General features: G+C 67.0%; 47 protein-coding genes (1 of these 47 only partly in view). 29 read left to right on the top strand and 18 right to left on the bottom strand.

Annotated features, from left to right (window positions below; translation table 11 throughout):
- The 5 genes from gcvT to lipA all read left to right on the top strand — a co-directional run.
- Positions 1-900, top strand: a 900-nt coding sequence (gcvT, locus tag ACFVTD_RS14970; RefSeq protein WP_387564383.1) for a glycine cleavage system aminomethyltransferase GcvT, incomplete at its 5' end; no start/stop codon positions are given.
- Positions 901-947: 47 nt separating this feature from the next.
- On the top strand, positions 948-1,331 hold the full coding sequence (gene gcvH, locus ACFVTD_RS14965; protein WP_221385317.1) for a glycine cleavage system protein GcvH: 384 nt from the start codon (positions 948-950) through the stop codon (positions 1,329-1,331).
- Positions 1,328-2,638 carry a serine hydroxymethyltransferase gene (gene glyA, locus ACFVTD_RS14960; RefSeq protein ID WP_387564380.1) on the top strand — a complete coding sequence of 437 codons (1,311 nt, stop codon included), beginning with the start codon at positions 1,328-1,330 and terminating at the stop codon, positions 2,636-2,638. Before gcvH ends, glyA begins: the two co-directional genes overlap by 4 nt.
- A 194-nt stretch (positions 2,639-2,832) precedes the next feature.
- On the top strand, positions 2,833-4,263 hold the full coding sequence (locus ACFVTD_RS14955; protein ID WP_387564378.1) for an L-serine ammonia-lyase: 1,431 nt from the start codon (positions 2,833-2,835) through the stop codon (positions 4,261-4,263).
- A gap of 49 nt (positions 4,264-4,312) precedes the next feature.
- Complete coding sequence (lipA, locus tag ACFVTD_RS14950; RefSeq protein ID WP_387564376.1) at positions 4,313-5,326, top strand: lipoyl synthase; 1,014 nt, start codon at positions 4,313-4,315, stop codon at positions 5,324-5,326.
- Positions 5,327-5,434: 108 nt separating this feature from the next.
- Here lipA and ACFVTD_RS14945 read toward each other — a convergent pair whose 3' ends face one another.
- The 3 genes from ACFVTD_RS14945 to ACFVTD_RS14935 form a co-directional block, all read right to left on the bottom strand.
- A complete protein-coding gene (locus ACFVTD_RS14945; protein ID WP_387564374.1) occupies positions 5,435-7,780 on the bottom strand; it encodes a glycoside hydrolase family 65 protein in 2,346 nt (781 codons plus the stop codon).
- A gap of 138 nt (positions 7,781-7,918) precedes the next feature.
- Positions 7,919-8,656, bottom strand: coding sequence for an HAD family hydrolase (locus ACFVTD_RS14940; protein WP_387564399.1), 738 nt, complete (start codon positions 8,654-8,656; stop codon positions 7,919-7,921).
- Between the two features lie 201 nt (positions 8,657-8,857).
- A complete protein-coding gene (locus ACFVTD_RS14935) occupies positions 8,858-9,475 on the bottom strand; it encodes an alpha/beta hydrolase (RefSeq protein WP_387564372.1) in 618 nt (205 codons plus the stop codon).
- A gap of 175 nt (positions 9,476-9,650) precedes the next feature.
- Between ACFVTD_RS14935 and ACFVTD_RS14930 the strand changes: the two genes are divergently transcribed.
- From ACFVTD_RS14930 to ACFVTD_RS14910, 5 genes are all read left to right on the top strand, one after another.
- The gene (locus ACFVTD_RS14930) at positions 9,651-9,908 is read left to right on the top strand and encodes a DUF6458 family protein (protein ID WP_387564370.1); all 258 of its coding nucleotides are present in this window, start codon (positions 9,651-9,653) and stop codon (positions 9,906-9,908) included.
- Positions 9,909-10,164: 256 nt separating this feature from the next.
- Positions 10,165-10,971, top strand: a complete 807-nt coding sequence (locus tag ACFVTD_RS14925; protein ID WP_387564369.1) for a DeoR/GlpR family DNA-binding transcription regulator — start codon at positions 10,165-10,167, stop codon at positions 10,969-10,971.
- On the top strand, positions 10,968-11,948 hold the full coding sequence (locus ACFVTD_RS14920; RefSeq protein ID WP_387564368.1) for a 1-phosphofructokinase family hexose kinase: 981 nt from the start codon (positions 10,968-10,970) through the stop codon (positions 11,946-11,948). The genes ACFVTD_RS14925 and ACFVTD_RS14920 overlap by 4 nt, the downstream gene beginning before the upstream one ends.
- A 2-nt stretch (positions 11,949-11,950) precedes the next feature.
- The gene (locus ACFVTD_RS14915; RefSeq protein ID WP_387564367.1) at positions 11,951-14,050 is read left to right on the top strand and encodes a fructose-specific PTS transporter subunit EIIC; all 2,100 of its coding nucleotides are present in this window, start codon (positions 11,951-11,953) and stop codon (positions 14,048-14,050) included.
- 66 nt (positions 14,051-14,116) lie between these two features.
- On the top strand, positions 14,117-14,395 hold the full coding sequence (locus ACFVTD_RS14910; protein WP_142131405.1) for an HPr family phosphocarrier protein: 279 nt from the start codon (positions 14,117-14,119) through the stop codon (positions 14,393-14,395).
- A gap of 132 nt (positions 14,396-14,527) precedes the next feature.
- Here the strand turns inward: ACFVTD_RS14910 and ACFVTD_RS14905 are convergent, their stop codons facing one another.
- From ACFVTD_RS14905 to ACFVTD_RS14895, 3 genes are all read right to left on the bottom strand, one after another.
- A complete protein-coding gene (locus ACFVTD_RS14905; protein WP_387564366.1) occupies positions 14,528-14,959 on the bottom strand; it encodes an SRPBCC domain-containing protein in 432 nt (143 codons plus the stop codon).
- Positions 14,956-15,804, bottom strand: a complete 849-nt coding sequence (locus ACFVTD_RS14900; RefSeq protein WP_387564364.1) for a class I SAM-dependent methyltransferase — start codon at positions 15,802-15,804, stop codon at positions 14,956-14,958. Before ACFVTD_RS14900 ends, ACFVTD_RS14905 begins: the two co-directional genes overlap by 4 nt.
- Positions 15,805-15,968: 164 nt before the next feature.
- Positions 15,969-17,093: a Ku protein gene (locus tag ACFVTD_RS14895; protein WP_387564362.1), complete on the bottom strand. Its 1,125-nt coding sequence runs from the start codon at positions 17,091-17,093 to the stop codon at positions 15,969-15,971.
- Positions 17,094-17,133: 40 nt separating this feature from the next.
- On the opposite strand from ACFVTD_RS14895, the gene ACFVTD_RS14890 reads away from it, so the two are divergent.
- Positions 17,134-19,611 (top strand): ATP-dependent DNA ligase, encoded by a 2,478-nt coding sequence (locus ACFVTD_RS14890; RefSeq protein WP_387564360.1) that lies wholly within the window; start codon positions 17,134-17,136, stop codon positions 19,609-19,611.
- A 135-nt stretch (positions 19,612-19,746) separates the two neighbouring features.
- Here the strand turns inward: ACFVTD_RS14890 and ACFVTD_RS14885 are convergent, their stop codons facing one another.
- A complete protein-coding gene (locus tag ACFVTD_RS14885; protein WP_387564358.1) occupies positions 19,747-20,001 on the bottom strand; it encodes a hypothetical protein in 255 nt (84 codons plus the stop codon).
- A 436-nt stretch (positions 20,002-20,437) separates the two neighbouring features.
- Here ACFVTD_RS14885 and ACFVTD_RS14880 point away from each other — a divergent pair, with 436 nt between their 5' ends.
- Entirely contained in the window at positions 20,438-22,027 is a 1,590-nt protein-coding gene (locus tag ACFVTD_RS14880) for an MFS transporter (protein WP_387564356.1), read from the top strand.
- A 199-nt stretch (positions 22,028-22,226) separates the two neighbouring features.
- On the top strand, positions 22,227-23,363 hold the full coding sequence (locus ACFVTD_RS14875; protein WP_387564354.1) for an FUSC family protein: 1,137 nt from the start codon (positions 22,227-22,229) through the stop codon (positions 23,361-23,363).
- Here the strand turns inward: ACFVTD_RS14875 and ACFVTD_RS14870 are convergent.
- Entirely contained in the window at positions 23,331-24,104 is a 774-nt protein-coding gene (locus tag ACFVTD_RS14870; protein WP_387564352.1) for an SDR family NAD(P)-dependent oxidoreductase, read from the bottom strand. The genes ACFVTD_RS14875 and ACFVTD_RS14870 overlap by 33 nt on opposite strands.
- A gap of 89 nt (positions 24,105-24,193) precedes the next feature.
- Between ACFVTD_RS14870 and ACFVTD_RS14865 the strand changes: the two genes are divergently transcribed.
- Entirely contained in the window at positions 24,194-24,535 is a 342-nt protein-coding gene (locus ACFVTD_RS14865; protein WP_387564350.1) for a hypothetical protein, read from the top strand.
- Between the two features lie 138 nt (positions 24,536-24,673).
- Positions 24,674-24,997: a hypothetical protein gene (locus ACFVTD_RS14860; protein ID WP_387564348.1), complete on the top strand. Its 324-nt coding sequence runs from the start codon at positions 24,674-24,676 to the stop codon at positions 24,995-24,997.
- 49 nt (positions 24,998-25,046) lie between these two features.
- Here ACFVTD_RS14860 and ACFVTD_RS14855 read toward each other — a convergent pair whose 3' ends face one another.
- The 7 genes from ACFVTD_RS14855 to ACFVTD_RS14825 all read right to left on the bottom strand — a co-directional run bounded on the left by ACFVTD_RS14855 (position 25,047) and on the right by ACFVTD_RS14825 (position 32,212).
- Positions 25,047-25,376, bottom strand: a complete 330-nt coding sequence (locus tag ACFVTD_RS14855) for a GNAT family N-acetyltransferase (protein ID WP_387564346.1) — start codon at positions 25,374-25,376, stop codon at positions 25,047-25,049.
- Between the two features lie 15 nt (positions 25,377-25,391).
- Positions 25,392-26,711, bottom strand: coding sequence for an acyltransferase (locus ACFVTD_RS14850; protein WP_387564344.1), 1,320 nt, complete (start codon positions 26,709-26,711; stop codon positions 25,392-25,394).
- A gap of 86 nt (positions 26,712-26,797) precedes the next feature.
- Positions 26,798-27,202 carry a DUF1304 domain-containing protein gene (locus tag ACFVTD_RS14845; RefSeq protein WP_387564342.1) on the bottom strand — a complete coding sequence of 135 codons (405 nt, stop codon included), beginning with the start codon at positions 27,200-27,202 and terminating at the stop codon, positions 26,798-26,800.
- Positions 27,203-27,237: 35 nt separating this feature from the next.
- A complete protein-coding gene (locus ACFVTD_RS14840; protein ID WP_387564340.1) occupies positions 27,238-28,089 on the bottom strand; it encodes a class II fructose-bisphosphate aldolase in 852 nt (283 codons plus the stop codon).
- Complete coding sequence (locus tag ACFVTD_RS14835; protein ID WP_387564338.1) at positions 28,089-29,555, bottom strand: GntP family transporter; 1,467 nt, start codon at positions 29,553-29,555, stop codon at positions 28,089-28,091. The genes ACFVTD_RS14840 and ACFVTD_RS14835 overlap by 1 nt, the downstream gene beginning before the upstream one ends.
- A gap of 185 nt (positions 29,556-29,740) precedes the next feature.
- On the bottom strand, positions 29,741-30,640 hold the full coding sequence (locus tag ACFVTD_RS14830; protein ID WP_387564336.1) for an NAD(P)-dependent oxidoreductase: 900 nt from the start codon (positions 30,638-30,640) through the stop codon (positions 29,741-29,743).
- A gap of 87 nt (positions 30,641-30,727) precedes the next feature.
- A complete protein-coding gene (locus ACFVTD_RS14825; protein ID WP_387564334.1) occupies positions 30,728-32,212 on the bottom strand; it encodes a four-carbon acid sugar kinase family protein in 1,485 nt (494 codons plus the stop codon).
- Between the two features lie 173 nt (positions 32,213-32,385).
- Between ACFVTD_RS14825 and ACFVTD_RS14820 the strand changes: the two genes are divergently transcribed.
- Positions 32,386-33,090: a FadR/GntR family transcriptional regulator gene (locus tag ACFVTD_RS14820; protein WP_387564332.1), complete on the top strand. Its 705-nt coding sequence runs from the start codon at positions 32,386-32,388 to the stop codon at positions 33,088-33,090.
- Positions 33,091-33,201: 111 nt separating this feature from the next.
- A complete protein-coding gene (locus ACFVTD_RS14815) occupies positions 33,202-33,414 on the top strand; it encodes a dodecin (RefSeq protein WP_387564330.1) in 213 nt (70 codons plus the stop codon).
- Between the two features lie 70 nt (positions 33,415-33,484).
- On the opposite strand, the gene ACFVTD_RS14810 is transcribed toward ACFVTD_RS14815, so the two are convergent.
- Both ACFVTD_RS14810 and ACFVTD_RS14805 read right to left on the bottom strand, forming a co-directional pair.
- Positions 33,485-33,691: a hypothetical protein gene (locus ACFVTD_RS14810; RefSeq protein WP_056331347.1), complete on the bottom strand. Its 207-nt coding sequence runs from the start codon at positions 33,689-33,691 to the stop codon at positions 33,485-33,487.
- Between the two features lie 160 nt (positions 33,692-33,851).
- A complete protein-coding gene (locus tag ACFVTD_RS14805) occupies positions 33,852-34,751 on the bottom strand; it encodes a helix-turn-helix domain-containing protein (RefSeq protein ID WP_387564328.1) in 900 nt (299 codons plus the stop codon).
- Positions 34,752-34,965: 214 nt separating this feature from the next.
- Here ACFVTD_RS14805 and ACFVTD_RS14800 point away from each other — a divergent pair, with 214 nt between their 5' ends.
- The 10 genes from ACFVTD_RS14800 (at position 34,966) to ACFVTD_RS14755 (ending at position 44,756) form a co-directional block, all read left to right on the top strand.
- Positions 34,966-35,787 (top strand): aldo/keto reductase, encoded by an 822-nt coding sequence (locus tag ACFVTD_RS14800; RefSeq protein WP_387564325.1) that lies wholly within the window; start codon positions 34,966-34,968, stop codon positions 35,785-35,787.
- A gap of 84 nt (positions 35,788-35,871) precedes the next feature.
- Positions 35,872-36,843, top strand: a complete 972-nt coding sequence (locus ACFVTD_RS14795) for an aldo/keto reductase (RefSeq protein WP_387564323.1) — start codon at positions 35,872-35,874, stop codon at positions 36,841-36,843.
- The gene (locus ACFVTD_RS14790) at positions 36,837-37,859 is read left to right on the top strand and encodes an SDR family oxidoreductase (protein WP_387564321.1); all 1,023 of its coding nucleotides are present in this window, start codon (positions 36,837-36,839) and stop codon (positions 37,857-37,859) included. The genes ACFVTD_RS14795 and ACFVTD_RS14790 overlap by 7 nt, the downstream gene beginning before the upstream one ends.
- A gap of 81 nt (positions 37,860-37,940) precedes the next feature.
- Positions 37,941-38,678, top strand: coding sequence for a TetR/AcrR family transcriptional regulator (locus ACFVTD_RS14785; RefSeq protein ID WP_387564319.1), 738 nt, complete (start codon positions 37,941-37,943; stop codon positions 38,676-38,678).
- A gap of 135 nt (positions 38,679-38,813) precedes the next feature.
- A complete protein-coding gene (locus ACFVTD_RS14780) occupies positions 38,814-40,070 on the top strand; it encodes an acyl-CoA dehydrogenase family protein (RefSeq protein WP_387564317.1) in 1,257 nt (418 codons plus the stop codon).
- A gap of 49 nt (positions 40,071-40,119) precedes the next feature.
- Positions 40,120-41,316 carry an acetyl-CoA C-acetyltransferase gene (locus ACFVTD_RS14775; protein ID WP_387564315.1) on the top strand — a complete coding sequence of 399 codons (1,197 nt, stop codon included), beginning with the start codon at positions 40,120-40,122 and terminating at the stop codon, positions 41,314-41,316.
- A gap of 40 nt (positions 41,317-41,356) precedes the next feature.
- On the top strand, positions 41,357-42,913 hold the full coding sequence (locus tag ACFVTD_RS14770) for a long-chain fatty acid--CoA ligase (RefSeq protein ID WP_387564313.1): 1,557 nt from the start codon (positions 41,357-41,359) through the stop codon (positions 42,911-42,913).
- Positions 42,914-42,995: 82 nt separating this feature from the next.
- On the top strand, positions 42,996-43,829 hold the full coding sequence (locus tag ACFVTD_RS14765) for an aldo/keto reductase (RefSeq protein WP_387564311.1): 834 nt from the start codon (positions 42,996-42,998) through the stop codon (positions 43,827-43,829).
- A 132-nt stretch (positions 43,830-43,961) separates the two neighbouring features.
- Positions 43,962-44,228 carry a GlsB/YeaQ/YmgE family stress response membrane protein gene (locus ACFVTD_RS14760; protein WP_387564309.1) on the top strand — a complete coding sequence of 89 codons (267 nt, stop codon included), beginning with the start codon at positions 43,962-43,964 and terminating at the stop codon, positions 44,226-44,228.
- A gap of 126 nt (positions 44,229-44,354) precedes the next feature.
- On the top strand, positions 44,355-44,756 hold the full coding sequence (locus tag ACFVTD_RS14755) for a YtxH domain-containing protein (protein WP_387564307.1): 402 nt from the start codon (positions 44,355-44,357) through the stop codon (positions 44,754-44,756).
- A gap of 210 nt (positions 44,757-44,966) precedes the next feature.
- On the opposite strand, the gene ACFVTD_RS14750 is transcribed toward ACFVTD_RS14755, so the two are convergent.
- On the bottom strand, positions 44,967-45,776 hold the full coding sequence (locus ACFVTD_RS14750) for a putative protein N(5)-glutamine methyltransferase (RefSeq protein WP_387564397.1): 810 nt from the start codon (positions 45,774-45,776) through the stop codon (positions 44,967-44,969).
- Positions 45,777-46,028: 252 nt separating this feature from the next.
- Here ACFVTD_RS14750 and ACFVTD_RS14745 point away from each other — a divergent pair, with 252 nt between their 5' ends.
- Both ACFVTD_RS14745 and ACFVTD_RS14740 read left to right on the top strand, forming a co-directional pair.
- On the top strand, positions 46,029-47,105 hold the full coding sequence (locus tag ACFVTD_RS14745) for a lactonase family protein (protein ID WP_387564305.1): 1,077 nt from the start codon (positions 46,029-46,031) through the stop codon (positions 47,103-47,105).
- 273 nt (positions 47,106-47,378) lie between these two features.
- Positions 47,379-50,021: the 5' portion of an alpha-amylase family glycosyl hydrolase gene (locus ACFVTD_RS14740; RefSeq protein ID WP_387564303.1), read on the top strand. It continues 414 nt past the right edge of the window; the window shows 2,643 of its 3,057 coding nt (coding positions 1-2,643); it begins with the start codon at positions 47,379-47,381; its stop codon lies off the right edge, out of view.

Genomic DNA, 50,021 nt, shown 5'->3' with positions numbered 1-50,021 from the left:
GTGGGCAAACTGTCCGCCATCGCGGACGGCAAGGCCAAGTACTCGCTGATCTGCAACGAAGACGGCGGCATCATCGACGACCTCATCACCTACCGTTTCGGCGACGAAAAGTACCTGGTGGTACCCAACGCCGGCAACGCCCCCACCGTGGCGGCAGCCCTCGCCGACCGGGCAGCCAACTTCGACGCGACGGTGGAGGACGCTTCGGCGGCAACCTCGCTCGTCGCAGTCCAGGGACCCAAGGCCGAGGCCATCCTGCTCAAGCTCACGGACGAGTCCCAACACGCCTTGGTCACCGACCTGAAGTACTACGCGTTCAACGAAGTCACCGTGGCCGGCCACGATGTCATCCTGGCCCGCACCGGCTACACCGGTGAAGACGGCTTTGAACTCTTCCTCCCGAACGAAGGCGCCGCTTCCCTGTGGGAGTCCGTGGCCCAGGCCGGAGAAGAGTTCGGCATTGTCCCCTGCGGCCTCGCATCCCGCGATTCGCTTCGCCTTGAAGCGGGCATGCCACTGTACGGCAACGAGCTCTCGTTGGAGCGTTCGCCGTTCGACGCCGGCCTTGGCCCCGTAGTTGCCCTCAAGTCCAAGGAAGGCGACTTCGTGGGACGGGCCGCACTCGAGGCAGCCAAGGAAGCCGGCCCCAAGCGCAAACTCGTTGGCCTGAAAGGGCACGGCCGCCGTGCCGGCCGTGGCGGCTACCCCGTCCTGAAAGACGGAAACGTGGTGGGCGAGGTGACCTCGGGCCAGCCGAGCCCCACCCTTGGCTACCCCGTGGCACTGGCCTACGTCGACGTCGAGCACGCTGAGCTGGGCACCGCACTGGATGTGGACCTGCGCGGCAAGGCCGAGCCCTTCGAGGTTGTTGCCCTGCCGTTCTACAAGCGCCAAAAGTAGCGTCTGCGCTTCCCCACTTTTGAACACCAAACTTAAGGAATAACACCATGGCTAAAGTTGCCGCTGAACTGAAATACTCCGCCGAGCACGAATGGATCGCCGCCGACGGCTCCGGCCCGTCCGTGGTGGGCGTGTCCGCTGTTGCCGCCGAAGCCCTGGGCGACATTGTGTACGTGGACCTGCCCGAGGTTGGCTCCACGGTGACCGCAGGCGAAACCTGTGGCGAGATCGAGTCCACCAAGTCCGTCTCGGACCTGTACTCCCCCGTCACGGGCGAGGTCACGGAAGTCAACGACGACGTCGTCAGCGACCCCGCCGTGATCAACAACGACCCCTACGGCGCCGGTTGGCTTTTCAAGGTCACCGTCACCGAAGAGGGCCCGCTGCTGTCCGCACAGGAATACGCCGAAGCGAACGGCGGCGAACTGTGAGTGCCCCCGCTGACACCACAGTGTTCGAGCAGGTAGTCTCCCCGAGCCTCAACGCGGACCTGTCCGCGTTGGACCCCGAAATCGCCGCCAAGATCGACGACGAACTGGGCCGCCAGCGTGGGGGCCTGGAAATGATCGCCTCGGAGAACCACACCGCCGTGGCCGTGATGCAGGCCCAGGGCTCCGTCCTGACCAACAAGTACGCCGAAGGCTACCCGGGCAAGCGCTACTACGGCGGCTGCGAGCACGTGGACGTCACCGAGCAGTTGGCCATCGACCGCGTGAAGGCACTGTTCGGTGCCGAATTCGCCAACGTGCAGCCGCACTCCGGCGCCCAGGCCAACGCCTCAGTGATGCACGCACTGATCAAGCCCGGCGACACCATCATGGGCCTGAACCTGGCCCACGGCGGCCACCTGACCCACGGCATGCGGATCAACTTCTCCGGCAAGCTCTACAATGTGGTTCCATACCAGGTCCGCGAAGACACCCACACCATTGACATGGCAGAGGTGGAACGGCTGGCGCTGGAAACCAAGCCGCAGCTCATCGTTGCCGGCTGGTCGGCCTACGCCCGCCAGCTGGACTTCGCAGAGTTCCGCCGGATCGCCGACCTCGTGGGTGCCTACCTCATGGTGGACATGGCGCACTTCGCCGGCCTGGTGGCCGCCGGGCTGCACCCCAGCCCGGTCCCGCACGCCCACGTGGTCACTTCCACTACGCACAAGACCCTCGCCGGTCCGCGCGGCGGCATCATCCTCTCCAACGACGCCGACATCGCCAAGAAGATCAACTCGGCAGTGTTCCCGGGCCAGCAGGGCGGGCCTCTTGAGCATGTCATCGCCGGCAAGGCGGTGGCGTTCAAGATCGCAGCATCCCCCGAGTTCAAGGAGAGGCAGGAACGCGTCCTGCTAGGCGCATCCATCCTCGCCGAGCGCTTGGTCCAGCCGGACGTCACCGCGAAGGGCATCAGCGTGGTGTCCGGCGGGACGGACGTGCACCTGGTCCTGGTGGACCTGCGCAATTGCGAACTCGACGGCCAGCAGGCAGAAGACCGCCTGGCCGCGATCGACATCACGGTCAACCGCAACGCGGTACCGTTCGATCCGCGTCCGCCGATGGTGACGTCAGGCCTGCGCATCGGCACCCCCGCCCTGGCCACCCGTGGCTTCGGTGAGGCTGCTTTCCGCGAGGTCGCCGACATCATCGCCGAGGCATTGATTGCCGACGCCGGCGCCGACCTTTCGGGGCTCCGCCACCGGGTCGAGGCCTTGGCTTCGGCGCACCCGCTCTACCCGGGCCTGTAGTCACCTCCGGGACCGGTGGACCGGACATTTTCACGCGTGCGTTGGGCCCACGCCGTCAGGGTTCCCTGGCCGAGCTTGCGAGGCTAGGGAGACGGTGGGGAGCACGCTTTCGAAAAGTCCGGCTCCGCCGGCCCCTTGTGCGCACGTCGCCCGCGTGATCGCTCCCTCTGAATTTGTAGTTAGGAATCCCCGTCATGGCTGTTGGAGTCTTTGATCTGTTTAGTATCGGGATTGGTCCTTCGTCTTCGCATACTGTGGGGCCGATGCGGGCTGCTGCTGTGTTCGCTGAGGAGCTCAAGGCCTCCGGCAGGCTGGCTTCGGTGGCGTCGTTGCGGGTGGATTTGTATGGGTCGTTGGCCGCGACGGGGCATGGGCATGGGACGATGACGGCGGTCCTGTTGGGGTTGGAGGGGTTCCATCCGGAGTTGATCCTGCCCGGGGAGGTGGAGGAGCGGTTGGCCTCGATCGCGGAGACCGGGATCCTGAACCTGGCCGGCTCGGTCCCCCTGCCCTACGGGGTGGGGGATATGGTGTTGCGGCCGTTGACGGTGCTGCCGCGGCACACGAACGGGATGACGTTCACCGTCACCGATCCTGCCGGGGAGGTGGTGCACGCGGCGACGTTCTTCTCGGTTGGTGGCGGGTTCATCGTCCGGGAGGGCGAGGAGGACGCCGCGCAGCAGGAACTGGACGCGTCCAAGGAGGAGCTGCCGCTGCCGTTCCGGACCGCGGCGGAGTTGCTGGAGCACTGCGCGGTGACCGGGCTGGGCATCGCGGACGTGATGCTCAAGAACGAGTTGGTTTCCCGGTCCGAGGCGGAGATCCGGGCGGGGCTGCTGCACATCTGGTCCGTGATGGAGAACTGCGTGCACACCTCGCTCAAGCGTGAGGGGGTGCTGCCGGGCGGGTTGAAGGTCCGCCGCCGCGCCCCTGACTGGTACGAGCGGTTGAAGAAGGAAACCGCCCGCCCCGACGACACCGGCCAGGACGGGCAGGACCACTACGACCCGCGGTATTGGCAGGAGTGGGTGAACCTGGTGGCGTTGGCGGTGAACGAGGAGAACGCCTCCGGCGGCCGGGTGGTCACCGCGCCCACGAACGGGGCGGCCGGGATCATTCCCGCGGTGCTGTTCTATGCCCTGCATTTCGCCCCGGGCATGGACCAGGCCACCCAGGCCGACCGGGATGGCGTGGTGGTCCGGTTCCTGCTCGCCGCCGGCGCCGTCGGGGTGCTCTACAAGGAGCAGGCCTCGATCTCCGGGGCGGAGGTCGGTTGCCAGGGCGAGGTCGGTTCCGCGTCCTCGATGGCCGCCGCGGGCCTGGCCGAGGTCATGGGCGGCACCCCCGCGCAGGTGGAGAACGCCGCGGAAATCGCGATGGAACACAACCTGGGCCTGACCTGCGACCCGATCGGCGGACTGGTCCAGGTCCCCTGCATCGAGCGGAACGCGATCGCCGCCGCGAAAGCGATCAACGCCGCGAAAATGGCGCTCTGGGGCGACGGCACCCACCGCGTCTCCCTCGACGAAGTCATCATCACCATGCGCGAAACCGGCAAAGACATGTCCGACAAATACAAAGAAACCGCCATGGGCGGCCTCGCCGTCAACGTCGTCGAATGCTGACCCAAGTCCCGCTCCCCACCGGCAAGACCCGAACAAAGGAAACAAGATCATGACGCTGGCACCTGAAGGCCGGAAGATGCTGCGGATCGAGCAGCGCAACGCTGCGGTCCCGGTGGAGCGCAAGCCGGAGTGGATCAAGGCCAAGGTCCAGATGGGCCCCGAGTTCGTCGGGCTGAAGAACCTGGTCAAGAAAGAGGGCCTGCACACCGTCTGCGAAGAGGCCGGCTGCCCCAACATCTTCGAATGCTGGGAAGACAAGGAAGCGACCTTCCTGATCGGCGGCTCCGAATGCACCCGCCGCTGCGACTTCTGCCAGATCGACACCGGCAAACCCTCCCCCGTGGACATGTTCGAACCCACCAAGGTGGCCCGCTCCGTGCAGTCCATGGCCCTGCGCTACGCCACCGTCACCGGCGTGGCCCGCGACGACCTCGAAGACGAAGGCGTCTGGCTCTACGCCGAAACCGTCCGCAAGATCCACGAACTGAACCCCGGCACCGGCGTCGAACTGCTCATCCCCGACTTCTCCGGCAACCCGGACCACATCAAGGCGATCTGCGATTCCAAGCCCGAGGTCTTCGCCCACAACGTCGAAACCGTGCCCCGGATCTTCAAGCGGATCCGCCCCGCGTTCCGCTACGAACGCTCCCTGGACGTCATCACCCAGGGCCGCAACCACGGCATGGTCACCAAATCCAACCTCATCCTGGGCATGGGCGAAACCCGGGAGGAAATCAGCGAAGCCCTCCGCGACCTCCACCAGGCCGGCTGCGACCTGATCACCATCACCCAGTACCTCCGCCCGAGTGAACGGCACCTGCCCGTGGACCGCTGGGTCAAACCCCAGGAATTCGTGGACCTCCAGCACGAAGCCGAAGAAATCGGCTTCCTCGGCGTCATGTCCGGACCCCTGGTCCGCTCCTCCTACCGCGCCGGCCGGCTCTGGGCCACCGCCATGCGCAAAAAAGGCCGCAACATCCCCGACAACCTCGCCCACATCGCAGAAGGCATCCAGGACTCCGGCACCACCCGCCAGGAAGCCGCCACCCTCCTCGCCGGCTAGGTGGCCGCGTGCCGGCCTGGTGCTGTTTTGGGGGGCATCAGGCCGGCACGCCGGCAGTAAAGGCGGGACGGTCCCGCAAGGTGCCGGGGCCGCGACGGCGCAAGCCGCTCAGCTGTTGCCGCGCACCACGGGGATGCTCGCCGTCGGCAGCCCGCTGGGGAATACTGTGGGTTCCGGTACCGCCACGGGCTCCAGCGGCAGCTCCACGGGCGTGTTGTCCACCGTCACGCGCCGGCCGCGGACATCCACCTCCAGCGGCCCGCCGTCCTGGACCGTCAGGGTGATGGATCCGGCGGCGAGCTGGACCAGGAGCAAGCGGCCACGGATCTTCAGGTGGAAGGCCAGCCCGTCCCACTCCGCGGGCAGGCGGGGATCGAAGTACGGGACCGGACCCTGGTCCCGCATCCCGGCGAACCCGCAGACCAGCGAGCTCCACACTCCCCCGGTGGAGGCGATGTGCACGCCGTCGATCGTGTTGCCGTGGGTGTCGTCGAGGTCGATGAACGCGGCATTCGTGAAGTGTTCCAGCGCCTCCCTCGAATAGCCCACCTCGGCTGCCATGATCCCCTGGACGCAGGCGGAGAGCGTCGAGTCACCGGTGGTGATGGGGTCGTAGAAGTCGAAGGCCCGGTGCTTTTCCTTGGCCGTGAAGTCCTGCCACTGCAGGAACATGGCCAGGACGGTGTCCGCCTGCTTGAGGACCTGGTGCCGGTAGATCACCAGCGGGTGGAAGTGCAGCAGCAGCGGGTACTTTGACCTCGGGGTGGTCCAGTCCCATCCCTCAAGGGTCATGAAGTCGTTGTCCTGCGAGTGCACCTGCATGCGCTCGTCGAACGGAAGGTTCATCCGGTTGGCCGCCGCTTCCCAGAGCTGGCGCTCCTCCTGGGTGATGCCGGCGTGCTCCAGGGCGGCGGCAGCGCGCAGGTTGAAGCGGGCCATGACGTTCGTGTACAGGTTGTCGTTCACCACGGCCGTGTACTCATCAGGGCCGGTGACGCCGTGGATATGGAAGAGCCCGTCCTTGCCAAAGAAGCCCAGGGAGATCCACATGCGGGCCGTCTCGATCAGCAGTTCCGCGCCCATGCCGTCCCGGAACGCTGAATCCCCGGTGGCCCAGAGGTACCTGTTGGTGGCGAAGGCGATGGCGGCGGCGATGTGGAACTGCGCGGTACCGGCCGCGTAGTAGGCGCTGGCCTCGAGCCCGTTGATGGTGCGCCACGGGAAGAGGGCGCCGTCCACACTCAGTTCCTTGGCCCGGATCCTGGCCTCTGGGAGCATGCCGTGGCGGAACTCGAGGACCTGCCGGGCGCCGTCGGGGTTGGTGTAGGTGAGGTACGGCAGCAGGTACACCTCCTGGTCCCAGAAGTAGTGCCCCTCGTAGCCTGAGCCTGTGACGCCCTTGGCGGGGATGCCGGCAACATCGGCGCGCGCCGTGGCCTGGGCCAGCTGGAACAGGTTCCAGCGGATGGCCTGCTGCAGCCCGGGCCGCCCGCCCTCCACCACAATGTCGGAGGTGGCCCAGTAGCCGCGGTAGTGGGCCATGCTCTCGGCAAAGATGCTGTCCACGGGGCTGAGCGCTTCCTCAGCCACCGCGGCCGCATCCACGTCCGGGTCCTGGATGCTGCGCCCGGCCGCGTAGCTGACGCTCTTCTCCAGCCGGAAGGGCTCGCCGGGATCAACCGCCAGGACGTAGCGGACAGTGCTGAGGTCCTGGTCCACCACGGTCTCAAAGGGCTGGTGGCCGGCGGAGGTCCAGTGGTCAACTGCAAGGCCTACGCGCTGCTTGGATTCAGCCGCTTCCCAGGACAGGCGCAGTGACCCGTCGCCGCCGTCGAGCCGTACGGGGAGCAGCACCCTGCCGGCGTGGCGTCCGGCCCGGCGGGGATCGTGCACGGAGTGGTCTTCCACCGGCTGGTCCTGCCGGTTGATCACGGCGGAGGTGACGTCCAGGGATATCTGCCGGTCCGCGGCCACCTCCAGCGAAATACCCAGGCTGCCGCGGGACTCATAGCCAACGGCGCGGCGTTCAGTGGTGGTCACCATGGCGCCGGACCGGCACTGCCACGTGATGCGGCACTCGTAGATCCCGGTGGAGAAGTCGACGCTGCGCCGGTAGTCCTGCACCTCCGATTCGGCGAGGGCCAGGCTTTCGCCATCCACCACCACCGCGAAGTTGTTGGCGTCCGGGATGTAAAGGATGCGCTGGCCCGTCCGGGCGAAGCCAAAGGCATTTTCGGCGTGCTTGATGTCCCAGATCTCGTGCAGGCCATTGATGAAGCTGCCCGGCAGCTCGGCATCAGCCACTGCCCAGTGGGCGCCCCGGATGCCCAGGTGCCCGTTGCCCAGGGCAAACAGGGTCTCAAGGGTGCCCGCCGCATCGGTTTCGTAGCGCGTTTCGACGAGCTGCCAGGGAGTGTCGGGGAACCGGTCGCGGTCCGCGGAAATCAGTGCCATGGTTGGGGGTCCTTTTGGCCTTGCTGTGGTGCCGGGCTGGCCGGCACGGAGTATTCGGGGAAGGGTCGGTACTCGGATGGGAGCTGCCGGGGAAGCAGCGGTGTTGCCCCGGGGAAGGCAACGGGGGTCCTGCGGCGTTTAGGGGATGAGCTCCTGGAGGTCGTTGACCACCAGGGTGGCGCCGGCGTCGAGGAGCGTTTGGCGGCCAGCGCCCCGGTCTACGCCGATGACGGAGTGGAAGGAGCCCGCGCGTCCGGCCTGGACCCCTGACACTGCGTCCTCCACCACCACGCACTCAGGGCTGGAGAGGTCCAGCAGTTTGGCTGCGTATTCGTAGGTGGCGGGGCTTGGCTTGCCGGGCAGGCCCTGCTCTGCGGCCACCACACCGTCCACCACAACCGGGAAGTGGCGGCTGAGGCCGGCCGCTTCCAGGACGGCGGGGGCGTTGCGGGATGAAGAGACGACGGCGACCTTGAGTCCGCGGGCAAGCGCGGCTTCGAGGAAGCGCACCGAGCCTTCAAACGGTTCGACGCCGGCGCTCACGATGGCATTGAAGATGGCGTTCTTGCGGTTGCCCAGGCCCTGGACGGTTTCGTGGGCCGGATCGTCGTCAAGGGGGCCTTCCGGCAGCGTGATTCCCCGCGACGCCAGGAAGTCGCGCACCCCGTCAAAGCGGGGCTTGCCGTCGATATGGTCGAAGTAGTCGCTTTCCCGGTATCCGGGGACCTCCGGGTGCGAGGCAAGGTAGCCGTCGAACAATTCCTGCCAGGCGCGCTCGTGGACGGTGGCCGTGGGGGTCAGCACCCCGTCCAGGTCAAACAGGATTGCCGCGGCGCCGGTCCAGTCGGCGGGCTTGGCTGCAGTTTCCGGTGTCATCGGCAGTGCGGTGTCCTTTCGGTTGATGGACAGCCGGCCCTGCCGGGCAGCCTGAAGGATGGTTCGGCTGCGCCTCATGCGTGCAGCATCACTTCCTTGTCCGCCCACTGCAGGACCGATCATGGCCGTAGACGAGTGTAAGCGCTTGCAAATTTCGCTGGCAACTGTTCTTTCTTACCCACCGCTCGGGGCGGTATTCAGTCAGCGCAGGACGTAGTGGCGGAGGAAAGCGCTGACGTCCACCATTTCGGCCTTGGACATGGCGTGCCCCATCCCCGGGTAGGTCCGGGCAGTCAGCTGCGTGTTCTTCTCCAGCCATTCCTTGGTGTAGGCCACGGCGTCCTCGTTGATCACCAGGTCCGCCTTGTCCCGGCCCCAGAAAAACGGCGGCTTGTCCTCGAAGGCATCCGTCACCGACAGGAGCTCGTTATTGAGCACGAAGCCGGAGAGTCCCACAACGGCACGGTAGTCATCGGGGTGCAGCCGCAGGAGCGTGCTGGCCATGGCCATGCCCTGCGAATACCCCATCAGGGTGACGCTGCTGTGCTGGTCCCTCACTCCGCTGATCCAGGTCCGGACCGCTGTGGCGGCGGAGATGACATCAGCGAAATCGTTCGCCAGGAAGTAGTCGAGCAGGAACCAGCCCCAGTGGTCACCGATGGGCATCGGGGCCCGCAGCGCGGCGAAGGTGAATTCCTGTGGCAGGTAGTCGAACAGGCGCACCATCCGCGACTCATCCGTGCCGTAACCATGCATCATCACCAGCAAGGGAGTGCCGGCTCGCTGGCCTTCCGGCCTGGACCACACAACTGTTTCCACTGGTCAAGCCTAACCACGCGGAAGCACGCCGTCCCGGCAGGGTGATTGAAACGGGAATCACCGGGAGGTAGCGTGACGCTTGATAGACAGCAGGCTTGGCTTTTGGCAGTGTACGCACCACCCTCCCGTATCGCCCAACCAGCGCCGCGCAGGCCGCGGCCATAAGGAGCAAGTCATGAGAATCGGTTCATCAATCTTCCTGATCGCCCTTGGCGCGATCCTCGCCTGGGCGGTAGCCCCCGGACTGATCCCGTTCGTGGACCAGCAACTGGTGGGGTACATCCTGATAGCCGTGGGCGTTATCGGACTGATCGCTTCCCTCATCCTCGCTTCCCCCGGCCGCAGCCGCCGGGTCAGCGAATCGCGCTCCGTCATCGATCCCAACACCGGCGAACGCATTACCCGGCACGAAAGCCGCGACGGCGGCATCTAGCCAGGCGCGGCGGGGACGGGGATCCCGCGGCGCGGCCGATGGACCCGACAGCCGGGCTGGACCTTCAAGGGTCCGGCCCGGCTTTTTTGGGTCCGCGCAAAGAGTTCCGCCAGATCTTGTTTCATGTTGGTTTCCATTGACAAACCAACAGAAGCAAAGATAAAGTCAAGTAACTCAACATCAATGTGATGCCAGTCACGCTAAGCCGGGAACGGAACAGGCGGGCACCCAGCAGGACCTACGCAACGGAGGGTACGTGTTCGCCGAAGAGCGCCAGCAACAGATTGCCGAGCTTATCGCCGGCAGCGGCCGGGTCAGCGTGACCCTGCTGGCTGAGCGCTTCAGCATCACCACCGAAACTGTCCGGCGCGACCTCGCCGCCCTGGAAAACGCCGGCACGGTCCGCCGCGTCCACGGCGGGGCCGTAGCCGCAGACCGCTTCAGCACCACGGAAGAAAGCGTCACCGAACGGGCCATCCAGCGGCCGGACCAGAAGGTCCGCATCGCCGAGGCAGCCCTTGCCCTCATCCCCCGCAACTCATCCGCCAGCGTCCTGATGGACGGCGGAACCACCACCGAGGTGCTTGCCGACCTGCTGGCCCGCCGCGCCGCCGTCGAACCCTCCGAGGGAACGGGCCCCCGGCACGAACTGGTGGTCATCACCCACGCCGTACCCATTGCCAGCAAACTCTCCAACGTCCCCGGTGTTGCCCTGCAGATCCTGGGCGGCCGGGTCCGCGGCCTCACCCAGGTGGCAGTAGGCCAGGCAACGGTCAACGCTGCCGCCCGGATCCGCCCTGATATCGCGTTCATCGGGACCAACGGCATCCACGCCACCTTCGGCGTCAGCACTCCCGATCCTGAAGAAGCCGCCGTCAAGGCAGCCTTCGTCCAGTCGGCACGCCGCATTGTGGTGTTGGCCGACTCCTCCAAGCTGGACACGGAAACCCTGGTCCAGTTCGCCTCCCTGAAAGATCTGGACACCTTGATAACAGACAGTGAACCCGGACCTGAACTCGCAGCAGCCCTGGAAGAGGCCGGCGTTGATGTGGTGGTCGCATGATCGTCACCTTCACGGCCAACCCCAGCCTTGACCGCACCGTAGCCCTCCCCGGCCCGCTGGAACGCGGCGAGGTCCAGCGCGCCGTCTCCGTCCGGCAGGAGTCCGGCGGCAAGGGCGTCAACGTCTCCCGTGCCTTGGTGGCCTCCGGACTGGAATCCCTCGCCGTCCTCCCCGGCGCAGACAGCGACCCAGTCCTGGCCGGCCTGCGCGAAAGCGCGGTGCCCTTCGTTTCGCTTCCCATCGACGAGCCGCTACGCACCAACGTGGCGCTCACCGAACCCGGCGGAGTCACCACCAAGATCAACGAGCCCGGCCCGGCACTGGACGAGAACCAGCAGGAAGCCCTTATCAAGCTCCTGGTGGAAAGCTCCCGCGGCGCCGGCTGGGTGGTCCTGGCGGGCTCGCTGCCGCCCGGATTCCCCGCCGACTTCTACGCGACGGTGGCCCACCGCCTGCGTTCCTCCGCCGACGGCGCCGCCCCGCGCATCGCCGTCGACTCGTCCGGACTGCCCCTCGCTGCCGCCCTCTCCGGCGGGGCCGAAGGCATGCCGGACCTCCTGAAGCCCAACGCCGAGGAACTGGCTGAGCTGGCCGCAGCTGCCGGTTTCCCGCCGGCGTCCGGTGACGAACTGGAAGCGGACCCAACGGCTGCCGCAGCCGCCGCGGCCGCCGTCGTCCGTTCCGGTGTGGGTGCTGTGCTGGCAACTCTCGGTTCCAAGGGAGCTGTCCTCGTCACGGCCGACGGCGCGTGGTTGGCCACGCATCCGCCGGTCGCCGCAGTCAGCACGGTGGGCGCGGGCGACTCCGCGCTTGCCGGCTACCTGCTTGCCCACGGCCGGGGCGCCGCCCCCGCCGACTGCCTTCGCCAGGCGGTGGCCCACGGTGCCGCCGCTGCCTCGCTGCCGGGTTCCACTGTGCCGGCAGTAAACCAAACCACCCCGGATGCCGTAACCATCACGGCCCTTCGAAAGGATTGACAGTGACCCAGCTCATCACCACGGACCTGGTCGAGCTCGACCAGAACCTGGGCAACGCCCCCGAGACGGTGATCCGGCATCTGGCAAGCAAGGTAGCTGCCACCGGACGCGCATCAGAAGTCGAAGGCCTCTTCGCCGATGCCTTCGCCCGCGAGCAGAAGACCGCCACGGGCATCCCCGGCGGCATCGCCATCCCGCACTGCCGCTCCGCCGCCGTCACCGTCCCCACCCTGGCCATGGCCCGCCTGAACCCGAAGGTGGACTTCGGCGCCAAGGACGGCCCCGCTGACCTGGTGTTCTTCATCGCCGCTCCGGACGGCGCGGACCAGGAGCACCTGAAGCTGCTCTCCAAGCTGGCCCGGTCCCTCATCAAGAAGGACTTCACCGCGGCCCTCCGCAACGCCTCCTCCGAGGCGGAGATCGTGGAGCTCGTGGACGGCGCACTGGCGGACAAGCCTGCCGCGCACGCTGCAGCTGCCCCTGCCGACGCAGTGCCCGTGGGCGCCGGCGCGGCTGCGGGAGGCGCAGGTGCCGCCGCTGCCGGTGCCCACTCAGGTGCCCCGGCGGCTTCCGCAGGCCGCGGCCCCAAGCGCCTCGTAGCGGTGACCGCATGCCCCACCGGCATCGCCCACACCTACATGGCGGCCGACTCGCTGGTGGCAGCCGCCAAGGAAGTAGGCGTTGACCTGCAGGTGGAAACCCAGGGTTCCTCCGGCGCCAAGGCACTCGACCCCGCCGTCATCGCGGCCGCAGACGCCGTGATCTTCGCCGTGGACGTTGACGTGCGCGGCAAGGAACGCTTCGCCGGCAAGCCCGTCATCAACGCCCCGGTCAAGCGCGGCATCGACGAACCGGACAAGATGGTCCAGGAAGCACTCGCAGCCGCCGACAACCCCCACGCCCGCCGCGTCCCGCACTTTGGCGCGGAGGAGCAGGCCGAGCAAGAGGCCGAGGAGAAGGGCGAGCACATCGGGCAGAAGCTCAAGAAGGCCCTGCTCACCGGCGTCAGCTACATGATTCCGTTCGTGGCCGGCGGCGGCCTGCTGATCGCCCTGGGTTTCCTCCTGGGCGGCTACCTGATCACCAAGTACGCGGACAACATCGTGGTCCAGAACAGCTTGTTCAACCTGCCCACCGAGTTCCCTGACAACGCCTGGGGCCCGCTGGGAGCCTACCTGGGTGCGGTGCTGTTCAAGATCGGCGCGCTCTCGCTGGGCTTCCTGGTCCCGGCGCTGGCCGGCTACATCGCCTACGCGATCGCTGACCGCCCGGGCATCGCCCCCGGCTTCGTTGCCGGTGCCGTCGCCGGGTTCATGGGTGCCGGCTTCCTGGGCGGCATCGTCGGCGGCCTGCTCGCCGGTTACATCGCCCACGTCGTGGGACGCCTGCAGGTGGCCCGCTGGCTCCGCGGCCTGATGCCCGTGGTGATCATTCCGTTGCTGGCATCCCTGGTGGCGTCCGGCCTGATGTTCCTGATCCTCGGCGGCCCGATCGTGGCGATCACCAAGGGCCTCAACGGCTGGCTCTCCGGACTCACCGGTGCGGGCGCCATCGCCCTCGGCGTGATCCTCGGCCTGATGATGTGCTTCGACCTCGGTGGCCCGGTCAACAAGGTTGCCTACTCGTTCGCCGTCGCCGGCCTCGGTGCCGCCACCATCGACAACCAGGCACCGTGGCAGATCATGGCCGCCGTCATGGCCTCGGGCATGGTTCCGCCGCTGGCCATGGCGCTGGCTTCCACCGTCCTGAACAAGAAGCTCTTCAGCCTGGCTGAGCAGGAGAACGGCAAGGCAGCCTGGCTGCTGGGCGCGTCCTTCATCTCCGAAGGCGCCATCCCGTTCGCCGCCGCCGACCCGCTGCGCGTCATCCCCGCCAGCATGCTGGGCGGCGCGGTGACCGGCGCCATCTCCATGGCTGCCGGCGTCGGATCGAAGGCACCGCACGGCGGCCTGTTCGTCTTCTTCGCCATCGACAACTTCCTGATGTTCGTCGTATCAATCGCCGTCGGTACGGTGATCACCGCCCTCTCGGTCATCGCCCTGAAGCGCTGGGCAGTCAAGAAGACCGTTGATACGGTTGAACCGGTTCCCGTAACCGTCTGATCCGGTTTAGCCACATACCTTCCCGGCGCTGAACCATCAGCACGCCGAAAGACTAAAGGAGCAAAAATGCCAGAACGCACCGCAACCGTTGCCAGCCGCGTGGGCCTGCACGCCCGCCCGGCCGCCATCTTTGCCGAGGCAGCCGGAGAGTTCGACCTGGACATCACCATCGCCCGTGAAGGCGAGCCGGCCGATGAGGCCATGGATGCCGCCAGCATCCTGTCCCTCATGAGCCTGGGCGCCTCGCACGGCGACGTGGTGGTCCTCCGCGCCGAAGGTGCCGGTGCGGACGACGCGCTGGACCGCCTGGTGCAGATCCTGGAAACGGACCACGACGCCGAGTAGCAGCCACGCTGCCTCAAGCAGCGCAACGCAAGCGGCCGCCGTCGGGCTTTCCTCCGAAAGGGAGACGTCCGACGACGGCCGCTTGGCTTTAAGCCGCGCGTTCACCTATGCCTTGGGCGGGGTGGGCAGTAGTCAGCCGCGCTCCGCGAGCGCCTTGACGTCCGCCACGAGCTTGTCCCACATGCCTTTGGAGTGGGCCGCGGCTTCCTCGCTGGGGTTGTTGTCCTGGGCCAAGGCCAGCCGGGTGGTGCCGCCCTGGTCCTCCAGCGTCCACTCCAGCGTATGGTAGTTCTCCGGCTGGTCCGCCTGGCCGGACAACGGGCTGTAGTGGGTGTAGACCAGTTTCCGCCCAGGTTCGACGGTGAGGATCCGGCCCTTGTCCTGGAAGGGCTTCCCGTCCCATTCACCCTGCCAGGTGATGGGGCTGCCCACCTTCCAGTCGGTCTGCAGGGTGGCGCCGAACATGAACTCCTTGACGGCGGCAGGGTCCGTAATCACCTCCCACACGCGTTCCGGCGCGGCATCGATGGTGGTGACGGACGTTGCTACGTGGTTTCCGGTCATGGTGCAGCCTTTCTTGCCGTGAAGAGCAGGTACTCCCACTCCATCTGGAACGGGGAATCGCCGTGCGCGTCACCGAAGGAATCCGCAAGGTCGGCCAGGGCCTTGTCCAGGGCCTTGGCCTTTTCCTGGTCCTCAGCGAGCGACTTGTACACGGAGATGATGGGCCCGTAGTGCGACTTGAAGTACCTGACGAAGTCCCCCGGCTGGTGGAAGCTCGTGACGGCCAGGTTCTGCTTGCGGGTGTGGACGTCCGTGATCCCCGCGCCCAGCAGTTCACGGACATGCTCTTCGCTCCCCCACAGCGGGGCGGGCTGCGCACCCGGCGGGGGCGGCGGGGCGAAAGGCTTCAGGACGGCAAACATCTGCCCGATGAATCCCTCCGGCGTCCAGCACAGCAGGCCGATGGAACCGCCGGGTTTGCAGACCCGGAGCAGCTCGTCGGCGGCGGCCTGATGGTGGGGTGCGAACATCACGCCGATGCAGGACATCACAGCATCGAACTCCGCATCGCCGAATGGCAGGGCCTCCGCGTCCCCTTCCTGCCATTCCAGGCTGACGCCCCGGTTGGCCGCTTCCCGCCGCCCCGCCTCGAAAAGCTCGGGGGTGAGGTCGCTGGCCACCACTTTGGCGCCCATCATGGCTGCCGGGATGGCCGCGTTCCCGGTTCCCGCGGCAACATCCAGCACCTTTTGGCGCGAACTGATGCCGCAGGCCTCCACCAGGACGGCTCCGAGTTCCAGGAGCATCTCGTCCACCAGGGCGGGGTAGTCCCCTGACGCCCACATGGCCCGGTGCTTCTTCTTCAGCTCCCGGTCCGCCTCCACTGCATCGGTCTGCTGGCTCATGTACGTGCCCCTCTACGTGTCCGGTTCATCGGTGACAGCACGCTGTTGGCACAGCGGAGGCCGTGATGCGACTCATTGTGGGCGCGTTGGAGGCCGCTGTAAAGGCAGGGTTTCCCGAAAGCGCGCCGGACCGGCCGCTGGGCAGCCCCGTCCAGCCCGTCCGATTACGCCGGCTTGCGGGCCCTGGTGGTCTTGGCCGCGGGCTTCGCCGCGTCCTTCGCCCCGGACGCTTTGGCATCAGCCGATTTCGCTCCGGCCGACTTGGACGCCGTCGACTTGGAGGCTGTGGATTTTGAGGCCGTGGATTTGGTGGCGGCAGACGTCGACTTCGCTGATGACCGGGCAGGTTTTGCATCGTCCGTCCCGGTCTTCGCAGCCGTCGTCCTGGACGCGGCCGCTTTGGTGCCGGAGGTCCTGCGTGCCGGTTTGGCTGCCCCGGTTCCTTCGTCCCCGGCGTCCGCTTCGTCGTCGGACGTGCCACCAGCAGAGGCGGCTTCCGCGCCGCCCCGCTTCCGGTCCAGGCTCCGTTTGAGGGCCTCCATGAGGTCGATGACCTCGCCCTTGCCGCCTTCCCCGGCCTCGACGCCGAAGGTCTCCTCGGTGTCCAGCGATTCACCCTGTTCCAGCTTGGCCTCGATGAGTTGGCGGAGCTGCACCTGGTACTCGTCGGTGAAGGATTCAGGTTCGAAGTCGGCCGCCATGGATTCCACCAGGGCCGCTGACATGTCGCGTTCCTGCGCGGAGATCCTGATGTCAGCCTCCAGCGACGGGAAGCTTGCTTCGCGCACCTCGTCGGGCCAGAGCAGGGACTGCAGCACCAGGACGTCGTCCTTGATCCGCAGGGCACCCAGCCGGGTCTTCTCCCGCAGTGCGAACTGGACGATGGCCACCCGGTCCGTGTCCTCCAGCGCCCGGCGCAGGAGCACGTAGGCCTTGGGTGACTTGGAATCGGGTTCCAGGTAATAGCTCTTCTCGAACATCATGGGTTCGAGCTGCTCGGACGGGACGAACTGCACCACTTCGATTTCGTGGCTGTTCTCGGCGGGAATCGACTTGAGCTCGTCCTTGGACAGCACCACCGTGCGGCCGTCCTCCTCGAACGCCTTCTCGATATCCGAGTAGTCCACCACCTCGCCGCAGACCTCGCATCGGCGCTGGTAGCGGATCCGGCCGCCGTCGGCGTTGTGGACCTGGTGCAGACTGATGTCATGATCCTCAGTGGCGCTGTAGACCTTCACGGGCACGTTGACCAGGCCGAACGCGATGGCACCTTTCCAGATGGCTCTCATTCCTACAGTCAACATCAGTGCGGGCCGGAGGTGAAGACCCGTGGCAGGTAGCAGGGAACGTGTCCGGGTGGCGGGACGTGAACTGACGCTTACCAACCTGGACAAAATCATCTATCCGGACACCGGCACCACCAAGGCCGACGTGCTGGCATACTACGCCGCGGTGGCCCACGTCCTGATCCCGGCGGCGGCCAACCGCCCGGCAACCCGCAAGCGGTGGGTCAACGGAGTGGGCACCGCGGACAAACCGGGCGAGGTGTTCTTCCAGAAAGACCTGGAGGATTCGGCGCCCGGCTGGCTGCCGCGGGCGGCAATCACCCACAAGGACCGGACCATCCACTACCCGCTGGTCAATGATGCCGCCACGCTGACGTGGTTCGGCCAGATCAATTCGCTCGAAATCCATGTGCCCCAGTGGCGCGTGGATTCGCACGGCAACCAGCTCAACCCGGACCGGCTGGTGCTGGACCTGGACCCGGGAGAAGGCGCCGGACTGCCGGAATGCCGCGAGGTGGCCCTCCTGGCACGGGCCGTCCTGCAGGACGTGGGCTTGGACCCGGTGCCGGTCACCAGCGGCAGCAAGGGCATCCACCTCTACGCGGCACTGGACGGGACCCAGACCTCGGAACAGATCTCCGCCTTTGCCCGGGAACTGGCACGCGCCCTGGAGGCGGACCACCCGGACCTTGCCGTCAGCGACATGAAGAAGACGCTGCGGAAGGGCAAGGTGCTGGTCGACTGGAGCCAGAACAATGCCGCGAAAACCACCATCGTGCCGTACTCGCTGCGCGGCAGGCCCACGCCCATGGTGGCCGCCCCGCGGACGTGGCGGGAAATCCAGTCGCCGAAGCTCAAGCACCTGGATTACCAGGAAGTACTGCGGCGGGTGCGCGACGGCAAGGACCCGTTCGCCGCCGTCGTCAACGCTGCGGCAGGTGCCGCCGGCCAGGAGGACACTCACGACGGCGACCCGCGCCTGGGCAGGTACCGCTCCATGCGGGACCCGCGGGAAACACCGGAACCATTTGCGGGGATCCCCTCCGGCGGCAACAGCTTTGTCATCCAGGAGCACCACGCCAGCCGGCTGCACTGGGACCTGCGGCTGGAACACGAAGGCGTCCTGGCGTCATGGGCCCTGCCCAAAGGCATCCCCGGGTCCGGGGACAAGAACCACTTGGCTGTCCAGACCGAGGACCATCCCATGGACTACCTCACCTTCCACGGGACCATTCCCAAGGGGCAGTACGGGGCGGGTGAGATGACCATTTGGGACACCGGCACCTACGAGCTGCACAAGTGGATCAACGGCAGGGAAGTCATCGTCACGCTGGCCGGCTCCGAAGGCGGCGGCCTGGGCGGCAGGAAAAAAGTGGCACTCATCCACACCGGACGCGGCCAGGGCACGGACGACGGCGGCCAGTGGCTCATCCACCTGATGGACCAGGAACAGCGGGGCGGACGACGGCGGCAGGCGGCTCCGGCGGCACAGGAACCACCGGGGAACACCGGCGGGAAAGAGCCTGCCGCCGCCAAGGCGCCAGCCACCAGTATGTCCGCCAATCCCCTGGATTACGCGCCCATGATGGCCACCGCCGGGAGCGCGGCGGACCTGCAGGGAAGCACGTGGCAGTACGAGCTCAAGTGGGACGGCGTCCGGGCCCTCCTGGTGGCGGACGCCGAAAAGATCCGGATCTTCTCCCGCAACGGCAACGATGTCACCAAGACCTACCCCGAATTCACGGACCGCGCCTGCTGGCCGGAGCAGCCGTTCGTCGCTGATGGTGAGATTATCGCCGTCGGGCCTGGCGGACGGCCCGACTTTGGCCTGCTGCAGGGGCGGATGAAACTCACCCGGGCGGCCGACGTCGCCAAGGCCCGCGCCGCCATCCCGGTCCAGCTGATGCTGTTCGACCTCCTGTTCCACAACGGACAGGACCTCCGGCGGCTCCCCCTCAGCACCCGAAGGCAGCGGCTGGAGGACTTCTTTGCGCCCTCCGGCTGCCCGGTGGACCTGTCCACGGTACTCGAGGAATCGGTGGACCTCCTTCTCGACAGCGCCCGGGAGCTTGGCCTGGAGGGGGTGATGGCCAAGCGGACGGACAGCCGCTACGTGAGCGGGCAGCGGACCAGGACCTGGATCAAACTCAAGACGGAGCAGACCCAGGAGGTGGTGGTGGGTGGCTGGCGGCCGGGCAAGGGTGGCCGGCAGGACACCGTGGGATCGCTGCTGGTGGGGATTCCCGACGGCGGCAAGCTGCAGTACGTGGGCCGCGTGGGGTCTGGCTTCAGCAGCCGGGAGCTGACGGAACTGCGGCAGACGGTGGAACGCCTTGGCCGGAAAACGTCGCCCTTCCACGACGTGCCGCGCCCGGATTCCGCCGATGCGCATTGGGTGTCACCGGAGCTGGTCGGCGAGGTGACCTACAGCGAATGGACCGGGCCGGGCAGGCTTCGGCATCCGCGCTGGCGGGGCTGGCGCGTGGACAAGGATCCGGCGGACGTGGTGCGGGAAAGCTGACTCTGGCGGCCGGTGAACCGCGAGGCGGCCGGTTTTCGACGCGCTTAACGGTCCTCGACGCACAAATTACCTGGCGCCCCCAGACTTTCGGGGGCGCCAGGTAATCTGCGTGTCGATTGCGGTTTTAGGTGTCACCTACGACGAGTGCGGCATCTGCGGTCGGCCGGTCCGGTGAACCGCCACCACCGCGGCCTCGTGGCCCATCCGCCCATGGCCTGCATTGCGGTCCTTCGGGTGCCGCCGCTTGCCGTAGCCGTCCGGCCAACCGCCCTGCCCTGCCAGGGGGACGGCCCCGGTTGCCGCGGGTCCGGGCGTTACCGGTGCGTCCATGGCTGCGGCAAGGTGGTCCGCGACCTCAGGCTTGATGTGGAACTGGCTGGATTCTTCCATGGTCTGTTTTCCTTCTTTCCCTCGTTCTTCCTTGAAACGAAACGCCAACCAAAAGCGCCCGGGCGCGCGTGGACTACCGCCCGGAAAGAAGTGTGTTCATCGCTCTACCATAGGCATGTCAAACGCTCCTGTGAACCCCCTCCATGGACGGTGGCCGCGGTCACTTTTGCCGCGGCTCAGCTGGCCAAAACAGCCCGGAAACCGGCTGCAATCGAAAAAATTCGGTAACGATCCGGTTCCTCAGCCTGCTTCCCAATGATCACGCGGGAAATCCGCCGGAAAAAATCTTCGGATCGCACCGGATCCAGGGGTTCAAACGGGCGTATCCTAGGCCATCCGGCGAGCCTACGGTACTGATCTCCCGTAAAATTGAAGGCCTGCCCGGAGCGGGGCAGCTACAAGTCGCAAGCAAATGACCTCCACAGGAGTTGCCCAAATGCCCACAGACCGAAGCAGTAACCACTCTCCAGCTGGCGCCAGGAACGCCCGCGGAACCGACCCGGCAGCCCCCACGGCTGCCAAGAAGCCCAGGCTGCTGCCGCGCCGCCGGCTCAAGGAATCCGACGTCAACGTGGTTGACCAGCCGATGCTGAAGAAGGCACTCGGCGGAACCATCGTCGGCAACACCATGGAATGGTACGACGTCGGCGTTTTCGGCTACCTCATCACCACCATGGGCCCGGTCTTCCTCCCCGAGTCCGATCCCACCACCCAGACGCTGTTCCTGCTGGGAACCTTCGCAGCCACCTTCATCGCCCGTCCGCTGGGCGGCGTGATCTTCGGCTGGCTGGGCGACAAGATCGGCCGCCAGAAGATCCTCGCCACCACGCTGATGATCATGGCAGCGAGCACGTTCGCCGTCGGCCTCCTGCCCGACTACGCACAGATCGGGCTGTGGGCTGCCGCCCTGCTGGTGCTCCTCAAGGTCGTCCAGGGGTTCTCCACCGGCGGCGAATACGCCGGTGCCACCACGTTCGTGAGCGAATACGCCGCTGACAAGCGCCGCGGCTTCTTTGCCAGCTTCCTGGACCTGGGCAGCTACCTGGGGTTCGCGATCGGCGCCGCACTGGTGTCCGTCCTGCAGCTGACCCTTGGCCAGGGCACCATGGAGGAGTGGGGATGGCGCATCCCGTTCCTCGTGGCCGGCCCGCTGGGCATCATCGCCGTCTACTTCCGGAGCAAGATCGAGGAATCGCCGCAGTTCCAGGCCACCCTTGACGCCCAGGAAGAGCATGCCCGGACCGCGTCCGAAGGTGAGACCGCACAGGCCAAGGGCCCCGTGGGGATCATCAAGGCCCACTGGCGCCCCATCATCGTTGCCATGGTGGTTGTTGCCGCCGCCAACACGGCCGGCTACGCGCTGACGTCCTACATGCCTACGTACCTCACTGACTCCAAGGGCTACGACGAAGTGCACGGCACCCTGCTGACCATCCCCGTGCTGGTGGTCATGAGCCTGTGCATCCCGCTGACCGGCAAGCTCTCCGACCGGATCGGCCGCCGGCCCGTGCTGTGGATCGGCGCGGTCAGCACCATCGTCCTCGCCATCCCCGCCTTCATGCTGATCGGCATCGGACAGATCTGGTCCACCCTTGCCGGCCTGGCGCTCATTGCGTTCCCCGTGACCTTCTACGTGGCCAACCTGGCCTCGGCCCTGCCGGCCCAGTTCCCCACGTCCAGCCGGTACGGCGCCATGGGCATCGCCTACAACTTCGCGGTGGCCATCTTCGGTGGCACTACCCCGTTCATCGTTGCCGCGCTGATCAGCGCCACCGGCAACGACATGATGCCCGCCTACTACCTGATGGCCACGTCCCTGGCAGGTGCCATCGCCATCTACTTCCTGAAGGAATCCGCCAACCGCCCGCTCCCGGGATCGATGCCCAGCGTCGACACCCAGGCCGAGGCGAAGGAACTGGTGGCAACCCAGGACGAGAACCCGCTGATCAACCTGGACGAGCTGCCGTTCGACACCCACGACGGTACCGACCCCCAGTCCCACCGCGGGGTCCCGGCCGGGGCGTAGTCCCACCGGCGCCCGGGCATTCTTGTAGCCCGCTCACAAGCCCGTCCCGCGTGGTTCCTTGGGGGAACCACGCTGGGCGGGCTTTTGCGTGCCCCGATGTCCCCTTATGACTGGCCACATGTGACGGTGCCCGCGGCGCGGTGATACTTTCACAAAGGCCTCCGGGCTGCAGCAAACCAACGAACAGGGCAGGTCGACCATGAAGCGCGTAAAGGAACAGGTGCGCGCACTCCATCGCTTCGAACCCGCGAACGGAGACCACCTTGCCGCCCTCCGCGTGGCCATCAGCGTGGCCGTCCCCTCGTTGTTCCTGCTGGCCCTGGGCCGGCCGGAACTGATCATCTACGCCGTCTTCGGCGCCCTGACCGGCATGTACGGCCGGCACGAACCTCACCAGCTGCGGCTCCGCCACCAGGGCCAGGGTGCCCTGGTACTGCTCACCGGCGTGGCCGTGGGCGTTGCCCTGTCCATCAACCACATCCACTCCTGGTGGCTGGTGGCCGTGGAAGCCACGCTGGCCGGCGTCGGCTCGGTCTACGCGGACAGGGTGCGGCTGAAACCAAACGGGCCCTTCTTCGGAATCCTCGCCCTGGGCGCCTGCGCTTCCGTTCCCACCGCGGTCCCCTGGTACGCGGCCCTGCTGATCGCAGTGGGATCCTCGGTGTTCTCCATCCTGATTGGATTCAGCGGCTGGGTGCGGCAACGGTCCTGGGAGCCAGGGGCCACCCGGAGCGTCCCCCGCCGTTCGGCGGCGGGCCGCCGTGAGTTGTCAGTCCACGCCGCCCGGTATGTCCTGGCGGTGGGTGCAGCCGGGGCGGTGGGCGTCACCAGCGGCTCAGGCCACCCGCATTGGGCCATGGCTGCGGCCGCCGTTCCGTTGGCCGGGGCGGACCTGCCCAGCAGCGTCAGGCGGGGTATCCACCGCATCGTGGGGACGTTCCTGGGGCTGGGGGTCACCGCCGTCGTCCTCATTCCCGGGCCGTGGACCCTCTCGGCGCTGTACCCGGCGCTGCAGGAGCCGGTACACCGGGCGGTGGTGCTTGCCCTGCTGGTGCTCCTCTTCCAATTCGCCACCGAACTGTTCATGACTCGGCACTATGGCCTGGCCATGGTCTGGTTCACCCCCGTGATCCTGCTGATGACCCAGCTGGCCTCCCCCATCGAACCGAAGGTCCTGATCCTCGAGCGGGCCGTGGAGACGTTGGTCGGCGCGCTACTGGGGATCCTGGTGGTGGTGGCCCTCCGCAGGTCCGGTTCGAGGCCGCGGAAGGGCCTTCCCCGCCCTCCGGGCAGGACCTCCCCCCTACTTCGGCTTCCGCGCCGGTCCGGCCATTAGCCGCGCCGGAGCTACCTTGGCCACCGCTGCCACCACTTTGTAGCGCTTGGACGGGATAGAGACCGCCTTGCCTCGTTCGTTGTCCGCCAGGCCTTCGCTGACCACCCGCTCCGCACGCAGCCACGTCCAGGACGGGGCCACGGATTTGTCCATCCCCATCCGGTCGTGGAATTCGGTGTGGGTGAAACCGGGGCAGACAGCCGTGACCCTGACGCCGCGCTTGCGGTAGGCCAGGTTTGCCCACCGGCTGAAACTCACCAGCCACGCCTTCGCAGCCGAGTAGGTGCCGCGCGGCAGGAACGCGGCCACGCTGGCCACATTGATGATCCTGCCGTCCCCGCGCTCCAGCATGCCCTTGAGGGCCGCGTGGGTGAGCACCATGGACGTTTCCGCGTGCAGCTTCAGGTGGCTCGCCTCCTCCGCCGGGTGGTTGTCCTCGAAATTGTGCAGCAGGCCGATCCCCGCATTGTTCACCAGGATCCCCACCGGCCGTGCGGCGTCCTTGAGGCGTTCGACGACGGTTGCGACGTCGTCGTCGTTGGTCAGGTCCGCGGGAAGGACCTCAGCCGAAACACCGTAGCTGCGCTGGAATTCCTCCGCCGTTTCCGCCAGCCGGGAGGCGTTGCGTGCCACCAGCACCAGGTCATGTCCCTGCGCGGCGAGCTGCTTTGCGAATTCGTGGCCCAGGCCGGCGCTGGCGCCGGTGACGAGTGCTGTGGTTCGGGTGCTGGTTGGCGTCATGCTGCAAGCCTAGCCAGCGAATGTATTTTGCGGGCCGCTAGGCTGGTACCGCCGGCAGCCGTCCGGGCTGCTGCCGTGAAGGGGGAAACATGGAACAGCAACAATCCGGGGCGCTCGGATTCCGTGAAGTGGACGGGCACGGGCAGCCCGTAGCGCCCGAAGCCGATGCTGCTGGGCCGGAAGTCAATGCATGGAGCCTGCGGGCGCCCAACCCGTTCATCGTGGTGCTGTGGCTGCTGTGCGCCGCCATGATTGCGGCGGGCCTGGGCACCCTGCTGCGGGGCCCCATCTCCATAGGTCCCATGAGCAACGGGTTATCCCTCGACTTCGTGCTGTTCACGTTCGCGCCGCACCTGGTGTTGATGGGCTTCGCTGCCCTGGTCATCCTGCTTTTCTGGCACGCCTGGCAGTGGCAGCGCCGGCGCGGCTGAGCAAAAATTTCCCACGGGCAACTTGTGCAACATTTAGTAAGCATGCTTTGCTTATGGTGATAGATGAACCTCCGCAAGCAGTTCGCGGCGGGGCTGCCAGTGTTGGCAGTTCCGTGAAGAAGCCCAAGGAAGAACATAATGACCACCGCAATGGAATACCAGCTGACAGCGTCCGGGGAACGCACTGAAGCAGCTGGCCAGCTCCTGTCCGCCACCGTATCCGCGGACGCAGGGCTGCTGAAGACCTTGAACTCGCGGATGCACTGCCGTACGCCGATGAAGCGCGTCGACCCGGACGAACTTCCGGTCCGGCAGCCCGTCTATGTGGACGGCAACACGGTGGTTGCCCTGCGTCCCGGCTCCGTCCCGGAGAGCATCGTCACCTACCGTTGCGCGTGCGGCTTCACCATTGACGATCCGGGTGCCGCGGCTGCGCTCAGCGACCAGGCCCTGGCCAGCTGAACCACCGCCAGCTGACGCTCGCGCCGAGACTGATGCCGGCGCACCGGGATCAGCCCTCCGGCCAGTCGACGAACTGCTCGTAGCCTTCGTGCTTGCGAAGGTAGCTGGAAATGAACGGGCAGTGCGGGATGATCCGCTTGCCGGTGGCCACCACGTCATCCAGGGCAAAGTGCGCCAGGACCTTTCCCAGTCCCTGGCCCTCAAAGTCAGGGCCGGTTTCGGTGTGGGTGAAGTCGATGTGACCGGGAAGGTCGTGGAAGAAGGCCTGCACCGCGAGCCGTCCGTCCACCAGGAGCTCGTACCAATGCTGTTCGTCGTTGCGCCTCAGTGAGACGTTGGCGGTGAACTTGTCCTCCGCGGACGTGGTGTTCTCGGTCATGGTTCGACACTGGCACTACTTCAGTCCGCTGGCAATGGTCCTTCGGCCATGGCGGCGCCGGAACGGCTGCCGGCGGCCCAGCGGTGAACCGCGCAGCAACAGGAGGGCCGCCGAGAAGCACACGGTTCCGGCTGCCAGCAGGCCCAGCGAGAGTCCGCTGAGTGCGGCGTCCGCCACTGGAATGAAGACCACCACGACGGCGGCCCCCGCCACGGCGGGCCGGCAGCGGATGGTGGGGGCCGGCGTCGTCCGGTCCTCCATGCGGCCGAAGGCTGCGGCCACCGGCAGGAGCAGGATGACCAGCGCCAGCACCACCAGGGGACGGGACCACCACCATTCGGCGGTGCCGGCGGCGGGCTTGGGGAACGGCACCAGGAGCAGCAGCCCCGACATCGCGCCCAGCAACGGCAGGTGCCACAAGTACACCGTCAAGGACCGGCTGCCCGCCATGGCCACGAGGCGGCCAATCCAGCTGACCTCGGCGAGCGCCGCCAGGACCGGCCGTGCCAGTTCCATCACGGCCAGCTGGGAAACGCCCAAAAGGACCAGGGTGAGGTTGGGTGGATTGAGGTTCACCAGCATGTTGCCGGTGTACAGCCCCAGCCCCGTCACCAGGCCCAACGCAAGGTTTGCTGCCAACGCGATGGCCAGCAGCCCGGAACGGGAAAGCCGCGACGTCCAGCCGTCCACCGCCAGGAAACCCAGTTGCTGCACTGCGCACCACACGAACACCAGGTTTGCGTAGGCAAGGTTCGGCAGCGCCCCCCGGAGGCAATCCACGGCAACCACGAGGCCGAGGAGCAGGCCGAGCGCCAGCCAGGGGGAACGCGCGTGCAGCGCAGCCAGCAACGGGATGTTCAGCTGCGCAGCGAGGTAGGCCGCCAGGAACCACAGGGGCATGCCCGCACCGGTGGCCATGAGTTGGACTACCTGCTGGTCTACCCCGAGGGCACGGGCCAACGACAATCCCAGGACCATCGCCGCAAGCAGGGCGGTAGTGGGCCGTAGCAGGCGCAGGAGCCGTGCACGGATGAACTGGGCCGCCGTGCCGCCCCGCGCCTTAAGCCGTCGCCAGGACTGCAGGCCGGTCGCGCCCCCGGTAACGAAGAACAGGGGCATCACCATGAAGATCCAGATGACGGGGACAAACCAGTCCTGGTCGCCAAGGGTGTTCTCCGTTGTCACGGTCCCGTCCGGGCGGAGGACCGGACTGACCATCATGGAGTGGCCCACCACCACCAGCGCCAGGCAGATGAAACGGACAAGGTCGATGGCCGGATCACGGTCCACCGTGTCCGCCCCGGTTCCTGTCCCCCGCCCTACGGTGCTGCGCATGGGACCTACAACGATTCGACGCTGCCCACGGCTCTATTGTGCCCCCGTTGCAGGCAGGTTTTTAGGACCATAAGGCCCGGGATGCCCTACTGCAGTGTGGCCAGGACGCCCAGGACGACGGCGAGCAGCGGCGTGGTGCCCTGGGTTGCGGCCGCGCGGAGGTACCTGCGTCCGGTGAGCGCCAGGACGGCGGCCGCCAGCAGCATGGAGCCGCAGCAGCTGAAGACGAGGGTCCAGCCTGCCACGGCCTGCGCCGATCCGGCACCGCCGAAAGCCACAAGGCCCACCCCGATGAACGCCCCGATGGCCAGGAACAGGTTGTAGTAGCCCTGGTTGTACGCCAGGGATTTGGTGGTTTCGGCGTCCTGCTGGGAGGCGACACCGAACCGCTTCCAGGTGGCGGGCCGGGTCCAGGTGAGGGACTCCATGGAGAAGATGAAGACGTGCAGCGCGCCGGCGAGGAAGGCAAAAAGAAGGGAGGCCAGGATCATTGCTCGATCCTAGCCTCCCCCTCAGCGGGACTGTCCTATCGCGCCAGCGTGGCCAGCGTGGTGCCGGCAAACCCCTTGGCCGACTGGTTCCACAACGCCAGCAGGCCCTGCAGGTTCTCGCCGTCGGCGCGGTGGGCGGGAAGCTGGTCCTGGAGGGTGGCCAACACGCCGGTGCGCAGTTCGGTGTTGAAGTTGACCTTGCCCACGTTCATGGCGGCGGCTTTCACCAGCTCCTCGGCCGGGATGCCGGAGGCACCGTGCAGCACCAGCGGAATGTGGATCCGGGCGGCGATGTCCTGCAGCACGTCCCAGCGCAGCCGCGGCTCGCCTTTGTACTTGCCGTGGACGTTGCCCACGGCAACGGCCAGCAGTTCCGCGCCGGTGCGTGAGACGAAGTCTTCCACCTGCGCGGAGTCGGTCAGGCCCGCGACGTCGACGCCTGACTGGCCGGCCTCAAAAGCACGGTCCTCATCCCCTGCCAGGCCGCCCAGTTCGGCTTCCAGCACCACGTCGTCGCCCAGCAGGGCCCGGGCAGCCCGGACCAGCGCAATGTTGTCCTCATAAGGGAGGGACGAACCGTCGGCGAGGACGGAATCCGCCCCTGCCGCGACGGCGTCGGCCATCACCTTCAGGTCTGAAGCATGGTCAAGCTGCACGGCGACCGGGACGGCCGCGGCGTCCGCCAGGCCACGGAGGGCAGCAATGAGGCGGAGTCCGTTGGGGGTGGCGGCGGTCTTGGGGGCCACCAGCAGGATCACGCCGCGGCCGGATTCCTCGGCGGCGGCCACGACTGCCAGCGCGGTGGTGAAGTCGTAGCAGGTGAAGGCCGGCACGGCGGAACCCTGGTGGAGGGCGGAGGTGACCAGGTGGTCCAGTCTGGTATGCATCAGGCGCCCAGGCCTCCCACCAGGATCCAGGCCACGAAGGTCAGCGCGAAGCCGGCCAGGCCCAGGATGGTGGTCAGCACGGTCCAGGTCTTCAGGCCGTCGGAGACGGTGAGGCCGTAGTAGCGCACCACAACCCAGAAGCCGGCGTCCGTCACGTGGGACAGGCCAAGGGCGCCGAAGCCGATGGCGATGACGATCACGGCGATCTGTGCAGGGCTGTAGCCACCGCCACTGACCGCGGCGGACAGCAGGCCGGTGGTGGTCACGATGGCCACGGTGGCCGAACCCTGGGCGGCGCGGAGGGCGAGGGAGATGATGAAGCCCAGGAGCAGCAGCGGCACGCCGAGGGTGTCCAGCGTCTTGGAGAGGGCGCCGCCGATGCCGGAAACCTGAAGCACGTTGCCGAACACGCCGCCGGCCGCCACCACCATGAGGATCGAGGCGATGGGAGGCAGGGAGCCCTCGAAGATTTCACCGGTTTCCTTGAAGGACCAGCCGCGTCGGACGGCCAGCAGGAAGAAGGACAGCGCCACGGCCACCAGCAGGGCCAGGAAGGGGTTGCCGATGAAGGACGCGAGGCCATACAGCGGATCGGACTTAGGGATGACGAGCGTCCCAACCGTGCCGAGCAGGATCTGCACGATGGGCGCTGCGATCAGGAAGATGATCAGGCCCGGCCGTGGGGGTGCGATGGCGGCGGCGCCGGGTCCGTCATGGCCCGCCTTGACCAGTGATTTGGAACCGAATTCTTCAACCTGGGTCTTCACCGCGGGCAGCAGTTCGTAGTCCTTGCGGTTCATGATGGAAGCCACCCAGTAGGACAGGAAGCCCAGCGGCACGCAGATCAGGAGCGAAATCAGGGCGATCAGTCCGATGTCAGCGCCGAGCACGCCCGCGCCGGCAACGATTCCCGGGTGCGGCGGGACAGCCACGTGGATGGAGAGCATGATGCCGGCCATGGGGAGGCCAAACTTCACGGGGTGGACCTTGGCGATCTTGGCGAAGGCGTACACGATGGGCACCAGCACGATGATGCCCACCTCGAAGAACACGGGGATGGCCACCAGGAAGCCGACGGCGGTCAGCGCCACGGCCACGCGCCGGGCGCCGAGCTTGCGGGTGAAGTGGTCCGCGAGGGACTGGACGCCGCCGGACACCTCGATCATGCGGCCCAGCACCGCGCCGAGCGCGATCAGGATGGCGACCTTGCCCATGGTGCTGCCCACACCGCTGGACACCACGGTGAAGATGTCCTGCAGCGGAATAGTGGCGGCCACGGCCACCAGGATGCTGACGGTCAGCAGGGCCACGAAGGCCTGGATCTTGAAGCGGATAATCATCACCAGCAGGATGGCGATGCCCACCGCTGCGATGGTGAGCAGTACCGGGGTGCCCAGCTCAACGGCGGGCTTGATGGCCGGGGCATCGGCCGCCCGCTGCAGCAGCGGGTTCATCAGGTGGTTCACAGGGGGATGTCTCCTTTGACGTGCCGGTCCCGGGGCAGGGCGGCAGCAGGGAATGGTGGGGTGGGGAACGAACGTCGCGGGACTGCGCCGGCAACGCTGGGAGGTACGACGACGGCGGAGGGGGGACCGCCGTCGTCGTACCTTTTGCCGCGAGGGCAGGAGGGTGGCTTACTTGGTGCGCTGGCTTACTTGGTGCGCTTGGCCGGCGCGACCACCTTGATGACGGCGGAGTCATCGGCGGCGGCGAGGCCCTGGGCCTGGCCCAGCAGGTAGAGCTGTTCGGCGGCGGCGGCCACGGGGGCTGCCAGGCCGGCGGCGCGGGTGGCCTTGCCCACGATGCCCATGTCCTTGACGAAGATGTCCAGGCGGGACAAGACCTCTGCGCCTTCTTCGTTGTAGGCCTCGAGGATGCGCGGGCCGCGGTTGGAGAGCATGAAGGAACCGGCCGCGCCTGCTTCCAGGGCGGCGAGGGTCTTGGCTTGGTCCAGTCCGAGCGCGTCCGCCAGGGCCAGGGCCTCAGCGGCGGCGGCGATGTGGACGCCGCACAGGAGCTGGTTGACGGTCTTCAGGGCCTGGCCGTCGCCGGGGTTGTCGCCCACCACGGTGAGGGTGGAGGCCAGCAGGTCCAGGGCCGGGGCTGCCTTTTCGCGGGCCTCGGGGGAAGCGCCGACGACGATCAGCAGGTCGCCTTCGCCGGCACGCTTGGGGCCGCCCGAAAGCGGGGCGTCCACCAGGTCCACGCCGTATTCGGCCAGCTTGGCCACCGTGGCGGGGATGGCGTCGGTGCCTACCGTGCTGCCCAGGATCACGACGGCGCCCGGCTCCAGCACGGAGGCCACGCCGTTCTCGCCGAAGAGGACGTCGTTGAGCTGTTCGCCGTTGCGGACGGCCAGCAGGACGGCGTCGGCGCCCTTCGCGGCTTCGCGGGCGGTGCCGAAGGTGGCGATGCCGGCTTCGCGGGCCAGTTCCAGACGGGGTTCGGCGATGTCGAAACCGTGAACGGTCAGCTGGGAGGCCAGCCGGGTGGCCATGGGCAGGCCCATGGCGCCGAGGCCCAGGACGGTGACGGTGTAGTTGCTGGTCATGGTGTTTCTCCGTTGAATTCTTGCTGGGCGGGCCCACGCGGGCGAGGGACCCGGCCCGAGCTTGCGAGGGTTGGGAGGCGGTGGGGACTAGAAAGTGTTGCTGAGTTTGCGGGTGACCTGGGCCAGGGAGTCGTCGTCGCCCACGTTGCCGGCGAAGACGATGTACGGGATGCCCTTGGCGGGGCCATCGACGGGTTCCCAGAGGGAGACGATGCCCGGCAGCATGGGACCGCGGACGATCGCGTGGCGGATTTCGAGGCCGTGGGCCGCGACGTCCGAAGAGGTGATGCCGCCCTTGGCGATGACGAAGCGCGGCGGGAAGGTCTTCAGGGTCCGGTTGACCACGTCCACGACAGCGGCTGAGACGGTCCGGGCGATCCGCAGGCTTTCGGCGGGGTCGTCGGTTTTGATGAGCAGGCGGCTGGTGTGGACGATGACGTCGCCGGCGTGGAGGGCCTCGACGACGGCGTCCACGGTCTGGTCCAGGTGGGCCTTGGCTTCGGTTTCCTCAGCGAGGAGCCTTTCGACGTCGATCTCAATGATGCGCGCGGAGCCGTGCTCCGCGGTGAGGACGTTGAGCTGGCGAGTGGTGACGCCAACGTGCGAGCCCACCACGATCAGGCCGCCGGCCTCAGACGGGGTGTTGCCGGCGTAAGCCTCCTCGGCGGTGAGTGCGGTGCGTACTTCCTGGCCGATGCGGCCGCGGACGAACGGCGGGCCCACACGGTACAGGAGCTTCTTGCCGCGGCGCTCGGCTTCTTCCAGGCCAAGGGCCAGCGCGCGGAAGTCGTTCTCGGTGACGATGTCCGCGACGATGGGGGTGGAATCGGTGGCCGGCTCGATGGCGTCCGCGATCGCTTTGGCGGAGATGGCCGGGTCCTGCGCGGAGGCACCTGCACGGATGATGTCCAGGTCCAGCACGATCACGGAGTCTGCCGGGAACCGGCCCTGGGACTTCTCTGCTATGTAGTCGGCCATGACGGACGTGCTGAAGCCGAAGGACGCGTCCTTGGCGAACTCGGTCCCGGAGACCGGGACCAGGGTTCCGGTGGCGTCACCGGTGCCGCGCATGTAGTGGACGCCGCCAATGGTGAGCCGGCCGGCGTCGGGGAAGGCGGGTACCAGGACGACGCCGTCGGTCTTTTCGCCGCTGACCTCTGCCACCGTGGCTGCGATGACGTCCGGTTCCAGGGGGAAGTGGCCGCGGAGGGTGGAATCGCTGCGGCTGACGAAGCCCAGGCGCAGCTTGTCCAGGGAGCCTGCAGCGGCCAGGGCGTTGCGGACCACTTCCTCGTTCCGCCCTGCCGCCTCGGCCGGGTCAAGGCTGCGGGTATTGGTCAGGACGTACACGGCGGGCTTGCCCTGGCCGAAGGCCCAGGTGAAGTCTTCCACGTCCCAGCGGGTGAGCACCGGCAGGTCCGCCACGGACTGCGTGCCGGTGGGGTCATCGTCGAGCACTACCAGGACACGGGGAACGTCCGCGTTGGAAGCGGCCAGCGTGGCAGCAACCAGCCCGGCGGGAATCTCGAGGTCTGCCGGATAGGCGGCCAGAACGTCTGCTTCAAGCGTCACAGTGCACTCCGTTGTGTAGCGATCCGGGCTCGCGGATCCTGATGTAAAGGTAACTGTAAGATGTCAGACATCTTGCATTCGAAAATTAGTGTGGCACACGGCATACGGACGCGCAAGTACACTTGTCTGACATATCCGCCAGGCGTCGGCCGGAAAGAGTGATCGGGGGGAACATGGCAAGGAAGTCGCTGGTGGGCGTGGTGGCCGACGAGCTGCTGGACCGCATCATCGAAGGCGAGTTTCCGCCCGGCTCCATCGTCCCAGGCGAGCATGAGCTGAGCGCCCGCCACGAAGTCAGCCGCATGACCGTGCGTGAGGCAATGAAGACACTGCAGGCCCAGCGCATCCTCAGCGTGGAGCGCGGCAGGGGAACCTTCGTTAATCCCTTGAGCCGCTGGGCCTCGCTGGAAGCAGTACTCCGGGCCGCGTCCGAGGGCAAGAACGACGCCGACGCCTCCATCCAGCTCATCGAGCTGCGCCGGATGCTCGAAACGGGCGCCTGCGAACTGGCGGCCGGCCGGATCGCCGAGGAGGACATCGCTTCCCTGTTCAACTACGTTGCGGCCATGAAAGCCGCCCATGGCATCAACGACGTCGCAGCCTTCGTGGAAGCAGACCTCGCCTTCCACGACGTCATCCTGCGCGCCTCCGGCAACGTGTTCGTCTCCGTCCTCTTCGAGCCGCTGCACCGGGTACTGGAAAAGCGCAGGGCCGAGACCTCCGCCGTTCCGGCAATCCAGGAGCACGCAATCGGCCACCACCAGAACATCGCCGAAGCACTGGAGTCCCGCGACGCCGCCCGCTCGCGCCAGGCCATGGATGCGCACATGCAGCAGACGCTCGATGACCTGAAGCAGCTGGTCCTGGACGTCAAGTAGCTTTTCGGCGCGGTTCACGTTGCCGCGGACCCCTGTTCAACGCTCCCGCAGGCCTACTAGGCTTCAGGGACGGCCCGCAACCGGGAGCAACGATGATCACGAGGAGCGAAGTTGTCCAACCACACGTACAGCATTTCTGAAATTGTCGGCACCTCCACCCAGGGAGTGGACGACGCCGTCCGCAACGGTATTGCCCAGGCGTCCAAGACCGTGCGGAACCTCGACTGGTTCGAGGTCAAGGAGGTCCGCGGCCACCTTGAGGACGGAAAAATCGCGGACTGGCAGGTGACCATCAAGATCGGTTTCCGGCTCGAAGAACACTAGGCCAAGCAAACTGACCCGCCGCCGGCACCTTCCCAGTGCCGGCGGCGGGTCAGCCCTGTTTAAGGCGGCCCTAGTTCGCGGTGCCCGGGCTGCGCCGCCGCCAGACGGTGGGCACGCCGTCGAACGCCGGAAAGACATGGCCCTCAAAGAACGACAGGACGGTGTGTGGGTCCAGGTCGGGGCTCCACAGGCCCGATGCCGGGCAGTGCGAACCGGTAGCGGTGGACGCGGCGCCGGCGGATGCCTGGCGTTCCTTCAGCAGGGCGATGCGTTTCATCGTTGAGACCATCCTGGGTGTTGAAAGTGGGCGTGGGTAAGCATGTACTCCCACCCTAGGGAAGGACCGGCGGCCGACCAATGGGCGGCTGGCCAGAATCACCCCCCTCCGCTGGACGAATGTACAGTAGCTCACACCCGGGCCCCGCGGGGCGGACTGCTCAGCCCGTGGCTTCGGCCTGGGTTGAGGCAGCGGCGTCCCGTCCCAGGCCAACCTCCGGCACGGCGCCGAGGCTTCCCAGCAGGGCCAGGGCGTCCGACGACGGCGTCCCGGGCCGGGCGGAATACACCCTCAGTGTCTGGTCGGGATCCTCCGGAAGGACCAGGTTTTCAAAGTTCAGTTCCAGGTCCCCCACGGACGGATGGTGCAGCCGGACGGTCCCGGCAGCCCGCGTGGCCACACGGTGCCCCGCCCACCACTGGCGGAAGTGTTCGCTGTGGACCGCCAGCTCGCCCACCAGGTGGCTGGCCTGGGGATCGTTGGGGTGCCGGCCCACGTCCAGCCGCAGGGATCCCGCCGCTTCGGCGGCAACCGTCTTCCAGTCCCTGAACAGCTCCCGCGCAGCGGGGTCCAGGATGGTCCAGCGGGTCAGGTTCCGCTCTGCCGGGGGCAATGAGGGGAAATCAGCAAACAGGAGGAAGGCCATCCTGTTGCCGGCCAGGACGTCGTTCCGGCGGCCCAGCACCATGGCGGGCACCTCCCCCACCGCGTCCAGGAGCTGGCGCAGTGCCGGCCGGACGCCCTGGGCAGCGTTGGCGCCGGGCTCGCGGGGAGCACCGGCGCAGTTCTCCAACAGGTCCAGCATGTGCGCGTGCTCGCTGCTGTCCAGCCGGAGCGCCCGGGCCACGGCGTCCAGGACAGTGCGGGACGGGTGGATGTTCCGGCCTTGCTCCAGCCGGACGTAGTAGTCGGTGCTCACGCCGGCCAGCCGCGCCACCTCCTCACGCCGCAGGCCGGGAACCCTGCGCGCCCCGGTGCTCGGTCCCGACCCGGCGACCTCCGGGCTCAACCGGGACCGCATGGCTTTGAGGAATTTTCCGAACTCGGCGCTTTGACCCATGCAGACCATTGTGCCTGCGCGGGACGGCCTGCTCCACCACGAAGGTAGGACTGGCAGTCCTAGGAAAAACAGGAACAGCCTTGCCTGCTGACTTGGTGGCCGGAAGTGCATAGGCTCGGGAGTGAGCCGGTGGAAACCGCTTTCTCTCCCGTGGCAACCGGCAGCAACCTCCAGCACGCATCTTCCAGCAACACATTCCAGAAGGAGCACTCCCATGTCAGAGCTGACACTCAACAACGGCGTCACCATCCCCCAGCTTGGCTTCGGTGTTTTCCAGGTTCCGCCGGAAGACACCCAGCGGACGGTGGAGGACGCCCTGGAAGCGGGCTACCGCCACATCGATACCGCGGCCGCCTACCGGAACGAAGCAGGAGTCGGGGCGGCCCTCGCAGCCACCGGCATCGCGCGCGAGGACATCTTCGTCACCACCAAGCTGCGCAACGGAGAGCAGGGCAGGGCGCAGGAGGCCTTCCAGAATAGCCGCAAGGCACTGGGCCTGGACTTCATCGACCTCTACCTCATCCACTGGCCGGTTCCGTCGCAGGGCCTCTTCGTCCAGGCATGGAAGGAGATGGAACGGCTTTACGAGAACAAGGAAATCCGCGCCATCGGCGTCTCCAACTTCCTCTCCGACCACCTGGACACCCTGCTGGAATCCACGGACACCGTGCCCGCCGTCAACCAGATCGAGCTGCACCCCAGCTACCAGCAGGCCGACCTTGCCGCCAAGTGCCGCAACCTGGGAATCGCCGTCGAAGCCTACAGCCCCCTGGGGCAGGGCGGGGACCTCAATGGAAACGCCGTGACCTCGATCGCCGCCGCCCACTATGCCACCACCGCCCAGGTGGTGCTCGCCTGGCACCTGGCCAACGGAAACATCGTCATCCCGAAGTCCGCGAACCCTGGCCGGATCAGGGAAAACTTTGCGGCCGCGTCCCTGAAGCTGTCCGACGACGAACTGGCCGCCATCACCGGTCTGGAGTCCGGCGCGCGCATCGGCTCGGACCCCGCCGTCGCCTCCTTCACCCAGATGTAGGTTTCGACAAGCGCAACACCCGGCCGGACAGCACAACCACCGGCAGCCACTGCCAACTACGCAGGCCTCCTGAAAGGATTTTCCATGCAGTACACGCATCTGGGCCGCTCCGGCCTGAAAGTCTCCCGCCTTTGCCTGGGCACCATGAACTTCGGACCCCAGACAGAGGAAGCGGACGCCCACAGCATCATGGACTCCGCGCACGGGGCCGGCATCAACTTCTTCGACACTGCCAACGTCTATGGCGGAGCCGAGCACCGCGGCTGGACCGAAGAGATCATCGGGCGGTGGTTCGCCAAGGGCGGCGAGCGCCGGGAGCACACCGTCCTGGCCACCAAGCTCTACGGCACCATGACCGACCGGCCCAACGAGTCCAAGCTCTCCGCACTGAATATCCGCCGCGCACTGGACGCCAGCCTCAAGCGACTGCAGACGGACTACATCGACGTCTACCAGTTCCACCACATCGACCGCGATACGCCGTGGGACGAGATCTGGCAGGCCATCGAGGTGGCGGTCCAGCAGGGGAAGATCCTGTATTCGGGCAGCAGCAACTTCGCCGGCTGGCACATCGCCCAGGCGCAGGAAGCTGCCCGCCGCCGGAACTACACCGGCCTGGTCAGCGAGCAGTCCATCTACAACCTGTTCATGCGCCAGGTTGAACTGGAAGTCATCCCCGCCGCACAGCAGTACGGGCTGGGCCTGATTCCCTGGTCGCCGCTGCAGGGCGGGCTGCTGGGCGGGGTGTTGAAGAAGGAACGTGAGGGCGTCCGCCGTACCGAGGGACGGGCCGCCGAAACCCTGAAGAAGCACCAGGACCAGATCCGCCAGTACGAGGACTTCGCCGACGAACTGGGCCACGAACCCGGCGACGTCGCCCTGGCCTGGCTCCTGCACCAGCCAGCCGTGACGGCTCCGATCGTTGGCCCGCGTACGCAGGAACAACTGGACGCCGCCATCCGCGCACTGGATATCACCCTTGACGCCGACGCCCTCAAACGGCTGGACGACATCTTCCCCGGGCACCGTACGGCCCCGGAAGACTACGCATGGTAACCCTGCTTGCGGCGGATACCGTGGCCCCGAGGAACATCCTCTTCATCGGCGGCACCGGGGTCATCAGCGCGGCGGCGGCAGAACGCGCCGTCGGGCTGGGCCACCGGCTCACCATCCTGAACCGCGGCCAGTCCACCCGGCCCATCCCGGAGGGCGCGGAGGTGCTGCACGCAGATGTCCGGGATGACGCGGCGGTCCGGGAGGTGTTGGGCGGAAGGGAGTTCGACGCCGTGGCGGACTTCATCTCCTACACTCCGGACCAGGCGCAAGCCAGCATGGAGTTGTTCCGGGAGCGGACCGGACAGTACGTGTTCATCAGCTCGGCCTCCGCGTACCAGAAGCCTCCCACCAGGCTTCCGATCCTCGAGTCCACGCCCTTGAAAAACCCATTCTGGCAATACTCCCGGGACAAGATCGCGTGCGAGGAGCTGCTGTTCAAGGCCTACCGGGAGGACGACTTTCCACTGACGGTGGTGCGCCCATCGCACACCTACGACCGCACCAAGATCGCCATGGTGGGCGGCTGGACTGACATCCACCGCATGCGCGCCGGGCTGCCGGTCATGGTCCACGGCGACGGCACCTCCCTGTGGACGCTGACCCACAGCAGGGACTTCGCCAAGGCGTTCGTGGGCCTGCTCGGCCGGCCGCAGGCAGTTGGCGAAAGCTACACCATCACCTCCGACGAATACCTGCCCTGGAACCAGATCTACCGGCTATTCGCCCGGGCAGCCGGCGTCAAGGAACCCGAATTGGTCCACGTGGCGTCCGAAACCATCGCCGCCCACGATGCCGAACTGGGTTCCAACCTCCTGGGCGACCGGTCCCACTCGGTGGTCTTCGACAACACCAAGATCAAGTCCCTGGTTCCCGGCTACACGGCCACCATTCCGTTCGCGGACGGTGCACGGGAGATCGTTGAGTGGCACGACAACCACCCGGAGCTGCAGCAGGTCAACGAGGCCTACATGCAGCTTTCCGGCAAGCTCACCGGCTGGGCACGCCAAGGCGCCTGACCCGCTGGAGCAGCGCCGGCTGGCCTGACGCCTCCTCCGGCAGGCCAGCCGGCGGACCATCGCTGTGCTACATTTCGGCGCATGACTTCGCCCCCTCCCAGCCGTCCCGTCGATGGGCACCCTTCCGATGGGCCCGTTGCGGCAGCCATCAGCCTCCTGGCGGAGCAGGGTTTTGATGGAACCTCGGTCGAGGAGCTCGCCGAGGCCTCGGGGATGAGCCGCAGCACGTTCTTCCGCAGGTTCGGGTCCAAGGAAGACGTTGTCTTCGCCGACCACGAGCGGATCCTGCACCAGGTCAACGACCGCCTCGCCGAATCCAGGCTTGGGCCGCTGGCCGCTGTGGCGGACGCGGCGCTGCTGGTCTTCGACCACCACCTGCGGAACCCGGAAACCTCCCGGGCCCGGTATGGGCTTTTGCAGGCCGTTCCGGCCCTCCGGGACCGGGAGCTGGTGACCTCGCACCGCTACGAGCGGGCGTTCCTGCAGTACCTGAATGACAGGCTGCCCCGCAGCGGACGGCGCGAATACAAGGCCGTTGCGTTCGCGTCCGCAGTGGTGGCCGTGCACAACGCCTTCCTGCGGGAGTGGCTGCGGGCGGCACCCGGCGCCGGGGACACTGCCGCAGGAGACCGGGAGAGAGCCACGGCCCTGGCCGCCGAGCTCCAGGACCTGGCGGAAACGTTCCGGCCTGCTCTCCTCGGCAGCGCGGCAGCGGCCGCCGCGCCCGCCCCACCTGCGCCGACCGTCGTCGTCACCGTCCTTCCCGGCCCCGCCGACAAGGACGCCATTGCCCAAGCAGTCCGGGACGCGCTCCCGTAAAGCCGGTCATACCCAACCTTGGTTGGTACTCAGTTTCTTGACGTGGAACCGCGTTTCAATGCATCCTTGAACCGTGTGGTGCACGCCACATGCTCCGGCCGCCGCGCCGCCGCTGATTCAAAAGGATGCAGATACATGACGACGTCGTCGCCCAGCCTCGCGCCCACCCGCACCGGAGACCCTGCCGGCTTCCCCTCCGGGACGGTAGAGCCCGAGTACGTCCTGACCGAAGCCCTTGGGACGGACCCGGCGTCCATCCTGGCCGGCGTCAGCGACGAGGACCGCGTGTACTGGGACCGCGCCCGCAGCTTCGTCCAGGATGAGGTCCTCCCGGTCATTGACGGCTACTGGGAACGCGGCGAGTACCCGTTGCACCTCCTCCGCCGCCTGGGCGAACTGGACCTGCTCCGCGATGGCATCCCCGTGGAGGGCTTCGCGCCCATGAGCAGCATGGCCGCCGGCCTGGTGAACATGGAGATCAGCCGGGGCGACGGTTCCGTGGCCACCATGATTGCGGTTCAGGGCGGACTGGCCCTTCGGTCGGTTGCCGAGTGTGGATCCGCGGCGCAGAAAGAGCACTGGCTGGCCGCCATAGCCAAAGGCACGGAATACGCGGCCTTCGCCCTCACCGAACCAACCCACGGCTCCGACTCGGTGGCCCTGGAAACCACGGCCACCCGCACGGAAGGCGGCTTCCTGCTCAACGGCGAGAAGAAGTGGATCGGCAACGGCTCCGTGGGCGGCGTCAGCGTCGTCTGGGCCCGGGGCGACGACGGCCAGGTCCACGGCTACCTGGTACCCCAAGGCTCTCCCGGCTACACCGCCACGAAAATCGAAGGCAAACTTGCCCTCCGCGCCATCTGGCAGGCGCACATCCGGCTGGAGGACGTCTTCGTCCCGGAAGAAAACGTCATGCCGGGCGCACGCACGTTCAAGGACACGGCCCGGGTCCTCTTGGCGACCCGCCTGGGCGTGGCCTGGTCCGCCGTCGGCCACGCCACCGCCTGCTACGAAACGGCCGTCCAGTACGCCAAGCAACGGAAGCAGTTCGGCCGGCCGCTGGCCGCATCCCAGATCATCCAGGAACGGCTGGCCCGAATGCTCAGCGAACTGGCCACCATGCAGCTGATGGTGGTGCAGATGACCCGCCTGGATGAGGCCGGGACACTCACGCCGGAGCAGGCATCGCTGGTGAAATACACCTGCACCCGGACCGCCCGCGGCATCGCTTCAAACGCCCGTGACCTGCTGGGCGGCAACGGCATCCTGCTGGGAAACCGGGTAGCCAGGCACCTTGCCGACATCGAAGCCATCCACACCTACGAAGGCACCGAAACCATGCAGGCGCTCATCATCGGCCGCGGCATCACCGGAACCTCCGCTTTCGCCTGAGCCCCGAGCTCCACTCCGCCACCCGTCACCCCCTCGAAAGGACCGTTCTTTGGACCAGAACGCCAACATCCCCGTCATCCTTGGGGGCGCCCGCACCCCGTTCGGCAGGTTCCGCGGCGGCCTCACGCCCTTTTCCGCCAGCGAACTGGGCGCCCACGCCATCCGTGCCGCGCTGGAACGCACCGGCGTAGCGCCGGAGCAGATCGGCGCCGTCATTGTCGGCCAGGTGATCCAGGCTGGAGCCGGCCAGGGGCCCGCACGCCAAGCCAGCCTGGCCGCCGGAATCGGCTGGGACGTCCCCACCATCACCATCAACAAGCTGTGCCTGTCCGGGCTCACCGCCGTCATCGACGCAGCCCGGATGATCCGGACAGGGGAAGCCGACTTCATCGTGGCCGCCGGCCAGGAATCCATGACCAACGCACCGCACCTGGTCCCCGGGCTGCGCGCCGGCGTCGTTATCGGCGATGCCCCCATGCTGGACTCCCTGAACCATGACGGATTACAGGACCCGGTGAGCGGGAAGCTGATGGGTGAGGCTACCGATTCCGGCAACGCCGAACGGGGCATCACGCGCGAAGAGCAGGACGCTGTGGCGGCCCGGTCCCACCAGCGCGCCGAAGCCGCCCGCGCGGCCGGCATCATGGCGGAGGAGATCGCACCCATCGAAATACCGCAGCGCAAGGGGCCCGCCGTGACGCTTGAACACGACGAGGGCATCCGTCCGGACACCACGGCGGAATCCCTGGCCCAGCTCCGCCCGGCGTTCTCCAAGGCGGAGACCGCCACCATCACCGCAGGGTCGTCGTCGCCCCTTTCCGACGGCGCCGCAGCGCTGGTCATTGCCAGCAAGGCAGCCGCGGAAGCAGCGGGCCTGGAGTGGATCGCCGAGATCGGCGCCCATGGTCAGACCGCGGGCCCGGATGGATCCCTGCACTCCCAGCCGGCCCGGGCCATCGAGCGTGCGCTCAAGGACCAGGGGCTGACCGTCCAGGAGCTGGACCTGGTGGAAATCAACGAGGCCTTCGCCTCGGTCCTCATCCAGTCCGCCAACGACCTCGGCATCGACACCGCAACCGTCAACGCCGAAGGCGGCGCCATCGCGCTCGGCCACCCCGTGGGCGCCTCGGGCGCGCGCCTGGTGCTGCACCAGGCGCTGGCGCTGAAACGCCGCGGCGGAGGCACCGGCGTCGTAGCCCTCTGCGGGGGCGGCGGCCAAGGCGATGCCCTCATCCTCACCGCGTAACCATCCCACCAGCGTGACTCTCCCACCGAAGAAGCAGGCCATGACCAACACCAACTCCGCCGACGGCTTCGCCACCATCTCCGTCGCAGCGATCCTCGCTGAATCAGCCAAGAGGACTCCGGACAGCATCGCCCTCGTCGTCGGTGAAGACCAGGTCAGCTACGGCGACCTGTGGCGCCAGACCCGCGCCTATGCCGGTGCGCTGCGCGCCCGCGGCGTTGGTCCGGGAGACGCCGTCGCCGTCCTGATTCCCAACGTGCCGGACTTCGCGCGGGTGTACTACGCCATCCTTTCGCTCGGCGCCATCGTCGTCCCGGTCCACGCCCTGCTCAAGGCCCGCGAGATCGAGTACGTCCTGCAGGACAGCGGCGCCCGGCTGATGATCTGTGCCGCTCCCCTGCTCACGGAAGGCGCTGCCGGTGCTTCGGCCAGCGGGGTCGACGTGCTGACGGTCATGGCGCCCGACGACGGCGGGTTTCCACGGCTGGAAGCGGAGGCGGACGCCGCGGAGCCGATCCGGACGTACGAACCCTGCCGGCCATCGGACACGGCCACCATCCTGTACACGTCCGGCACCACGGGCAAACCGAAGGGTGCGCTGGGGACACACTTCGCCTTGGTGGAGCAGACCTCGGTCCTGCTGACCAGCGTGATGGACTTCCGGCCGGGCGACACCCTCTTCGGCGGGCTGCCGCTCTTCCACACCTTCGGCCAGACGGTGGTGCTGAACACGGGCCTGCGTGCCGGGGCCACCATCGTCCTGATGCCCCGGTTCACAGGCCCGGATGCCCTGAAGCTGCTGGCCCGGCACAACGTCAACATCTTCCTTGGCGTGCCCACCATGTACGTGGCACTCCTGGAAGCTGCCAAGACCGTGCAGGAACGGCCCACCGCGCTGCGGTACGGCATCTCCGGCGGGGCGTCGCTTCCACTGGCCGTGATGGACCGTTTCCGTGACGTCTTCGGCGTGGAAATCCATGAGGGGTACGGCCTGACGGAAACCTCGCCGGTGGCGGCCTTCAACCACGTGGGCATGCAGCCAAGGCCCGGCACCATCGGGATTCCCATCTGGGGCGTCGACATCGAAATCGCCCGCCCTGAGGTGACGGAGCGGATAGAGCTGCTGCCCAACGGCGAACTCGGCGAGCTGGTCATCCGGGGGCACCTGTTGATGAAGGGGTACCTCAACCGGCCCGAGGCCACCGCTGAGGCCGTGGTGGACGGCTGGTTCCGCAGCGGCGACCTTGGCACCAAGGACGACGACGGCTACCTCACCATCGTGGACCGCAAGAAGGACATGATCATCCGGAACGGCTACAACGTGTACCCGCGGGAAGTGGAGGAAGTCCTGCTGACCCATCCCGCCGTGGTCAGCGCGGCCGTGTACGGCATCCCGGACGACGTCCACGGCCAGGAAATCGCGGCCGCCATCGTCCTGGACGCCGGGGCCACGGTCACCGAGACCGAGCTAATGGACTTTGCCAGCGCCCAGCTCGCGGCCTACAAATACCCGCGCGTGGTCAGGATACTTTCCGAACTCCCGCTCGGACCCAGCGGCAAGATCCTGAAGCGGAAACTGGCGGAGGAACCGGCCTAGGCCCCGATGGCAATACCGTCCGGGCCGTCCCGGATCGCGGGCACTGGGAGCCGGGACGGCCGCAAGGGGGCAGACTGGTCGCATGACACTTGCACCGCTCATCGACCTCAATGACGGCAACAGGATCCCGCAGTTGGGGCTTGGCACCTGGCCCCTGGACGACGAACAGGCGGCCACCGCCGTCGTCCAGGCTGTTGAAGCCGGTTACCGGCACATCGATACGGCCGTCAAGTACGGCAACGAGCGCGGTGTGGGGAACGGAATCCGGGCCTGCGGCGTGGACCGCGGCGAGCTGTTCATCACCACCAAGCTGGACGGAGAATTCCAGGGCCACGACCGCGCCGTGGCAGGCCTGGAAGGGTCCCTGGCGCGCCTGGGCCTGGATTACGTGGACCTGCTGCTGATCCACTGGCCCTTGCCCGGCAGGGACCAGTACGTTTCCACGTGGCGGACCTTCGAACGCCTACAGTCTGACGGGAAGGTCCGGTCCATCGGGGTGTCCAACTTCAAGCCCGCACACCTCGAACGCCTGATGGCGGAGACTGATGTGGTGCCGGCCGTGAACCAGATCCAGCTAAGCCCCGCCATCACCCGGTCTGCAGAGCGGGAATTCCACAACCGGCACGGCATTCTGACTGAGTCCTACAGTCCGCTGGGCGGCTCGGGAGCAGGTTTGTTGGACGCTCCCATCCTCTCCCGGCTGGCGGAAAAGCATGGCAAAACGCCTGGCCAAGTGGCCCTGCGGTGGCACGTACAAAACGGATTGGTAACGATTCCCAAGACGGCTTCCCCTACCCGGATGGCGGAGAACCTGGACGTGTTCGATTTCGCCCTGGACCCGCAGGATCTCGCGGATTTAGCGGCTCTGGACGAGGGGCCCGGGGCAGGTAATGACTCGGACAGGACGGGACACTAAAAGCGCCTGAACTGCTCCTCTCCCAAAAAAACGGGGTTGGCAAAAAGATAGTAAGCATGATTACTATTGAGCCAGAAGGATGAAGTGCCTCCGGAACCTGGAGGCCTCCTTTACCTAGGAAGAGAGCTTCAAATGGGATTTATTGCATTTCTGATTCTCGGACTTATTGCCGGTGCGATCGCTAAGGCGATCCTTCCGGGACGCCAGGGTGGCGGCTGGATCATCACCATGGTGCTCGGCGTCATTGGCGCTTTCCTCGGTGGCTGGCTGGGCGGGATGATCTTCGGCAGTGGACTGCAGGAGTTCTTCTCGATCCAGACATGGCTGCTGGCGATCGTCGGCTCGCTGATTGTCCTTGCCATTTACGGCATGGTCACCAAGCGCAGCGCCCGCGGCTAACTGCACGGGCACGCCAGGAAGCCGGCCTGGGGAATCATCCCCGGGCCGGCTTTCATTTTCCCCGGCAAGTGGCGCCAACTGGCCCCTGCCGGGACTGACAACCTTCTCGCAGAGCAGGAGATCATCGTGAAAAACAAGCTTCTTTTGGGTGTTGGCGTTGCCGTGGGCTACGTTCTCGGATCGCGGTCAGGCCGCGCTGCCTACGACAAGTTGAAGGCCCGCGCGGCCGGCATTTGGGACAGCAAGCCGGTGCAGGACAAGGTCTCCGTAGCGACGGAAACCATCAAGGAAAAAGCCCCTGACGTGGCGGACCAGCTTGGGGAAGCGGCCCGCAGGGCAGGCACTGTGATCGGCTCTGCAATGCACCGCGACAGTTCCGCGGGCCATGCTGCAGCAGGCACTTCCACCGGACCTTCCACGGGAACCGGCACCGGCGGCGCCCTCGGCGAGGACCACATCCCCGCCCACAGCACCCACCCCGAGACCACCAACCTTGGTACTTCCGATGGGACCGGCACGAAGTCCTGACTCCTGTTTCATTACGTGGCCGCAGCCGCGTGACATGGGAGTGAAGCAGCTTTGTGCTACAACTGAATCGCCTTGCCGGCCGTCGCGATCCTTGGGGGACGCGGCGGCCGGCAGTGCTTAATCGGGCCCGTTTAAATCCCGCCGGACGTGTCGAACGTGTCGGACCTTTCGAACGTGCCGGCGTCCGCGAACGCCCGGAACGCCCCGGCCTTACACCGCACCAGCACCTCGGGCCGGCAACCGGCCGACGACCACAGTTCCGTCCAGTTCATCCGACCGCACGGTGCGTGTGGTGAACCCGGCCGCCTCAAGGATCCGGGATGTGCCGGCTGCCTGCCGCGTGCTGGTTTCGATCAGCAGATGGCCACCGGGCGCCAGCCAGCGGACGCACCCCGCGGCAACCCGCCGGTGGAAGTCCAGGCCATCAGGGCCGCCGTCGAGCGAGGCAAAAGGTTCGTGAAGGCGGGCTTCGGCCGGCATCAGGCGAATTGCCTGCGTCGGGACGTACGGAGCATTGACCGCGAGCACCCGGACCCGGCCGAGCAGCGCGGGCGGGAGGGCTGCGAATAGGTCACCCGCATGCACATGGCCGCCCAAGGGTTCCAGGTTCCGGCGGGCACATACAACGGCAGCAGGATCGATGTCCGCTGCATGCAGCTCCACCTGAGGGGCGCGCCGGAGGATGGCCGTTCCCACGGCCCCGGAGCCGCAGCAGAGATCCACCACCACCGGATGCGCCGGGGGTGCTATGTCCGGTGGCAGGGCCAAGGCCTCGGCCAACAAGGCCAGGCCCTCGCTGACCAGCAGTTCCGTGCGTCGCCGGGGCACGAAGACCCCGGGCCCCACCACAATGCGCCCGCCGGCAAACCCAGCCCATCCCAGGATGTGCTCCAAGGGGACGCCTTCCACCCGCTGCCGGACATTTCGCGAAAGTTCCTCCGGGCCGGCACCTTCGGCGAGCAGGAGCCGGGCCTCGTCTTCGGCGAAGACACAGCCGGCAGACCGAAGCCGGGAGACGATCTGGTGGAAGCCCAGCGGCAGCGACTGGCCGTGAACAGCGCGGGAACCGGGAGGCTGAACGCCGCCCTCCGGGCAGCCCTCGGGCGCCTCCACTCCGGTCAGGCCCGGGTCTCCGGAGAGCACAGGGTGCGGACAACCGACACCAATCCAGCCATCACTGCGCCCTCCTCCCTTTTGCCGCCGCCGAAAATCCCATGCTAATCGGCGGCCCGGGCTACGGGAACAGGAGCAAAGCATTGGCAGGATGGGACCATGACCAACGGCCCGGCCAACAACAAGGCCTTCAGCAGCAACGCAGCCAGCAACATCCTGTGGATCGGCACGTATACCCCCGACGGTGGCGGCCGCGCGGACGGCATCGGCGCGGCCCGCGAGCACTCGGACGGCAGCTTGGAATGGCTGGGCACGGCCGTCGAGGCACAATCTCCATCGTTCGTTGCCGTACACCCAGCCCTGCCGGTGGTGTACGCGGCGGCCGAGCAGCGCAGCAAAATCCAGGCATACCGCCGGCACGGCGAAGCCGCTTTGGAGCCCTTCGGGGAACCGCGGCCTGCGGGCGAGGCCACCTGCCATGTTGCCGTTGACCCGCGCGGCCGCTTTGTCACTGCCGCCTGCTGGGGCGACGGGCAGGTGCTCCTCTACGAGCTGGACTCCGACGGCGGCATGACCCGGCGGTTCCCCGCCGCACCGTCGGTTGATCCGCACGCCGCCCTCTCACCCGGAAGCCCCCGGCAAAGCCGCGCCCACGCCAGCCTGATGCTGCACGACGGCCGCATCATGACCACCGACCTGGGCCACGACACCCTCCGCATCTGGACCTATGAGGCAGGCGCCGGACTGGTGGCGGACCACGAGGTCACCCTCCCTTACGGCAGCGGCCCGCGGCACCTGGCGCAGCACCCGAACGGGAACGTCTTCATAGTTTCGGAGTACTCCGTGGAAGTGTTCGTGGTCCGCCCCGGTGCCGGCACCTACGAGCTGGTATTCCGCGGACCTGCGACGGCGGGCGGGAGCCAGCCAGGCGACTCCGCCGCCGAGATCTGCCTGGGCCCGGAAGGGAACTTCGCCTATGCCGGCGTACGCGGCTCCAACCTCATCAGCGTCCTGGAGGTTGCCGGGAACGGCACCGAGCTCATCCCCGTCGAGGACTTTGCCAGCGGTGGGAACTGGCCGCGGCACCACCTGGTCCGCGGGAACTGGCTCCACGTGGCGAACGAACGGTCGGACAACATCGCCACCTTTGAGCTGGATCCCGTGACCGGCCTCCCCGGACCGGTCCTGCACAACGTACACGCAGCATCACCCACCGCCCTGGTGGCGGCCGGATAGCGCTGCTTCCCCGCCGAACCTCCAAGAAGGGCCCTTCCCCAAACACTGGAGTAATTCAGTGCAAGCGCTTACAGTTGTGACTCGGTTCACAAGGCAGCATGCTGTCCTTCGAACCCTCCTGCCGCATCCCCATGTCAACGGCAAGCCTGTACAGCAGCGCTGCTTCCCAGGAAGGTCTCACCCTTGGTACTCCGCACCCCTCCCGGCGCTCCCCCACGCGCCCAACAGCCGGCACGTCCAGCCGGAACACAGCACATCCCAGCAACCGGGCCAATGCGTAAACGCGTTGCAGCCCGGTCCGCGGCCGGCCTTCTCGCCGCCGCCGTCGCCGTCTCCGCGGCGGTCCTCCCGGCCCAGGCCGCCCCCAACGGTCCAGGTTCCAAGGACCCCGGCAGCAGGAACCAGGGCTCTTCAGCAACACTGCATTCGCTCCGCGGTCCCGTGACCGATGAAAACTTCTACTTCGTCATGGCGGACCGCTTCAGCAACGGTAGCACCGCCAACGACCAGGGCGGCCTGGGGCCCGACCCCATGGTCTCCGGCTTCGATCCCACGAAAAAGGGCTTCTACAACGGCGGGGACCTGGCCGGACTGCGCAGCAAGATCGACTACATCCAGGGCCTGGGCACCACGTCCATCTGGCTGACCCCCAGCTTCAAGAACAAGGCCGTCCAGCCTGAGGACAAGTCGGCCGGCTACCACGGCTACTGGGTAACAGACTTCACCCAGATCGATCCGCACCTTGGCACTAATGACGAACTCAAAGGGCTCATTGACGAGGCCCATGCCCGCGGCATGAAGGTGTACTTCGACATCATCACCAACCACACCGCGGACGTCATCGGCTACCAGGAAGGCGACCGCAAGGGCTACGTGTCCAAGGACGCCGTCCCCTACAAGACGGCCTCCGGCGAAGCATTCGACGACCGGGACTATGCCGGCACCGGAAGCTTCCCCAAGCTGGACGCGAACACCTCCTTCCCCTACAAGCCAGTCCTGGCCCCCGGAGAAGAGAACCTGAAGGTTCCGGCCTGGCTGAACGATCCCACGCTCTACCACAACCGCGGCGACACCACCTTCACCGGCGAGGACTCCATGTACGGGGACTTCTACGGCCTGGATGACCTCTTTACCGAAAACCCCAAAGTGGTCCACGGCATGGAGGACATCTACAAGTCCTGGATCGGCGACTTCGGCGTGGACGGGTTCCGCATCGACACCATGAAGCACGTCAACAACGAGTTCTGGCAGGAATTCGGCCCCAATGTCCTGAGCTACGCCAAGGAACACGGCAAGGACGACTTCTTCATGTTCGGCGAGGTCTTCGACACCAGCAAGAGCTTCACCTCGCAGTTCACCACCCGCAACAAGATGCAGGCCGTCCTGGATTTCCCGTTCCAGGATGCGGCCCGCAACTTCGCGTCCAAGAGCCAGGACGCCAGGGCCCTGCAGACTTTCTTCGCCGGCGATGACTGGTACACCGACGCCGACTCCAACGTCTACGAGCTGCCCACATTCCTGGGCAACCACGACATGGGCCGGATCGGCAGCTTCATTGCCCAGGACAACCCGGCTGCCGGCGATGCCGAGAAGGTGGCCCGTGACGAGCTGGCCCACGAGCTGATGTACTTCTCCCGCGGCAACCCGGTGGTCTACTACGGCGACGAGCAGGGCTTCACCGGCCCCGGCGGCGACCAGGACGCCCGCCAGACGCTCTTCGCCAGCAAGGTGCCGGAGTACCTTGACGATGACCTGCTGGGCACCGATGCCACGCACGCCACGGACAACTTCAACCCGGGCCACCCCCTGTACGCCAAGATCAAGGAGCTGGCCGCCCTAACCAAGGAGCACCCGGCACTGCGGAACGGCGCCCACCAGCACCGCTACGCCTCGGACGGCCCCGGCATCTACGCCTTCTCCCGCACGGACGCCCAGGACCAGCGCGAATACGTGGTGGCCCTGAACAACAGCGCCCAGGCGCAGACAGCCTCGATCCCCACCTACATCGCCAAGCGCAGCTACACGCGGATCTACGGCGAAGCGGCCGACGAAGCCAAGACCTCGGGGGACGCCAAGCTGACGGTCACCGTGCCGCCGCTTTCCGCCGTCGTCTACGAATCCTCCGGCCGGATCCCGCACTCACAGGCCGCACCCGCCGTCGCCCTCCAGCAGCCGGTCACCGCCCCAGGCGACAACGGGCGCATCAACGTCACAGCCGACGTCGGCGGTGCTTCGTTCAATGAGGTCACCTTCGAAGCACGGACGGCAGGCGGCCCATGGCAGCCGATCGGCACGGACGACACCGCCCCCTACCAGGTGTTCCACGACGTCGCGGCCCTGGACGCCGGCACGCCCCTGGAGTACCGCGCCACCGTGCTTGATAACGGCGGCCATACCGCCACCAGCCAGAGCCGCCAGGCAAGCGTCCCCGCACCCGTCCTGACCCTGCAGAAACCCGCCGAAGGCACCAGCGTGGAGGGAAAGGTTGAACTTAGCGCCACTGCCGATCCCGAGAAGGCCAGCAACGTGGTCTCCTTCGAGCGCAGCGTGAACGGCGGGGAGTGGACGGCGGTCGGCAAGGATGAATCGTCGCCCGTGTACTCGGCAACTGATGATGTCTCCACGCTGGCCGACGGCACGAAGGTCCAGTACCGGGCCGCCATGGCCGGCACAGGCTTCAGCGTCACCAGCGGCACTAGGACCGTCACCGTGGGCCAGGCCCCGCAGCCCGATTTCGTCACGGTGGCCGGATCACTGAACCAGGCCATGGGCTGCACGGCGCAGTGGGACCCCACCTGCCCGCAGGCAAAGATGGTCCTGGACCCGGCGGACCGCATCTGGCGGCTGACCGCCGACCTGCCGGCCGGGAAGTACGAATACAAGGCAGCGATCAACGGCGGCTGGGATGAAAACTAC

The organism is Pseudarthrobacter sp. NPDC058119 (assembly GCF_042884655.1).
GTDB lineage: Bacteria > Actinomycetota > Actinomycetes > Actinomycetales > Micrococcaceae > Arthrobacter.
This window is presented reverse-complemented; position numbering and strand designations above follow the sequence as displayed.

Bases quoted from the DNA above. Each gene is read 5' to 3' on its own strand.
- ACFVTD_RS14940 (WP_387564399.1), bottom strand. From the start codon at position 8,656: ATGACACCGGAAACTGCAGCCAAGCCCGCCGACTGGACCGGCGCCGCG.
- ACFVTD_RS14790 (WP_387564321.1), top strand. From the start codon at position 36,837: ATGGTAACCCTGCTTGCGGCGGATACCGTGGCCCCGAGGAACATCCTC.
- ACFVTD_RS14770 (WP_387564313.1), top strand. From the start codon at position 41,357: ATGACCAACACCAACTCCGCCGACGGCTTCGCCACCATCTCCGTCGCA.
- ACFVTD_RS14875 (WP_387564354.1), top strand. From the start codon at position 22,227: ATGAAGCGCGTAAAGGAACAGGTGCGCGCACTCCATCGCTTCGAACCC.
- ACFVTD_RS14900 (WP_387564364.1), bottom strand. From the start codon at position 15,804: ATGAGCCAGCAGACCGATGCAGTGGAGGCGGACCGGGAGCTGAAGAAG.
- ACFVTD_RS14760 (WP_387564309.1), top strand. From the start codon at position 43,962: ATGGGATTTATTGCATTTCTGATTCTCGGACTTATTGCCGGTGCGATC.
- ACFVTD_RS14810 (WP_056331347.1), bottom strand. From the start codon at position 33,691: ATGAAACGCATCGCCCTGCTGAAGGAACGCCAGGCATCCGCCGGCGCC.
- gcvH (WP_221385317.1), top strand. From the start codon at position 948: ATGGCTAAAGTTGCCGCTGAACTGAAATACTCCGCCGAGCACGAATGG.
- ACFVTD_RS14955 (WP_387564378.1), top strand. From the start codon at position 2,833: ATGGCTGTTGGAGTCTTTGATCTGTTTAGTATCGGGATTGGTCCTTCG.
- ACFVTD_RS14785 (WP_387564319.1), top strand. From the start codon at position 37,941: ATGACTTCGCCCCCTCCCAGCCGTCCCGTCGATGGGCACCCTTCCGAT.
- ACFVTD_RS14805 (WP_387564328.1), bottom strand. From the start codon at position 34,751: ATGGGTCAAAGCGCCGAGTTCGGAAAATTCCTCAAAGCCATGCGGTCC.
- ACFVTD_RS14800 (WP_387564325.1), top strand. From the start codon at position 34,966: ATGTCAGAGCTGACACTCAACAACGGCGTCACCATCCCCCAGCTTGGC.
- ACFVTD_RS14870 (WP_387564352.1), bottom strand. From the start codon at position 24,104: ATGACGCCAACCAGCACCCGAACCACAGCACTCGTCACCGGCGCCAGC.
- ACFVTD_RS14745 (WP_387564305.1), top strand. From the start codon at position 46,029: ATGACCAACGGCCCGGCCAACAACAAGGCCTTCAGCAGCAACGCAGCC.
- ACFVTD_RS14780 (WP_387564317.1), top strand. From the start codon at position 38,814: ATGACGACGTCGTCGCCCAGCCTCGCGCCCACCCGCACCGGAGACCCT.
- ACFVTD_RS14850 (WP_387564344.1), bottom strand. From the start codon at position 26,711: ATGCGCAGCACCGTAGGGCGGGGGACAGGAACCGGGGCGGACACGGTG.
- ACFVTD_RS14920 (WP_387564368.1), top strand. From the start codon at position 10,968: ATGATCGTCACCTTCACGGCCAACCCCAGCCTTGACCGCACCGTAGCC.
- ACFVTD_RS14880 (WP_387564356.1), top strand. From the start codon at position 20,438: ATGCCCACAGACCGAAGCAGTAACCACTCTCCAGCTGGCGCCAGGAAC.
- ACFVTD_RS14855 (WP_387564346.1), bottom strand. From the start codon at position 25,376: ATGACCGAGAACACCACGTCCGCGGAGGACAAGTTCACCGCCAACGTC.
- ACFVTD_RS14885 (WP_387564358.1), bottom strand. From the start codon at position 20,001: ATGGAAGAATCCAGCCAGTTCCACATCAAGCCTGAGGTCGCGGACCAC.
- ACFVTD_RS14910 (WP_142131405.1), top strand. From the start codon at position 14,117: ATGCCAGAACGCACCGCAACCGTTGCCAGCCGCGTGGGCCTGCACGCC.
- ACFVTD_RS14765 (WP_387564311.1), top strand. From the start codon at position 42,996: ATGACACTTGCACCGCTCATCGACCTCAATGACGGCAACAGGATCCCG.
- ACFVTD_RS14820 (WP_387564332.1), top strand. From the start codon at position 32,386: ATGGCAAGGAAGTCGCTGGTGGGCGTGGTGGCCGACGAGCTGCTGGAC.
- ACFVTD_RS14905 (WP_387564366.1), bottom strand. From the start codon at position 14,959: ATGACCGGAAACCACGTAGCAACGTCCGTCACCACCATCGATGCCGCG.
- ACFVTD_RS14795 (WP_387564323.1), top strand. From the start codon at position 35,872: ATGCAGTACACGCATCTGGGCCGCTCCGGCCTGAAAGTCTCCCGCCTT.
- ACFVTD_RS14830 (WP_387564336.1), bottom strand. From the start codon at position 30,640: ATGACCAGCAACTACACCGTCACCGTCCTGGGCCTCGGCGCCATGGGC.
- ACFVTD_RS14930 (WP_387564370.1), top strand. From the start codon at position 9,651: ATGAGAATCGGTTCATCAATCTTCCTGATCGCCCTTGGCGCGATCCTC.
- ACFVTD_RS14840 (WP_387564340.1), bottom strand. From the start codon at position 28,089: ATGCATACCAGACTGGACCACCTGGTCACCTCCGCCCTCCACCAGGGT.
- ACFVTD_RS14945 (WP_387564374.1), bottom strand. From the start codon at position 7,780: ATGGCACTGATTTCCGCGGACCGCGACCGGTTCCCCGACACTCCCTGG.
- ACFVTD_RS14860 (WP_387564348.1), top strand. From the start codon at position 24,674: ATGACCACCGCAATGGAATACCAGCTGACAGCGTCCGGGGAACGCACT.
- ACFVTD_RS14845 (WP_387564342.1), bottom strand. From the start codon at position 27,202: ATGATCCTGGCCTCCCTTCTTTTTGCCTTCCTCGCCGGCGCGCTGCAC.
- ACFVTD_RS14895 (WP_387564362.1), bottom strand. From the start codon at position 17,093: ATGAGAGCCATCTGGAAAGGTGCCATCGCGTTCGGCCTGGTCAACGTG.
- ACFVTD_RS14865 (WP_387564350.1), top strand. From the start codon at position 24,194: ATGGAACAGCAACAATCCGGGGCGCTCGGATTCCGTGAAGTGGACGGG.
- lipA (WP_387564376.1), top strand. From the start codon at position 4,313: ATGACGCTGGCACCTGAAGGCCGGAAGATGCTGCGGATCGAGCAGCGC.